General features: G+C 51.1%; 55 protein-coding genes and 1 pseudogene (2 of these 56 only partly in view). 24 read left to right on the forward strand and 32 right to left on the reverse strand.

Translation table 11 applies throughout. The features are described 5' to 3' along the window. Window positions 1-204, reverse strand: partial view of a LysE family translocator gene (locus tag AC0IWZ_RS19340; protein WP_034499061.1) — the 5' end (the start) only. 396 nt of this gene lie to the left of the window's left edge; the window shows 204 of its 600 coding nt (coding positions 1-204); the start codon lies at window positions 202-204; the stop codon falls past the left edge of the window. 62 nt (window positions 205-266) lie between these two features. On the opposite strand from AC0IWZ_RS19340, the gene AC0IWZ_RS19345 reads away from it, so the two are divergent. The 3 genes from AC0IWZ_RS19345 (at window position 267) to AC0IWZ_RS19355 (ending at window position 2448) form a co-directional block, all read left to right on the forward strand. Next, window positions 267-1283 carry a hydrolase gene (locus AC0IWZ_RS19345; RefSeq protein ID WP_471680517.1) on the forward strand — a complete coding sequence of 339 codons (1017 nt, stop codon included), beginning with the start codon at window positions 267-269 and terminating at the stop codon, window positions 1281-1283. A gap of 1 nt (window position 1284) precedes the next feature. Then, window positions 1285-1503: a YheU family protein gene (locus AC0IWZ_RS19350; protein WP_034460225.1), complete on the forward strand. Its 219-nt coding sequence runs from the start codon at window positions 1285-1287 to the stop codon at window positions 1501-1503. A 72-nt stretch (window positions 1504-1575) separates the two neighbouring features. Next, the gene (locus AC0IWZ_RS19355) at window positions 1576-2448 is read left to right on the forward strand and encodes a phosphoribulokinase (protein WP_034499065.1); all 873 of its coding nucleotides are present in this window, start codon (window positions 1576-1578) and stop codon (window positions 2446-2448) included. 29 nt (window positions 2449-2477) lie between these two features. Here AC0IWZ_RS19355 and AC0IWZ_RS19360 read toward each other — a convergent pair whose 3' ends face one another. Then, a complete protein-coding gene (locus AC0IWZ_RS19360; protein WP_471678682.1) occupies window positions 2478-2882 on the reverse strand; it encodes an OsmC family protein in 405 nt (134 codons plus the stop codon). Between the two features lie 314 nt (window positions 2883-3196). On the opposite strand from AC0IWZ_RS19360, the gene crp reads away from it, so the two are divergent. Then, window positions 3197-3829, forward strand: a complete 633-nt coding sequence (crp, locus tag AC0IWZ_RS19365) for a cAMP-activated global transcriptional regulator CRP (RefSeq protein ID WP_034499073.1) — start codon at window positions 3197-3199, stop codon at window positions 3827-3829. A 190-nt stretch (window positions 3830-4019) separates the two neighbouring features. Continuing rightward, window positions 4020-6104 carry a YccS/YhfK family putative transporter gene (locus tag AC0IWZ_RS19370; protein WP_471678681.1) on the forward strand — a complete coding sequence of 695 codons (2085 nt, stop codon included), beginning with the start codon at window positions 4020-4022 and terminating at the stop codon, window positions 6102-6104. 7 nt (window positions 6105-6111) lie between these two features. On the opposite strand, the gene argD is transcribed toward AC0IWZ_RS19370, so the two are convergent. The 4 genes from argD to ppiA all read right to left on the reverse strand — a co-directional run bounded on the left by argD (window position 6112) and on the right by ppiA (window position 9302). After that, the gene (gene argD / locus AC0IWZ_RS19375) at window positions 6112-7332 is read right to left on the reverse strand and encodes a bifunctional acetylornithine/succinyldiaminopimelate transaminase (RefSeq protein ID WP_410373334.1); all 1221 of its coding nucleotides are present in this window, start codon (window positions 7330-7332) and stop codon (window positions 6112-6114) included. A gap of 87 nt (window positions 7333-7419) precedes the next feature. Further along, window positions 7420-7983 carry an aminodeoxychorismate synthase component 2 gene (gene pabA, locus AC0IWZ_RS19380; RefSeq protein ID WP_471678680.1) on the reverse strand — a complete coding sequence of 188 codons (564 nt, stop codon included), beginning with the start codon at window positions 7981-7983 and terminating at the stop codon, window positions 7420-7422. A gap of 33 nt (window positions 7984-8016) precedes the next feature. Then, entirely contained in the window at window positions 8017-8619 is a 603-nt protein-coding gene (locus AC0IWZ_RS19385; protein WP_471678679.1) for a putative adenosine monophosphate-protein transferase Fic, read from the reverse strand. A gap of 110 nt (window positions 8620-8729) precedes the next feature. Further along, on the reverse strand, window positions 8730-9302 hold the full coding sequence (gene ppiA, locus AC0IWZ_RS19390; RefSeq protein ID WP_034499086.1) for a peptidylprolyl isomerase A: 573 nt from the start codon (window positions 9300-9302) through the stop codon (window positions 8730-8732). Window positions 9303-9582: 280 nt separating this feature from the next. Here ppiA and tsgA point away from each other — a divergent pair, with 280 nt between their 5' ends. Continuing rightward, complete coding sequence (gene tsgA / locus AC0IWZ_RS19395; RefSeq protein WP_471678678.1) at window positions 9583-10764, forward strand: MFS transporter TsgA; 1182 nt, start codon at window positions 9583-9585, stop codon at window positions 10762-10764. 54 nt (window positions 10765-10818) lie between these two features. Here the strand turns inward: tsgA and AC0IWZ_RS19400 are convergent, their stop codons facing one another. Further along, on the reverse strand, window positions 10819-12102 hold the full coding sequence (locus AC0IWZ_RS19400) for a cytosine deaminase (RefSeq protein WP_471678677.1): 1284 nt from the start codon (window positions 12100-12102) through the stop codon (window positions 10819-10821). A 228-nt stretch (window positions 12103-12330) separates the two neighbouring features. Here AC0IWZ_RS19400 and nirB point away from each other — a divergent pair, with 228 nt between their 5' ends. From nirB to AC0IWZ_RS19425, 5 genes are all read left to right on the forward strand, one after another. Then, entirely contained in the window at window positions 12331-14883 is a 2553-nt protein-coding gene (nirB, locus tag AC0IWZ_RS19405; protein WP_034499094.1) for a nitrite reductase large subunit NirB, read from the forward strand. Then, window positions 14880-15206 (forward strand): nitrite reductase small subunit NirD, encoded by a 327-nt coding sequence (gene nirD, locus AC0IWZ_RS19410; RefSeq protein WP_471678676.1) that lies wholly within the window; start codon window positions 14880-14882, stop codon window positions 15204-15206. Before nirB ends, nirD begins: the two co-directional genes overlap by 4 nt. A gap of 144 nt (window positions 15207-15350) precedes the next feature. After that, window positions 15351-16157, forward strand: a complete 807-nt coding sequence (gene nirC, locus AC0IWZ_RS19415; RefSeq protein WP_034499100.1) for a nitrite transporter NirC — start codon at window positions 15351-15353, stop codon at window positions 16155-16157. Window positions 16158-16173: 16 nt separating this feature from the next. Next, window positions 16174-17547 carry a siroheme synthase CysG gene (gene cysG / locus AC0IWZ_RS19420; protein ID WP_034499103.1) on the forward strand — a complete coding sequence of 458 codons (1374 nt, stop codon included), beginning with the start codon at window positions 16174-16176 and terminating at the stop codon, window positions 17545-17547. A 127-nt stretch (window positions 17548-17674) separates the two neighbouring features. Next, entirely contained in the window at window positions 17675-17848 is a 174-nt protein-coding gene (locus AC0IWZ_RS19425; RefSeq protein WP_034499105.1) for a YhfL family protein, read from the forward strand. 46 nt (window positions 17849-17894) lie between these two features. Here AC0IWZ_RS19425 and AC0IWZ_RS19430 read toward each other — a convergent pair whose 3' ends face one another. The 20 genes and pseudogenes from AC0IWZ_RS19430 to AC0IWZ_RS19525 all read right to left on the reverse strand — a co-directional run bounded on the left by AC0IWZ_RS19430 (window position 17895) and on the right by AC0IWZ_RS19525 (window position 35731). Continuing rightward, a complete protein-coding gene (locus tag AC0IWZ_RS19430) occupies window positions 17895-18980 on the reverse strand; it encodes an aminotransferase class I/II-fold pyridoxal phosphate-dependent enzyme (protein ID WP_471678675.1) in 1086 nt (361 codons plus the stop codon). A gap of 54 nt (window positions 18981-19034) precedes the next feature. Continuing rightward, window positions 19035-20339: a YhfT family protein gene (locus AC0IWZ_RS19435; RefSeq protein WP_034499109.1), complete on the reverse strand. Its 1305-nt coding sequence runs from the start codon at window positions 20337-20339 to the stop codon at window positions 19035-19037. A 10-nt stretch (window positions 20340-20349) separates the two neighbouring features. Continuing rightward, window positions 20350-20703 (reverse strand): DUF2620 domain-containing protein, encoded by a 354-nt coding sequence (locus tag AC0IWZ_RS19440; RefSeq protein ID WP_034499110.1) that lies wholly within the window; start codon window positions 20701-20703, stop codon window positions 20350-20352. A 9-nt stretch (window positions 20704-20712) separates the two neighbouring features. Then, window positions 20713-21603, reverse strand: coding sequence for a phosphotriesterase-related protein (locus AC0IWZ_RS19445; RefSeq protein WP_404979393.1), 891 nt, complete (start codon window positions 21601-21603; stop codon window positions 20713-20715). Further along, on the reverse strand, window positions 21596-22831 hold the full coding sequence (locus AC0IWZ_RS19450) for a phosphopentomutase (protein ID WP_471678674.1): 1236 nt from the start codon (window positions 22829-22831) through the stop codon (window positions 21596-21598). The genes AC0IWZ_RS19445 and AC0IWZ_RS19450 overlap by 8 nt, the downstream gene beginning before the upstream one ends. Further along, window positions 22824-23999, reverse strand: coding sequence for a YhfX family PLP-dependent enzyme (locus tag AC0IWZ_RS19455; protein ID WP_471678673.1), 1176 nt, complete (start codon window positions 23997-23999; stop codon window positions 22824-22826). Before AC0IWZ_RS19455 ends, AC0IWZ_RS19450 begins: the two co-directional genes overlap by 8 nt. A 91-nt stretch (window positions 24000-24090) precedes the next feature. Next, on the reverse strand, window positions 24091-24447 hold the full coding sequence (locus AC0IWZ_RS19460) for a PRD domain-containing protein (RefSeq protein ID WP_471678672.1): 357 nt from the start codon (window positions 24445-24447) through the stop codon (window positions 24091-24093). A 22-nt stretch (window positions 24448-24469) separates the two neighbouring features. Next, the gene (yhfZ, locus tag AC0IWZ_RS19465; RefSeq protein ID WP_471678671.1) at window positions 24470-25372 is read right to left on the reverse strand and encodes a GntR family transcriptional regulator YhfZ; all 903 of its coding nucleotides are present in this window, start codon (window positions 25370-25372) and stop codon (window positions 24470-24472) included. 220 nt (window positions 25373-25592) lie between these two features. After that, a complete protein-coding gene (trpS, locus tag AC0IWZ_RS19470) occupies window positions 25593-26597 on the reverse strand; it encodes a tryptophan--tRNA ligase (protein ID WP_034499123.1) in 1005 nt (334 codons plus the stop codon). Further along, window positions 26590-27303 (reverse strand): phosphoglycolate phosphatase, encoded by a 714-nt coding sequence (locus AC0IWZ_RS19475; protein ID WP_034499125.1) that lies wholly within the window; start codon window positions 27301-27303, stop codon window positions 26590-26592. The genes trpS and AC0IWZ_RS19475 overlap by 8 nt, the downstream gene beginning before the upstream one ends. Continuing rightward, the gene (rpe, locus tag AC0IWZ_RS19480; protein WP_034499126.1) at window positions 27296-27973 is read right to left on the reverse strand and encodes a ribulose-phosphate 3-epimerase; all 678 of its coding nucleotides are present in this window, start codon (window positions 27971-27973) and stop codon (window positions 27296-27298) included. The genes AC0IWZ_RS19475 and rpe overlap by 8 nt, the downstream gene beginning before the upstream one ends. 45 nt (window positions 27974-28018) lie before the next feature. Next, window positions 28019-28836, reverse strand: a pseudogene (gene dam / locus AC0IWZ_RS19485) (adenine-specific DNA-methyltransferase). A gap of 64 nt (window positions 28837-28900) precedes the next feature. Beyond that, window positions 28901-30217, reverse strand: a complete 1317-nt coding sequence (gene damX / locus AC0IWZ_RS19490) for a cell division protein DamX (protein ID WP_471678670.1) — start codon at window positions 30215-30217, stop codon at window positions 28901-28903. 97 nt (window positions 30218-30314) lie between these two features. Next, on the reverse strand, window positions 30315-31403 hold the full coding sequence (gene aroB, locus AC0IWZ_RS19495; RefSeq protein ID WP_034499131.1) for a 3-dehydroquinate synthase: 1089 nt from the start codon (window positions 31401-31403) through the stop codon (window positions 30315-30317). 60 nt (window positions 31404-31463) lie between these two features. Continuing rightward, entirely contained in the window at window positions 31464-31985 is a 522-nt protein-coding gene (gene aroK, locus AC0IWZ_RS19500; protein ID WP_034460280.1) for a shikimate kinase AroK, read from the reverse strand. Window positions 31986-32303: 318 nt separating this feature from the next. Further along, window positions 32304-33551, reverse strand: a complete 1248-nt coding sequence (pilQ, locus tag AC0IWZ_RS19505) for a type IV pilus secretin PilQ (RefSeq protein ID WP_471678669.1) — start codon at window positions 33549-33551, stop codon at window positions 32304-32306. After that, window positions 33490-33876 carry a HofP DNA utilization family protein gene (locus tag AC0IWZ_RS19510; protein ID WP_410373320.1) on the reverse strand — a complete coding sequence of 129 codons (387 nt, stop codon included), beginning with the start codon at window positions 33874-33876 and terminating at the stop codon, window positions 33490-33492. Before AC0IWZ_RS19510 ends, pilQ begins: the two co-directional genes overlap by 62 nt. Further along, on the reverse strand, window positions 33866-34333 hold the full coding sequence (locus AC0IWZ_RS19515) for a HofO family protein (protein WP_471678668.1): 468 nt from the start codon (window positions 34331-34333) through the stop codon (window positions 33866-33868). The genes AC0IWZ_RS19510 and AC0IWZ_RS19515 overlap by 11 nt, the downstream gene beginning before the upstream one ends. Beyond that, window positions 34317-34793, reverse strand: a complete 477-nt coding sequence (locus AC0IWZ_RS19520) for a PilN domain-containing protein (protein WP_471678667.1) — start codon at window positions 34791-34793, stop codon at window positions 34317-34319. The genes AC0IWZ_RS19515 and AC0IWZ_RS19520 overlap by 17 nt, the downstream gene beginning before the upstream one ends. A 74-nt stretch (window positions 34794-34867) precedes the next feature. Beyond that, window positions 34868-35731 carry a type IV pilus biogenesis protein PilM gene (locus tag AC0IWZ_RS19525; RefSeq protein ID WP_471680518.1) on the reverse strand — a complete coding sequence of 288 codons (864 nt, stop codon included), beginning with the start codon at window positions 35729-35731 and terminating at the stop codon, window positions 34868-34870. 80 nt (window positions 35732-35811) lie between these two features. Between AC0IWZ_RS19525 and mrcA the strand changes: the two genes are divergently transcribed. Beyond that, window positions 35812-38364, forward strand: a complete 2553-nt coding sequence (mrcA, locus tag AC0IWZ_RS19530) for a peptidoglycan glycosyltransferase/peptidoglycan DD-transpeptidase MrcA (RefSeq protein ID WP_034499139.1) — start codon at window positions 35812-35814, stop codon at window positions 38362-38364. A gap of 47 nt (window positions 38365-38411) precedes the next feature. On the opposite strand, the gene nudE is transcribed toward mrcA, so the two are convergent. After that, window positions 38412-38972: an ADP compounds hydrolase NudE gene (gene nudE / locus AC0IWZ_RS19535; protein ID WP_034499176.1), complete on the reverse strand. Its 561-nt coding sequence runs from the start codon at window positions 38970-38972 to the stop codon at window positions 38412-38414. A gap of 330 nt (window positions 38973-39302) precedes the next feature. On the opposite strand from nudE, the gene AC0IWZ_RS19540 reads away from it, so the two are divergent. The 5 genes from AC0IWZ_RS19540 to pckA all read left to right on the forward strand — a co-directional run bounded on the left by AC0IWZ_RS19540 (window position 39303) and on the right by pckA (window position 45474). Continuing rightward, complete coding sequence (locus AC0IWZ_RS19540) at window positions 39303-41444, forward strand: intracellular growth attenuator family protein (protein ID WP_034499141.1); 2142 nt, start codon at window positions 39303-39305, stop codon at window positions 41442-41444. A gap of 60 nt (window positions 41445-41504) precedes the next feature. Continuing rightward, on the forward strand, window positions 41505-42185 hold the full coding sequence (gene yrfG, locus AC0IWZ_RS19545; protein WP_471678666.1) for a GMP/IMP nucleotidase: 681 nt from the start codon (window positions 41505-41507) through the stop codon (window positions 42183-42185). Next, the gene (hslR, locus tag AC0IWZ_RS19550; protein WP_410373314.1) at window positions 42185-42586 is read left to right on the forward strand and encodes a ribosome-associated heat shock protein Hsp15; all 402 of its coding nucleotides are present in this window, start codon (window positions 42185-42187) and stop codon (window positions 42584-42586) included. Before yrfG ends, hslR begins: the two co-directional genes overlap by 1 nt. Before the next feature lie 58 nt (window positions 42587-42644). Beyond that, entirely contained in the window at window positions 42645-43523 is an 879-nt protein-coding gene (hslO, locus tag AC0IWZ_RS19555; protein WP_034499148.1) for an Hsp33 family molecular chaperone HslO, read from the forward strand. Between the two features lie 331 nt (window positions 43524-43854). Further along, window positions 43855-45474 carry a phosphoenolpyruvate carboxykinase (ATP) gene (gene pckA, locus AC0IWZ_RS19560; protein ID WP_172893034.1) on the forward strand — a complete coding sequence of 540 codons (1620 nt, stop codon included), beginning with the start codon at window positions 43855-43857 and terminating at the stop codon, window positions 45472-45474. Between the two features lie 114 nt (window positions 45475-45588). Here the strand turns inward: pckA and envZ are convergent, their stop codons facing one another. After that, window positions 45589-46941, reverse strand: a complete 1353-nt coding sequence (gene envZ, locus AC0IWZ_RS19565; RefSeq protein WP_172893029.1) for a two-component system sensor histidine kinase EnvZ — start codon at window positions 46939-46941, stop codon at window positions 45589-45591. Then, window positions 46938-47657 carry an osmolarity response regulator transcription factor OmpR gene (gene ompR, locus AC0IWZ_RS19570; protein WP_001157751.1) on the reverse strand — a complete coding sequence of 240 codons (720 nt, stop codon included), beginning with the start codon at window positions 47655-47657 and terminating at the stop codon, window positions 46938-46940. The genes envZ and ompR overlap by 4 nt, the downstream gene beginning before the upstream one ends. 236 nt (window positions 47658-47893) lie before the next feature. Here ompR and greB point away from each other — a divergent pair, with 236 nt between their 5' ends. From greB to feoC, 5 genes are all read left to right on the forward strand, one after another. Beyond that, window positions 47894-48367, forward strand: a complete 474-nt coding sequence (greB, locus tag AC0IWZ_RS19575) for a transcription elongation factor GreB (RefSeq protein ID WP_034499154.1) — start codon at window positions 47894-47896, stop codon at window positions 48365-48367. Between the two features lie 120 nt (window positions 48368-48487). Further along, window positions 48488-50818 carry a Tex family protein gene (locus AC0IWZ_RS19580; protein WP_471678665.1) on the forward strand — a complete coding sequence of 777 codons (2331 nt, stop codon included), beginning with the start codon at window positions 48488-48490 and terminating at the stop codon, window positions 50816-50818. A gap of 504 nt (window positions 50819-51322) precedes the next feature. After that, entirely contained in the window at window positions 51323-51547 is a 225-nt protein-coding gene (gene feoA / locus AC0IWZ_RS19585) for a ferrous iron transporter A (protein ID WP_034499160.1), read from the forward strand. A 54-nt stretch (window positions 51548-51601) separates the two neighbouring features. Next, on the forward strand, window positions 51602-53923 hold the full coding sequence (gene feoB / locus AC0IWZ_RS19590) for a Fe(2+) transporter permease subunit FeoB (RefSeq protein WP_471678664.1): 2322 nt from the start codon (window positions 51602-51604) through the stop codon (window positions 53921-53923). Window positions 53924-53932: 9 nt separating this feature from the next. Then, entirely contained in the window at window positions 53933-54172 is a 240-nt protein-coding gene (feoC, locus tag AC0IWZ_RS19595) for a [Fe-S]-dependent transcriptional repressor FeoC (protein ID WP_172893026.1), read from the forward strand. A 5-nt stretch (window positions 54173-54177) separates the two neighbouring features. Here feoC and bioH read toward each other — a convergent pair whose 3' ends face one another. Then, a complete protein-coding gene (gene bioH / locus AC0IWZ_RS19600; RefSeq protein WP_471678663.1) occupies window positions 54178-54972 on the reverse strand; it encodes a pimeloyl-ACP methyl ester esterase BioH in 795 nt (264 codons plus the stop codon). Between the two features lie 38 nt (window positions 54973-55010). Here bioH and gntX point away from each other — a divergent pair, with 38 nt between their 5' ends. After that, complete coding sequence (gene gntX / locus AC0IWZ_RS19605) at window positions 55011-55682, forward strand: DNA utilization protein GntX (RefSeq protein ID WP_471678662.1); 672 nt, start codon at window positions 55011-55013, stop codon at window positions 55680-55682. A 58-nt stretch (window positions 55683-55740) separates the two neighbouring features. Then, window positions 55741-56316, forward strand: a complete 576-nt coding sequence (nfuA, locus tag AC0IWZ_RS19610) for a Fe-S biogenesis protein NfuA (protein WP_034460317.1) — start codon at window positions 55741-55743, stop codon at window positions 56314-56316. A gap of 99 nt (window positions 56317-56415) precedes the next feature. On the opposite strand, the gene malQ is transcribed toward nfuA, so the two are convergent. Further along, window positions 56416-57671, reverse strand: the 3' portion of a protein-coding gene (gene malQ, locus AC0IWZ_RS19615) for a 4-alpha-glucanotransferase (protein ID WP_471678661.1). The gene runs 826 nt beyond the window's last position; only the last 1256 of its 2082 coding nucleotides appear in the window; its start codon lies beyond the right edge, outside the window; its stop codon occupies window positions 56416-56418.

The following is a 57671-nucleotide window of genomic DNA, read 5'->3' on the forward strand; positions in this document are numbered from 1 at the left end:
AGGATACAAAAGGATTAAGCTACCGACGCCAAAGGCCACCAGCAACAGGATGCATTGCATCCCAAGCATGATGCCAATCATCAACGGAATGGTGCGCATAAAGCCGTAATTGGCGCCGGAAGAAGTCAGTAACATATTGTTTGGGCCGGGTGTAATAGCCGCGACCCAAAGAAAACCAAGCATTGAGAAGAAAAGCGTTTCCATGAAATGGGTGTTCCACACCCGGTAAAGTTAATTAGCAAACTAAATGAAACTAACAGTGTGATATGGCTACGACAAGTCCCGCAGTATTGAATTTTAATCACGAAGAAGATGATCAATTTCGTCCGTTGAAGGGTGTCAGTAATCCGCACCTGCAAACCATGCTTCCGCGTTTGATTCGCCGTCGCTTAAATTTCAAACCTCACTGGCAGCGTCTGGATATGCCGGATGGAGATTTTGTCGATCTTGCCTGGAGCGAAGACCCACGCCAGGCATTGCATAAACCACGGTTAGTCGTTTTTCATGGGCTTGAAGGTAGCCTGCACAGCCCATATGCCCACGGCTTAATCGAAGCCGCCAGCAAGCAAGGCTGGCTGGGCGTAGTCATGCATTTCCGTGGATGTAGCGGCGTGCCAAATCGCATGAAGCGCATTTATCACTCGGGCGAAACTGAAGACGGAAGCTACTTCTTAAACTGGCTCAGTACCCGTTACGGCAAAGTGCCGACGGCGGCAGTGGGGTTTTCCCTCGGCGGGAACATGCTCGCTTGTTTATTGGCTAAACAAGGTGCTGACTGCACGCTACAGGCCGGTGTCATAGTTTCAGCCCCTCTGATGCTGGAACATTGCAGCGCACATATCGAAAAAGGATTCTCGCGCGTTTATCAGCACTATCTTTTGAATCTGCTGAAGAAAAATGCCGCGCGCAAGCTCAGAAGCTATCCGGGCACTCTACCTGTTGATCTGCGCCAGCTTAAAGGAATGCGCCGCCTGCGTGAGTTTGACAATTTGATCACTTCAAAAATTCACGGCTTTGCTGATGCTCTCGACTACTACCGTCAATGCAGCGCGATGCCGTTACTGCCACAAATCAAAACCCGGACGCTAATCATCCACGCCAAAGATGACCCGTTTATGGATCATCATGTGATCCCGGATAAAGCCATATTGCCTGCTAATATCGAATACCAACTTACGCGCTACGGTGGGCATGTTGGGTTTGTTGGTGGGACGTTACGCCGCCCTGAAATGTGGCTTGAGCAACGCATCCCGCAATGGCTGTCTCAATTTTTGGACCAGTAATATGATGATTCCCTGGCAAGACCTGCCTCCCGAAACGCTTGATAATCTGATTGAATCCTTTGTATTACGAGAAGGCACAGATTATGGTGAACAAGAGCGCTCACTTGAGCAAAAGGTGGCTGATGTTAAGCGCCAACTGCAAAGTGGTGAAGCGGTACTGGTATGGTCAGAACTTCATGAAACGGTGAATATCATGGCTCGCGGGCAATTTCGCGGCTAAGCCTGCCTATACTGCATAATACAACTGCCTTCACCCAACCAAACTTGCTACTACCCATGGAGTTGTTGCCTTATGTCAGCCAAACATCCGGTTATTGCCGTAACAGGTTCCAGCGGCGCGGGAACGACCACCACCAGCATCGCCTTCCGTAAAATCTTCCAGCAATTAAACCTACGTGCAGCTGAAGTTGAAGGCGACAGTTTCCATCGTTTCACCCGTCCTGAAATGGATATGGCGATTCGTAAAGCGCGTGACCTTGGCCGTCATATCAGCTACTTCGGGCCGGAAGCCAACGACTTTGGCTTGCTTGAACAAACGTTTATTGAATACGGCAAAACCGGGCAGGGTAAATCACGTAAATATCTTCATACCTATGATGAAGCCGTACCCTGGAATCAGATTCCCGGCACGTTTACTCCGTGGCAGCCGTTACCAGAACCGACTGATGTTTTGTTTTATGAAGGCTTGCATGGCGGAGTCGTTACCCCGCAGCACGACGTCGCCAATGCCGTCGATTTACTGGTTGGCGTAGTGCCGATTGTAAACCTGGAGTGGATTCAAAAACTGGTGCGCGACACCAGCGAGCGCGGTCATTCCCGTGAAGCGGTAATGGATTCCGTCGTGCGTTCGATGGACGATTACATCAACTACATCACGCCGCAGTTTTCCCGCACGCACATCAACTTCCAACGCGTACCGACGGTAGATACCTCTAACCCGTTTGCCGCACGCGGTATTCCGTCATTAGATGAAAGTTTTGTCGTGATTCATTTTCGCGGTCTGGATGATATCGACTTCCCGTATTTGCTCGCCATGCTGCAAGGCTCATTTATTTCCCACATCAATACATTAGTGGTGCCGGGCGGCAAGATGGGACTGGCAATGGAGTTGATCATGACGCCGTTGGTTAAGCGCCTGGCGGAAGGAAGAAATATCAATAATTAGGGCGGCTAAACACCGCCCTTTTCTTCACTCTAGCTTTCAATCACTTCGTAGCTATGGGTGATGTTTACGGCTTTTTCCAGCATCAACGCAACGGAACAGTACTTCTCAGCAGACAAGTCTACCGCACGCGAAACTGCATTATCTTTCAATTCTTTGCCTGTCACAATGAAATGCAGATTGATATGTGTGAACAGACGCGGGGCTTCTTCGCGGCGCTCAGAGGTCAGTTTCACTTCACAATCCGTCACGTTGTAGCGGCCTTTTTGCAAAATAGAAACTACGTCGATTGCGCTACAACCACCAGCGGACATCAGAACCATTTCCATCGGACTGGGTGCTTTATCGCCAGAATTACCGTCCATCAGAATCTGGTGTCCAGAAGCGGACTCCCCAAGGAAGGTTAACCCTTCAACCCACTTCACTCGTGCTTGCATGTTACTTCTCCCGTTGAAAAAATTGTCTTTCAGAGTACGCAGATTCAGCAAATCTGGCAATGGAAGGCGACCTGCGTCAAGCTGAAACGAGACAATAGGAGACACTTGTCAAAAGCTATGCTAAAACAATCCAGATGCTACATCGATACATTGACGTTATGCATGTATGCAGAGGACATCACTAATTACAGGCAGCAAGAATGACTTGCATGCCATCTCCCCAAGGTGGGGAATATTCTAATACTTGCAACGCCAGACAGGATGTTTAGCGTCCTGTCGTTGGTAGCCAGTTATAAAACAGAGGATAACCGCGCATGGTGCTTGGCAAACCGCAAACAGACCCGACTCTCGAATGGTTCTTGTCCCATTGCCACATTCATAAGTATCCATCGAAGAGCACACTGATTCACCAGGGTGAAAAGGCTGAGACGCTGTATTACATCGTCAAGGGTTCTGTGGCTGTTCTGATCAAAGATGAAGAGGGCAAGGAAATGATCCTCTCCTATCTGAATCAGGGCGATTTCATTGGCGAGTTAGGGCTGTTCGAAGAAGGTCAGGAACGTAGTGCTTGGGTTCGTGCTAAAAGTGCCTGCGAAGTGGCTGAAATTTCATATAAAAAATTCCGCCAGCTGATTCAGGTCAATCCAGATATCCTGATGCGCCTGTCTTCACAGATGGCTAGTCGTCTGCAAGTTACATCTGAGAAAGTGGGTAACCTGGCATTCCTGGATGTGACTGGTCGTATCGCGCAGACACTGCTGAACCTGGCTAAACAGCCTGATGCAATGACCCACCCGGACGGTATGCAGATAAAAATTACCCGTCAGGAAATCGGTCAGATCGTGGGTTGCTCTCGCGAAACCGTTGGTCGTATCTTGAAAATGCTGGAAGATCAAAATCTGATCTCTGCTCACGGTAAAACGATCGTCGTTTACGGCACTCGTTAATCTCCGTCTCAAAAATGGCGTGTTGCTTCATAACACGCCTTTTTTGTCTCTAAAAAACTAAATCCGAAACCCGATTAATTGAAGTTGCAGCAAGGCAGCAAGTGAGTTCATCCCGATGAGCTTACTCAAGTAAGTGATTCGGGTGAATGAACGCAGCTAACGCCGCTGCAGCTTTAAGTAAGAAGGGTTTATGTGGCGAAGACTGATCTACCATCCTGAAGTTAACTACGCACTGCGGCAAACGCTGGTGCTGTGCCTTCCGGTGGCAGTAGGTTTGCTCTTTGGCAATCTCCAGTCCGGCCTGCTTTTCTCTTTAGTCCCTGCCTGCTGCAACATTGCAGGACTTGATACTCCCCATAAACGCTTCTTCAAACGCCTGATCGTCGGCGGTAGCCTGTTTGCCGTCAGCAGTTTGATCATGCAGCTTTTATTGCTTTATACCTCAGTGCCGTTGCCGGTGATATTGGCCGTAATGGCGCTATTGCTGGGCGTCACAGCCGAAATCAGCTCCCTGCACGCTCGTCTGCTTCCCGCCTCACTCATTGCCGCGATCTTTACACTCAGCATGGCGGGGAATATGCCCATCTGGAAGCCAATGCTGCTGTATGTCAGCGGTACAATTTGGTACGGCGTGTTTAACTGGTTTTGGTTCTGGATGTGGCGCGAGCAGCCACTGCGCGAATCATTAAGCCTGCTCTATCGCCAACTGGCGGATTACTGCGAAGCCAAATATGGCATGCTAACGCAGCATACCGACCCTGAAAAAGCGCTGCCTCCGCTGCTGGCGCGTCAACAAAAAGCCGTTGATTTAATCACTATTTGCTACCAGCAATTACACATGCTGGCAGCGAATCAGCAAAACGGCTACAAGCGATTACTGCGCGCGTTTCAGGTCGCTCTGGATTTACAAGAACACATTTCCGTCAGCCTCCACCAACCTGCCGAAGTGCAAAAGCTGGTTGAGAAAAGTCACGCTGAAGCCGTGATTCGCTGGAACGCGCAGACCATTGCAGCGCGTTTACGCGTGCTGGCTGACGACATTCTTTATCATCGGTTCCCACAGCGTTTCACGATGGATAAACAGATTGATGCCCTTGAGAAAATCGCGCGTCAAAATCCGGATAACCCGGTTGGGCAATTTTGCCATTATCACTTCAGTCGGATTGGCCGTGTTTTACGCACCCAGCGCCCGTTGTATATCCGTGATTTGATGGAAGACCGGCAGCGTCGCTTGCCACTTTGGGCAGCACTGAAAAGCTATTTATCTTTGAAATCCGCCGCGCTGCGTAACGCCGCCAGATTAGGTGTAATGCTGACCATCGCCAGTATTTTGGGGGGGTTTTTACATCTGCCTAAACCTTACTGGATTTTGATGACGGTAATGTTTGTGACGCAAAACGGCTATGGCGCGACCCGGGTGAGAATTCTTCACCGGTCGGCAGGCACCATTGCAGGTTTAGCGATAGCGGGCATCGCGCTGCACTTCCACTTTCCGCAAGATATCGCGCTGGCCGCGATGTTGATCATTACGCTGGTCAGCTATTTGTTCATTCGTAAGAGTTACGGTTGGGCGACAATTGGCTTTACCGTCACGGCGGTTTACACCCTGCAACTCATCACCCTCAGCGCCGAGCAGTACATCGTTCCGCGCTTAATAGATACGCTGCTCGGCTGCCTGATTGCCTTTGGTGGCATGGTGTGGCTGTGGCCACAGTGGCAAAGTGGTTTACTGCGCCAGAACGCCCACGATGCTCTGGAGCGCGATCAGGATGCGATTCGCCTGATTCTGAGCAGCGACCCGGAACCCACCCCGCTGGCGTATTCGCGAATGAGGGTCAACCAGGCGCACAATGCCTTATTCAACTCGCTCAACCAGGCGATGCAGGAACCTGGATTTAACTCGCACTATCTTGCCGATATGAAACTATGGGTGACGCACAGCCAGTTTATCGTCGAACACATCAATGCGATGACCACACTTGCCCGCGAGCACAACATGTTGACGCCGGATCTCGCCCAGCGTTATTTGCAATCGTGTGAAATTGCGCTGCAACGATGCCAGCAGCGGCTTCAATATGATGGGCCTGGGGAAACCAATGATGCGAATATTCTCGACCCGCTGGAAGGGCTTCCGAGCGGGCCGCTAAGTACCATGGAACAACATTTACAGCGGGTGTTGGGCCACCTCAGCACCATGCATACCATTTCTTCGGTTGCATGGCGTCAGCGGCCACATCACGGTATCTGGCTGAGCCGCTTACGCCGCTCAAATTGACGGGCGATTAAGCGTTAACGACTTTTGCGACCGCTTTGGCAAAGCGCGTCATACCGTCTTCGATATCAGCATCCTCAACAATTAACGCCGGAGCAAAACGCATGACGTCTGGCCCCGCGTTCAAGACCATCACGCCCGCTTCTGCCGCTGCGTACAGGAACTCCCGGGCACGGCCTTTGTAGTGAGGTTTCAACTCAGCGCCAATCAATAAGCCCATGCCACGAATGTCGCTGAACACGTCGAATTGCTCGTCGATTTGCTGCAAATGCTTAACGAACTGCTGGCGTTTCGTCGCAACGCCTTTCAAAACCTCAGGCGTATTGATGATGTCAAACGCCGCACCTGCAACGGCACATGCCAGCGGGTTTCCGCCGTAGGTTGAACCATGAGTGCCAACATGGAACGCAGAAGCAATTTCCTGAGTAGTCAGCATGACGCTGACCGGGAAGCCACCGCCGAGTGCCTTCGCGCTGGTCAGAATGTCTGGCGTCACGCCGTAATGCATGTACGCAAACAACTCGCCGATACGCCCCATCCCGCACTGCACTTCATCGAATACCAGCAACGCTTTATGCTCATCGCACAACTCGCGCAAGCCTTGCAGGAATTCTGGGGTTGCCGCCGTTACACCGCCCTCGCCCTGAATCGGCTCGACCACGACCGCACAAGTATGGTCATCCATCACCGCTTTCACTGCATGCAAGTCGTTAAACGGCACATGAATAATATCGGCTGGCTTCGGGCCAAAGCCGTCGGAATACTTCGGCTGACCGCCAACAGAAACGGTAAACAGCGAACGACCGTGGAAGGCATTATGGAAGGCAATAATTTTGGTTTTATACGGACTATGGCGCGTAGAAGCGTAGTACCGTGCCAGTTTGAAGGCGGTTTCGTTGGCTTCGGTACCAGAGTTCATAAACAGTACGCGTTCAGCAAAAGTAGCATCAATCAGTTTGCGGCCCAGGCGCAACGCGGGTTCATTGGTGAAAACGTTGCTGGTATGCCATAGCGTTTCGCCCTGACTTTTTAACGCTTCCACTAACGCCGGGTGGCAGTGACCTAATGCCGTGACGGCAATCCCACCGGCGAAATCAACGTACTCTTTACCTTGTTGATCCCAAACACGACTGCCTTTGCCTTTAACCGGGATAAACTCCGCCGGTGCATAAATCGGCAAAATCACTTCATCAAAAGTAGCGCGGGTAATTGCTGATTGTTCGCTTGCCATTAATTGCCATCCCATTTTTACGCAAGAACAGACATGAAAATATAATCATGAAATATGCATAAAAAATCATTATCTGGCAATAAAAAATCAACGATTGAGGAAATTGGCTAACAGCTGGTGCCCCTGCTCACTGAGAATACTTTCCGGGTGAAACTGCACACCCTCCAGCTCAAGCTCGCGGTGACGGATCCCCATAATCTCTTGCTTATCCGTCCAGGCGGTCACGTCAAAGCAGTCGGGTAATGTTGCGGGGTCGATAACCAAAGAGTGATAGCGCGTGACGGTAAGGGGATTATTCAGGCCGTTGAATACGCCAGAATTGTTATGCGTAATAGCGGATGTTTTGCCATGCATCACTTTTTCGGCACGCACAATGGTCGCCCCAAACGCCTGGGCAATCGCCTGGTGACCAAGACATACCCCGAGAATCGGTAACTGTCCGGCGAAATGCGCAATCGCCGCAAGAGAAATCCCTGCTTCGGTGGGCGTGCAGGGGCCTGGCGAGATAACCAACTTTTCTGGGGCTAACGCGCTGATATCAGAAAGGGTCAGCTCATCGTTACGTTTCACCACCACTTCTGCACCTAATTCGCAAAAGTACTGATAAAGGTTCCAGGTGAATGAGTCGTAGTTGTCGATAAGCAGTAGCATCGCGGCTCCAGGGTAAAAAAGAACCGCGCTATTCTATTCGCTTTCGCGCGCTTCGCTCACCACTTTAGTGAAAATCTCATTGAGCAGCGTCAAATCACCCAATGCCCCGGCCTGATTCGCCGTTGCCCATGCTTCAGGCGATACGTCTTTCCAATCGAGGATGTAACCAGCGTGAATCGCTAGCTGCTCGAAGAAAACGCGCTGTGCCCGACCACTGCCAACAAAAAACGGATGAAGGACGTTAATTTCACAATAGTAATGCGACAGGCGCTGAACGAACTCATTTCTGGTAAGTCCGACGAGATAATGCTCATCCTCCATTTCTTGCATCAGATCGTTGCCTTCATTTTCGATGTACTCGAAATGGCAGAACTGTATCTCCCCTTTGGAAATATCAACATCTCGTAGCTCGCCTGCCCAGTCGAAAACATCCTGAAAAAGCTGCTGATGGATGGCACACAACCAGGGTAATCCGCGATGCAACGGGCCAAGTTCAATCGTTTCTACACGCTGCGCGATAAGCTCATCTTGCGCATGAGGCTCAAGGATATCCAGCCGGGAACTGGCCTGAAACGAACGGCTGCGCAATTGCTGCCAAAGGCGGGACTTTTGTTTATCGGTCAGTTTCTTTGCCATGATGCCTCCCTAACGTGACGACCCATACTTGCCACAAGTATAAGCAGCAATCGGGGGAAGTGCAGGAAGGAAGTCAATGCGCGGGTGGAGGAAACCCGCGCAGGAATTTTTTACGGCAGGACTTTCGCGGAGAGGATAACTACAGGTTTTGACGGCACATTTTGGTATGGGCCAACGTCGTGAGTTTGTACCTGAGAGATTTTATCGGCAACGTCCATCCCTTTCACAACTTTACCGAATACCGCGTAACCAAAGTCGCGCTGGCCGTGATCGAGGAAAGCGTTATCTGCCACATTCAGGAAGAACTGGCTGGTCGCGCTGTCTTTATCGGCGGTACGGGCCATAGAAATGGTACCGCGAGTATTACGCAAGCCGTTATCGGCTTCGTTTTTAATCGGTGGGTTTGGCTGCTTCTGATTCATATCTGCCGTGAAGCCGCCGCCCTGGAGCATGAAGCCCGGGATCACGCGATGGAAAATGGTGTTGTTGTAGAAGCCGCTGTTAACGTAATCCACAAAGTTTTTCACAGAAACTGGGGCTTTCTGGCTATTTAACTCAAGCTCAATTTCACCTGCTGAAGTCGTCAACAGGACGTGTGGGTCACCTTTAGCAGCAAGTGCCGCAGGAGAGAGAGCGGAAAGAGCAAACACAGTTGCTACAGCCGCCAAAGTCGATTTGAGCATGAATAATTCCTTACGAATGCAGTGAATGAAGCAAGTTGCTAGATTGTAAAGACGTGCTCAACTCTGCGCCAGCCATTTACGGTTTTTTACTTTCACACAAATCAATAAGTTAAATGAATGAATTAATGAGTAGCGCTCTTTAATGTGATCGAAATCACTCTGAAACCAGTCTGTTGCTGCAAATGAATTATAAATTGTATGAATGAATCACGTTTTTGACTAAAATCCATTCTTCTCGAGTGCTGTCAAAGCACTTTACATTTCTATTCACAGGCTCGTCATGACTAACAGCAACCGCATTAAGCTCACATGGATCAGCTTCTTCTCCTACGCCCTCACTGGCGCGTTGGTAATTGTCACCGGGATGGTGATGGGCAATATAGCCGAATACTTCCACGTTCCCGTTTCCAGCATGAGTAATACCTTTACCTTCCTGAACGCAGGCATTCTGATTTCTATCTTCCTGAACGCCTGGTTGATGGAAATCGTGCCGCTCAAAACTCAGCTGCGCTTCGGATTTATATTGATGATTCTGGCGGTGGCCGGACTTGTCTTTGGCGATAACCTGACCATATTCTCCGTCGCGATGTTTGTGCTCGGGCTGGTCAGCGGTATCACCATGTCGATTGGTACTTTCCTGATCACCCACATGTATGAAGGCCGCCAGCGTGGTTCACGCCTGCTGTTTACCGACTCCTTCTTCAGCATGGCGGGGATGATTTTCCCAATGGTGGCAGCAATTTTGCTGGCGCGTAGCATCAACTGGTATTGGGTTTACGTCTGCATCGGCCTGGTTTATGTCGCTATTTTCATTCTGACTATCGGCTGCGATTTCCCGGCACTGGGCAAACACGCACCGAAAACCGAACACGTTGCCGAGAAAGAAAAATGGGGCGTGGGCGTTCTGTTCCTTTCCATTGCCGCACTTTGCTACATTCTCGGCCAACTGGGCTTTATCTCCTGGGTTCCGGAATATGCCAAAAGCCTGGGAATGAACCTGAATGATGCAGGCCAGTTAGTCAGCGATTTCTGGATGTCTTATATGTTTGGCATGTGGGCATTTAGCTTCATTTTGCGTTTCTTCGATCTGCAACGCATTCTGACTGTTCTGGCAGGTGCCGCGACCGTTCTGATGTACTTCTTCAACAAAAGTGAACCTGCCCATCTGGCGTGGTTTATTTTGGCGCTCGGTTTCTTCTCCAGCGCAATCTACACCTCGGTTATCACGCTCGGTTCATTGCAGACAAAAATCGCTTCACCAAAATTGGTTAACTTCGTACTGACCTGCGGCACCATCGGCACCATGCTGACCTTCGTGGTCACTGGCCCGATTGTGGCACACAGCGGCCCGCATGCGGCGTTACAAACCGCAAACGCGCTGTATGCTGTCGTGTTCATCATGTGCCTGATTCTGGGTCTGGTGACTAAGCACCGCCAGCATAACGCGGTGGCAGCGAACTAAAAGCGGCGCATAGCACTGCGTTTATCAGAGCGAAAAAAAACTTACGGCGGGTGCTTACCCGCCGTATTTTATCTCTTCAGCATCGTCCAACATCACCCAGGTTTGTGACAATTGCGTGGTCGCAATCACCTTCCCTGCGCGTATAGACCAGCGCACCGGCACCTGACGGCGCACAGCATCAAAGCCGTTTTCCGCAGGAAGAACAATCAGGTTCGCCGCATTTCCCTCAGCAATACCGTAATCTTTCACCCCGAATGTGCGCGCACTATTTTCCGTAATCAGCTTTAACCCTTCGTCAATCTGCTGATACCCCATCATCTGGCAGACATGCAGCCCCATATGCAGCACTTGCAACATATTGGCCGTCCCCAGCGGGTACCACGGGTCAAACACGTCGTCATGACCAAAACAAACGTTAATGCCTGCTTCAAGTAACTCTTTGACGCGCGTGACGCCCCGACGTTTCGGGTAATCATCAAACCGACCTTGCAGATGAATATTCACCAGCGGATTAGCGACAAAGTTAATGCCAGACATTTTCAACAAACGAAACAAGCGCGAGGTGTAAGCGCCGTTGTAAGAGTGCATCGCCGTGGTATGGCTGGCGGTAACACGCTCGCCAATGCCATCTCGCAGCGCAAGAGCGGCAACGGTTTCGACAAACCGCGACTGCTCATCGTCAATTTCATCACAGTGAATATCCAGCGGGCGGTCGTATTTTTTCGCCAGTGCGAAAGCTTTATGCAGCGATTCCACGCCATATTCGCGGGTAAATTCAAAATGCGGGATCGCCCCCACTACGTCAGCTCCGAGGCGCAACGCCTCTTCAAGCAAGGCTTCACCGTTGGGATAAGAAAGAATGCCTTCTTGTGGAAACGCCACGATTTGCACCTCAATCCATGGCGCGGCTTCTTGTTTCACTTCCAGCATCGCTTTTAGCGCAGTCAACGTCGGGTCCGAGACATCAACGTGTGTGCGAACATACTGAATACCGTTCGCAATCTGCCATTTCAGCGTCTGCCAGGCGCGTTGTTTCACATCCTCGTGCGTCAGAAGTGCTTTACGTTCAGCCCAACGTTCAATGCCTTCAAACAAAGTGCCCGACTGGTTCCAGTTCGGTTGGCCCGCGGTCTGCGTAGTATCAAGGTGAATATGAGGCTCAATAAATGGCGGGATCGCCAGACCGCCTCGCCCGTTTAGAATCTGCTCGCTTTCCGGCTGGGTATCATCCATGGGTTTTATGGCGTTGATGCGCCCATTTTCGATGGTTATTTGCCACAACCCTTCACGCCCGACCAGACGCACATTCTGAATTAACTCCAACGCCAACTTGCTCATACCCACCCCTTGTTGATTAGCTGCCTCTATTTCATAGCACGACCAGGCAAAATCAGGGCATTTATTGTCTTCCAGTGAATAGCTAAACATTTCCGTCACTTATAAAAACCCACTAAAATCAGCAATATACCCATTAAGAGGTATATAAAGGTGTATTTGATTTGTATCAATAATCGCCATTGCTGAATCGTTAAGGTAGGCAGTAATAGAAAAGAAATTGAGGCAATTATGAGCAAAGTCAAAATCGCAATCATCGGTAATGGCATGGTCGGCCATCGCTTTATCGAAGACTTACTTGATAAAGCCCAGCCAGGCCAATTCGATATCACCGTTTTTTGTGAAGAGCCACGCAAAGCCTACGACCGCGTGCATTTATCTTCCTATTTCTCCCATCATACCGCTGAAGAATTATCCCTTGTTCGTGACGGTTTCTATGAGAAACACGGTGTAAAAGTGCTGGTTGGCGAACGCGCCATCACCATTAACCGCCAGGAAAAAGTCATTCACTCGAATACTGGCCGTACCGTGTATTACGACAAACTGGTCATGGCGACCGGTTCATACCCGTGGATCCCGCCGATTAAAGGCTCCGAAACACAAGACTGTTTCGTCTACCGCACCATTGAAGATTTGAACGCTATCGAAGCATGTGCCCGCCGCAGCAAGCGCGGCGCCGTGGTCGGTGGTGGCCTGCTCGGCCTTGAAGCCGCAGGCGCGCTGAAAAACCTCGGCGTTGAAACGCATGTTATTGAATTCGCGCCAATGCTGATGGCCGAACAGCTTGACCGCATGGGCGGCGAGCAGCTGCGCAATAAGATTGAGAGCATGGGTGTGCGCGTACATACCAGCAAAAATACGCTGGAAATCGTGCAGGAAGGTACGCAAGCGCGTAAGACCATGCGTTTCGCTGACGGCACAGACCTGGAAGTAGATTTCATCGTCTTCTCCACCGGTATCCGTCCACGCGATAAGCTGGCAACACAATGCGGCCTGGCAACAGGGCAACGCGGCGGTATCGCGGTGAACGATAGCTGCCAGACGTCTGATCCAGACATCTACGCTATCGGCGAATGCGCGAGCTGGAACAACCGCACATTCGGCCTGGTCGCCCCTGGCTACAAAATGGCCCAGGTCACAGCTGACCACCTGCTCGGTACAGAAAACGCCTTCGAAGGCGCTGATATGAGCGCCAAGCTGAAACTGCTCGGCGTGGATGTGGGCGGGATTGGTGATGCGCATGGTCGCACACCGGAATGCCGCAGCTATGTTTATCTCGACGAAAGCAAAGAAGTTTATAAGCGTCTGATTGTTAGCGCTGACAACAAAACCCTGCTCGGCGCTGTTCTGGTCGGCGATACCAGCGATTACGGCAACCTTCTGCAACTGGTTCTGAATAACATCGAACTGCCAGAAAACCCGGACGCGCTGATTCTGCCTGCACATGCCAGCGCCGGTAAGCCGGCAATTGGTGTTGATAAACTCCCGGACAGCGCGCAAATCTGCTCCTGCTTTGATGTCACTAAAGGTCATCTGGTTAAAGCCATCAACAACGGCTGCCATACTGTCGCTGCATTGAAAGCAGAAACCAAAGCCGGCACTGGCTGTGGTGGTTGCATTCCTTTGATCACTCAAGTTTTGAATGCCGAACTGAGCAAGCAAGGCATCGAAGTTAACCATAATCTGTGCGAGCACTTCGCGTTCTCTCGCCAGGAGCTGTATCACCTGATTCGTGTGGAAGGCATTAAATCCTTCGACGAGCTACTGCAAAAATACGGCAAAGGCTACGGCTGTGAAGTGTGTAAACCGACCGTCGGTTCTTTGCTGGCCTCTTGCTGGAACGACTATGTGCTGGCACCACAGCACACGCCGCTTCAGGATACTAACGACAACTTCCTCGGCAACATTCAGAAAGACGGGACTTACTCTGTCATTCCACGTTCCGCAGGCGGAGAAATCACACCGGAAGGTTTGATGGAAGTCGGGCGTATCGCACGCGAATACAATCTCTATACCAAAATCACCGGCTCCCAGCGTATCGGCCTGTTTGGTGCGCAGAAAGACGATTTACCAGAAATCTGGCGTCAGCTGATTGAAGCCGGTTTTGAAACGGGCCATGCCTATGCAAAAGCGTTGCGCATGGCGAAAACCTGCGTGGGTAGCACCTGGTGCCGTTACGGCGTTGGCGATAGCGTTGGCTTCGGTGTTGAGCTGGAAAACCGCTACAAAGGTATTCGTACTCCACACAAAATGAAGTTCGGTGTATCGGGCTGTACTCGTGAATGTGCGGAAGCACAGGGTAAAGACGTCGGTATTATCGCGACTGAAAAAGGCTGGAACCTGTATGTGTGCGGTAACGGCGGCATGAAACCTCGCCACGCCGATTTACTGGCCGCAGATTTAGACCGCGAAACGCTTCTCAAATATCTCGACCGTTTCATGATGTTCTACATCCGTACCGCCGACAAACTGACGCGTACCGCTCCATGGTTAGATAGCCTGGAAGGCGGCATCGAGTATCTGAAAAAAGTCATCATCGAAGACAAACTGGGCCTGAACGATCAGCTCGAAGCCGAGCTGGAACGTCTGCGCGAGAAAGTGATTTGCGAGTGGACTGAAACGGTCAATACCCCGGAAGCTCAGGTTCGCTTCAAGCACTTCATCAACAGCCCGGTGCGCGATCCGAATGTACAAATCGTCCCTGAGCGTGAGCAGCATCGCCCGGCAACGCCATACGAGCGTATCCCGGTCACCCTGGTAGAAGAAGTGGAGGAAAATGTATGAGCCAGTGGACTACCGTTTGCCAGTTAAACGACATCCTGCCCGCTACCGGAGTTTGTGCGCTAGTCGGCAATAAGCAAGTTGCGATTTTCCGCCCGCGCAATGACGACCAGGTATTTGCCATCAGCAACATTGACCCGTTCTTTGAAGCGAGCGTGCTGTCGCGTGGCCTGATTGCCGAGCACCAGAATGAACTTTGGGTTGCCAGCCCGTTGAAAAAGCAGCGTTTCAGACTGCGAGACGGACTGTGCATGGAAGACGAGAGCCGCTCAATTGCGCACTACCCAGCGCGCGTACAAGACGGCCAGGTTCAGATTAAAGCTTAAGTATTAAAACAACCCTCACCCTAACCCTCTCCCTGAGGGAGAGGGAATTAACTCGGTTTTCCCCCTCTCCCTCAGGGAGAGGGCCGGGGTGAGGGAGAAATTTCAGTTATTTATTTTTTCTTTCAATTTGTTGGGATAACAAAAATGTTCACCGATACCATTAATAAATGTGCGGCGAATGCCGCTCGCATTGCCCGATTGTCAAAAAATAACCCGCTTGGTTTCTGGATTAGCTCCGCAATGGCGGGGGCTTATGTAGGGCTTGGCATCATCCTGATTTTCACACTGGGGAACCTGGTTGACCCAGCGTTTCGCCCGCTGGTTATGGGTGCGACTTTCGGTATCGCCCTGACGCTGGTCATCATCGCAGGCTCTGAACTATTCACCGGACACACTATGTTCCTGACGTTCGGTGTGAAAGCGGGCACAATTTCTCACGGTCAGATGTGGGGTATTTTGCCGCAAACCTGGTTAGGTAACCTGGTAGGTTCAGTGTTTGTTGCTCTGCTTTACAAGTGGGGCGGCGGTAGCCTGCTGCCGTTAGATACCAGCCTGGTTCACACCGCAGCGCTGGCAAAAACTTCAGCTCCTGCAATGGTGTTGTTCTTCAAAGGCGCACTGTGTAACTGGTTGGTTTGCCTTGCAATCTGGATGGCTGTCCGCACTGAAGGCGCGGCTAAATTCATCGCAATTTGGTGGTGTCTGCTGGCGTTTATCGCTTCAGGTTACGAGCACTCCATCGCGAACATGACGCTGTTTGCCCTGTCCTGGTTTGGTCATCACAGCGATGCGTACACGATGGCTGGTATCGGTCACAACCTTCTGTGGGTAACGCTTGGGAATACCCTTTCTGGCGTAGTATTCATGGGTCTGGGTTATTGGTATGCTACTCCGAAATCCGAGCGTCCACAGCCTGAGCGAATCGCCACGCCGGAGACTGCACGTCATTAATTTTTGAGGATTACCCGTGGATCACCTGCCTATATTTTGTCAATTGCAAGGTCGTGCCTGTTTGCTTGTTGGTGGTGGCGATGTTGCAGAACGTAAAGCGCGTTTGTTGATGGAGGCAGGTGCACTGGTCACTGTGAATGCCCTGGACTTCTCCCCGCAATTCCATGTGTGGGCGGAACAGGGCATGATAACTTTGGCTCAGGGTGAATTTAATCCCGCACTGCTCGATGTTTGTTGGCTGGCCATTGCCGCCACAGACAACGATGCAGTCAATCAGCAAGTCAGCGATGCGGCTGAATCCCGCCGTATTTTCTGTAACGTGGTTGATGCACCAAAACAGGCAAGCTTCATCATGCCATCAATTATCGACCGCTCACCGTTGATGGTTGCCGTTTCTTCCGGTGGCACCTCCCCTGTTCTTGCTCGTCTGCTACGCGAAAAACTCGAAGCTATTCTGCCGCTGCATCTGGGGAAAATTGCCTCTTATGCCGGGACGCTGCGTGGCCGGGTAAAAGCCAATTTCAAAACCATGGGCGAGCGCCGTCGCTTCTGGGAAAAGTTCTTCACCAACGATCGCCTTGCACAATATTTAGCGAACGAAGACAAACTAGCTATCGACAAAGAAACCGAATCCATGTTCGCCACACCACTCGATCATCGTGGCGAAGTGGTGCTGGTCGGTGCAGGTCCTGGGGATGCCGGGTTGTTGACGCTCAAAGGATTACAGCAAATCCAACAGGCTGACGTAGTGGTCTATGACCGTCTGGTATCAGATGACATTATGAACCTGGTGCGTCGCGATGCGGACCGCGTCTTTGTGGGTAAACGCGCGGGTTATCACTGCGTCCCACAAGAAGAGATTAACCAGATCCTGCTGCGTGAAGCGCAAAGCGGTAAACGCGTGGTGCGTTTGAAAGGTGGCGATCCGTTTATCTTTGGTCGTGGTGGCGAAGAGTTGGAAACCTTGTGCGAAGGCGGCATTCCGTTCTCCGTGGTGCCTGGAATTACTGCGGCATCTGGCTGTTCCGCTTACTCAGGCATCCCGTTAACTCACCGCGATTACGCGCAAAGCGTGCGTCTGGTGACGGGCCACCTTAAAACAGGCGGCGAACTGGATTGGCAAAATCTGGCTGCTGAAAAACAAACGCTGGTATTTTATATGGGCTTGAACCAGGCACCCGCCATTCAGGAAAAACTCATTGAGCATGGAATGTCGGCTCAAATGCCCGTCGCGCTGGTCGAAAATGGCACTGCGGTTAAACAGCGGGTTGTGAGTGGTGTTTTAAGTGAACTGGGTGAATTATCAACCCAGGTTGAAAGCCCTGCGCTTATTATTGTCGGCAGCGTCGTTGCATTACGCGAAAAATTAAACTGGTTTTCAAATCACTAATAATCAACATAAATTTCGCCCATATTCTGTCTGGTTTCGGACTTAGCAATAATTAAGGCTTCTCATATACTGAGAAGCCTTTTTTATATATCCAAATAGTCCAATCCAATTATGATAGGGAATATCAATGATTAAGCTTGTGAAAATTACCGCATTATTCGCCGTTATCTCAACGCTGACCGCATGTAGTGGTCACATTGAAAACAAAAGCAAAAACTGTGGTTATGATTATCTTCTTCACCCAGCAATTTCTATCTCAAGAATTATCGGCGGCTGTGGCCCTGCGGATGAATCAAAATAAACAAGCCACATTAAATATGTGACACCCTCTTTATGAGGGTGTTTTTTTATATACCTTCACAACTTTCACGCAATATTCTCAATACCGTTTCTGCACCACTGCGATTTGGATTAATACGAATCATGCGCTGTTCAAGCGTTGGGTCAGACTCACGGAAAGTACCTGACACCCGGTAAAAAAGCGGCGGGATTTCATATTTCGACTCAGCACCCACCGGATACGGTAATGCGCCCAGTTGCTGTGCTTTCGCCAGAACTTTTTCTGCAATCGGTTGGTGAAACTCAACCAACAAAACTTTCGATTGCGCGTTGGCGATAAACGCCTGTTTAACCTGCGCAATACTGCTCGTATTGAGTTGTTCGACCAGACTATCGTTTACCTGAGCCTGAACCGCATGCATAACAGGTGCGAACACTAATCCGCGTAATGCTTCCATGGCCTGGAAACCCTGAATCTGGCTACCGCCTGAATACATACTCTGGCGTACAGCATTCACAGCCTTTTCAGCCCCAACCACAACGCCAACGCCCGGCGGGCCGAAAAGCTTGAAACACGAGAAAGTCGAAAGAGTGGCGCCGCATTCACAACCAATCCTCTCCACTTTCATCACGGCATAATTATCATCCGTGAGCGATGGCAAATTGTATTGATTAAAACAGGCGATAACCTCCCGCAAATGATACGAATCATTGATGCTCTGGCGTGTGTGTTGAATCAGTGCCGCTTGCGGACGGTGCTCTTCTATCGCCCTTTTCACGTCTTCAAGCTGATTAAAATCGGCACGAATAAGCTGCAAGCCCATTTGTTCCGCAATGACAGCAGTGGTGGGATAAAGCGGCGCATCGTGAATCAGTAAACTCCCACCGGATTTCAACAAAGCGGCTAAACCACTGCGAATTGCGCCCGTGCCTGCACCTTGCACAAGAGCCGCTGCGGGTGCGCCAAAGAAATCGGCCAGTACCGACTCAACACGCTGGGTCATTTGCGGCTGATTGAGGCCAGGCACTAAACCCAGGTCACCGGCGCTAAGAAAATCACTGCCGGGAAAATGGCGGCAAATAGTATCCACCAGTTGAAACTGTTTACGCTGCGCCTGTTCCATCGTCAGGCTCTGCAAAGGCCAGGTTTTCACTTTATGCACTCCGTGAAGCCCACCGCCCTTCAGGGCCGTGGGCAAAGAGAGAAATCAGACCGGAATAAACAGGCCGCAATAATAGAGAATATTCAGCACGATACCGGTGATCAGCACCGCCACGACCGGTGAGGCCATTTTCTGAATCGGACGTCCCAAAGCTTCGTTCAGGAAATAGAGCGCCGCCGCGATGGTAAAGCCGGTGTAACCCGCCATTTTTATAGCCGCAAAAATAGAGCCAACCAACAGCGCCATTTCCATCAGCATATTCATCGCGTTACGAATGTTGTCCGATGCGTTACGCACAGACGGGTAACGTCCCAGCCATTTGCCGATGGAACGCAACAGCAACACTTCGGCTGAAATCACGACCGCCCCCACAATAAAGGCTAATAGCGGGTTGGAAATGAGATACCCTGCGGCATAGACAAACGTAAAACCTGCCACAGCGTAAACACCCGTCGCCAGCGCCGTAGTGGCAATCAGCGGCACGAACCCAAGCCCGCGCATAAATTCGGCAAGTGCTGCCTGATGGATCAGCGTTTGTGATTGTTCCGGTGTAATACCGGCTGAATATGCCTTCTCAAGCGTAAAGATCGACACTTCAGAACCGGCGAAGATCTTCATGCTGGCAACCACCGCAATCAACCCGCCGACAATCGCTATAAACGGCAGGTTTTTGATGATGCGCGATGTGCGCTCTTCAAAGACAGAAAGCCCTCCGTCATCGTGCTCGCGTTCATCACGGGTACGATGATCCTGAGCAATCGCAATCCCCAGCAGCATCACCATGCCGACGAAAATTTCGATAGATTCAGGATTGAGATGTGGGAAGAAACGCACAATTAGCACGCGGGTCATCAACACCACAAACGCCGCAAACAGACTGTTCTTCCAGCCAAACTGGTAAAAAATGGCTACCAGAGGGAACAGAGCAAAAGCGGAAACGACCGGCGAACTTAACTCGCCAAGCGACCCGAGCACATCCACCGGGAGGGCTGTCAGCAAATGGTTAACCGGGATCAGGCAAGTCAGGATCAACACGCCCCAGACAGCTCCCATACCAAACGCCAACAGGCTGTTTGCCGCTAATACCCCGAGAATATCGGTCGGCAGGAATAACAGCCAGGCGTTCAGCAAACCGGTTTTGAGCGTGAATGAAATCCCAACCGAGGCCACAAAGCCAATACTCAGGCCGAAAGCGATACTGCCTGCTTCGCGGCGATTCATATTACCTTCGATAAGCTGAGGCAGGATGGGGCGAATACCATCGTGGAACACTGCCGCTGACTTATGCGCCAGCAGCGCCGTCATCCCGGTCAGGCAAGCCACCACAACTATCTGAATATAGAAATCCATAGCGTTGCCTTTATTTTAAATGAGCAATAAGCATCGGGATGGCATGTTCGATATGCTCCACCGACAGGCCAAAAGCGACTTTCCCATCCGCAACCATTTTGGCGACCTGCTCTTCCTTCGCCTTAATTCCTGGCTTCGCAATCGTGCAGCTTTTGTTGTAACCAATCACGGCGATAGCAATCGACAGCGCCGCGCCAGCACCGGTATTACAGGCACCAATGTAGTAATCGAGCTGGCCTGATTTCACTTTCATAGCCGCTTCCATATCGTTGTAAATAAACACTTCAAAGCAGTCAGGTGCGGACGTCTCGATAGTTTTTTTAATAAGTTCGCGCTGTAAGCCAGCAACACCGATCTTTTTCATGGGAAATCCTTATTTAAAGAAGACAGAGGGGTTGTCACGTAACATCAAATCAACGTCGGCCTGAGAGAAACCCGCCTCCAGCAACAAAGGCACAAACGTTGTCAGCAAATAATCAAAACCGAGGCCGCCGTTGGCTTTTAAATGCGAGCGGCGGGTAATATCCATAGAGAGCATGACGTGGTCGAGTAAGCCGCGGCTGGCGATTTCTTGCAGCATCGCTACGCGCTTCGCATCCGGGTAATAGTTGTTTTTGCCGATGGTATCGAACTGGACATACGCGCCCTGCTCAATCATGCGCAGAATGTTGTCGAGGTTATCTTTCAGGTCGCAATGGCCGACAACCACGCGGGACAGATCCACGCCGTAGCTTTTGAGTAACGCTAGTTGTTCCAGGCCCATGGTGCTAAAAGAGGTGTGCGTCGAAATTGGACGCCCTGTTTCACGGTGTGCCATCGCCGCAGCAGAAAACACTTTTGCTTCATCCGGCGTGATGACGTCCACGCTTGAGCCGATTTCAGCAATGATGCCCGCTTTAAGCTCAGAGCCTTCAATGCCGATTTCGATTTCGTCGATCATCTCCTGCGCCAGTTTTTCTGCGCTGGTACTGGCGACGTGTTCGGGGAAGAAATCATGCTGGTAATAGCCGGTGCAGGCCACAACATTCATGCCGGTGTCACGCATAATATCTAGCATAAACTGCGGGTTACGCCCCATGTAGCGGTTGGTCATCTCAATGATGTTGCGCACGCCTAATCCGTAAAGCGTTTTCATTTCCGCACAAATCAGATCGTATTGATCCAGGCGGCAATCAATATTGTTTTTGAATGACGACAAGTCGATATGCAGATGCTCGTGAGCATAGGTATAACCCGACGCGTCAATTCGCAGCGGTTCAGCCATGATTGCCTCCGGTATTGGAAGTATTAAGAAGTGACAGGAAAGAAGTGCCGTTTTGTGGTGCGCTTGCCGCGAAGAATTCGCAGACTGTCGCACCAACATCAGACAGTGTTTTTCTGGCACCAAGGTATGAATGGGATATGCCTGGCTGCCAGACCAGAAGCGGGACATTTTCGCGGGTGTGCTTGCTATGGCCGATAGTCGGATCGTTGCCGTGATCGGCCATAACCACCAGACAATCGCAGGGTTGTAGCGCATTCATCAGGCGCGCAAGATTTGTATCGACCACTTCCAGGCGCTCAGCATAACGCGCGACGTCCTGGGCATGACCGGCCAAATCAGTTTCCTGAATATTGGTACAGATAAAAACATCACCCGGCTTTTGTACTTCCTCAAGCGTGATATCCATGATCTGTTGGGTATCAACGAGGTTCTGATAACTGATGCCGTGCGGGTTAAGAGCAATATCAGCAACTTTACCGACTAATACCGTTTTGACGCCTGCGTCATGTAATTTTTGCGGCACTTGCACGCGACCATTCACGCCAAAGCCCATATGCACAACCTGGAAGCCCTGCTGATATACACCCGATCGCGGCGCGTTGATTCCGATATAAGTGCCTTGTTTTTCTTCGGCTGCATCAAGAAGTTGCTGGCTGCTTTCCAGTAATCCGCCAAAAGCAATCACCCGCCCGACTTGCACACAGTGACGCACGATTTCACCAATGGCGCGAACTTCGTCGAAGGAGATGGCGTTTAAATTAGCGCTGATGTTAAACACCTGACCAAGATCGGCCTCGAGATTATCGCCAATCGCAACCGCCTGATTCACCCATAAAAATTGCAGCTCATCACCTATCCGTTCTACCTGCCAACAATCGGCTTTTAATGCTTGCTCAACTTCATCAATAACCTCTGAGAAAGGCATACGCAGCGGGGCTTGAGGCCGGGTTCCAAGTATTTCCTGGTGTCCCATGAAAGTATCGCCACCTTCATGTTGCAATGCTGCCGTCCCGTAAACTGCGTTTACCGAAGGTCGCATGACGCCTTCGGTAAAACCCAACGCATTAATCAGGCCGAGTTTTTCAAGCACCGGCAAACGCAATTGCGGGAAATGCCGCAAAATATGCCCACAGGTATTTGCACCAATATCTTCAGGCCTGACTTGCGGAACGTCATCCATAGCGCCCACGCCAAAACTATCTATCACCACCACCACAAACTTACTCACGTAGACCTCCGCAAATGGGGTTACCGAGACTGTCATACAGCGCTTCGAGCACTGGGTTTCCGTGACTGATTCCAGAAACCAGAGCCACATCGCTGCGCGTTACAAAAACTTGCGTGCGAAAACACATCACGACCGGTACACCGACCGGGAATTTACCTTCCAGCCCGATGTGATAATCAATACTGCTGTCATCCATCGGCAATACGTTTGCGCGAGAAGGAGCGCTGCTCGACACCGGGTAAACCAGGGCATTTTCAGCATGACCCCGACGATAGTAGCCACCGCCAAAGCAGTAACTATTCCCCTGAAATTGATGTGATACTTCAGTGAGATACAACATAGCGATGCGTTCTGGCTGGTCGCCACGCTGGTTGGCGGGAATCGTCCCGGTTAGCGCGTGGCCGGGTTCAGCATGGGTCACACCATATTCGGCAAGCAGCGGCAACGTGCTGCAACTTGACGCAGATGGCGCATTCAGTTGAGCGATTTCAATGCCCAGGCTACGAAGTTGGTCGCGAGCCTGCAAAAGCGTATGCAGATTCTGCGTAGGCAGAGTTTTCTGTAATTCGTCATCCCACAGCAGGCACGGGAAATGGGTCAGTCCTGAGATTTTCACACCGGGCATTTTGCCGACGGCGGCGACGGTATTCTCAAGATCGGATAAAGGAAATCCTGCTTCCTGCCCCGGATAAAGTTTGTCTTTCTCATCGAAGACTTTCAGCATAATGGGTTGGATAAGCCCGAAGCGCTGCGCTGCATTCGAGATTTCACGCGCCTTCTCCAGCGAAAAAACGGTGATCATTTCCGTCAAAGCGATGACATTTTCTGTGACCAGGCTGGTCGGTGTCTGCACCAAATGGCCCACGTGCGAGACGGGTATTTCAGCATTGCGCAGCGTGCGGGCTTCTTTAAAATCCACAGCGACGGTGCCGTGAAAACCAAGTTCAATCAGTCGTTTTGCCATCCACGGATTACGCCCAATTTGTTTGGTCATCAGATACAGCGTGATGCCGTGGCTTTGGGCGATTTCCAGCAGACGACGACCGTTCTCCAGAACCTGGTCAACGTCGATAACGCAGGTATCTGGCAGAATATCGCCCTGACGCCATAACCTTATTGCGGTCTCAATCAACGCCGGATTTTGTGCCTTGAGTGCTTCAATAAACATGCCCTTGCCTCTCGACTCCATGATGCAAAAAACTCTAAATAATCATTTTTTTGAATATTTAAAGCAAAGCAGTGAACGAATAAAAAAAGATTTAGCTTTTACTGACCATCCAAAGGCTAAACAGGTTGGCCAGCAGATAGCCCTCTTCATTGGGATGAAGCGTGACATCAAACGGTGCCAGCATTGCCCGATGAATCGGCAGAAGTTCTGGATAGGCCTGCGACATGACAATTTCCTCAAGCAATTCGTCATCAAGCGGGCCAATTTCCTCACCACGGCGGCTGCGCATCAAAGCGTTCGCCATGTGCGTGATAGCCATTTCTCCTTGCTCATTTCGCACCGGGATCGCCCATACGCTCTCTAGCTGCTCAACCACACTGAGCATACCTTCGCAAATATCCCGGTCGATAATCCCCGCATCACACAATAGATTTAGCCGCTCTTCCACTGCCCTTACCTCTTAATCAAACTTAGTAACTTGGCTCCTGCTCACCCTGTAACACTCTTTGTTGATGGGCAAGCAGCTCACTTTTGTTCACTACCGTGCGCAGCAATTGCTGGATGGGCACATCCTCCGCACGCGTTAATACCACGGCTTCGGAGGCCTGCACGTAACGCGGGTCACCGTTTAACGGCTGTGCCACCAGACCGAGCAATTCCAAATCGGCCTCGCCGCCCACGTTCCAGATGACGGCATCAATTTCACCCTTCGCGATGCGGTTGATACACTCGTGGTAAGGCACATCAAGTATCTCAACCGACTGACCAGAAAAGTAAATCTCGGTCATGATGCGCTGGTCAGCAGAACGTGAGTCCAGTCCAACACGCTTAATCTGTTGATCGCCTGCGCGGCGAATCAGCTTGTGCTCTCCGACGTAGGTGTGCGGGCCAAGATCCAGCGCCATACAAACATCAGTGTTATCAAGATAACTTTGCGCGGCCAGCCGGGAAACGACCGCCAGGTCATAAACGCCATTGAGCAAGCATTCGACACGGACATCTGAGCCACGCATATGCGCGTAATAAAACGGAATACCATCAAACTGCGCTTTCAAACCGCTGGCTAAGCCCTCGTAAAGACGGGTGTAGGGTAACGGCATGGCACACACTACATTGCCAATATCAGCAAAAGCCAATAAGGCTTTGTTATCCATGCTCACCAGATAGCTGCCATTACGCCCACGACGCTCAACAGATACCGCCCCCGCTTTCTCAAGAGTTTTTAGTGCGGCTTGAATCAGCCCGACTGAGAACCGACATTCTGTTGCAAGTTCGTCGATAGTCTTCAGTCGGTTACCGTTTTTCTCACCCAGTAAATAACGTGCCAGGCTCGCCTGGGCGACGCCTTCTTTCTTGATAAAGCTACGGCTCATAATTAATCTTCATTTTATTGAACGGTTATATCTTCATTAAAATGAATATAAATGGCAAACGTGAAATATGCAAAAAGAGAATGGGGTCACAAAAGATATTTAGCGGAGGAATGGTTGGGAGGGGTCGCCCTCACCCCAGCCCTCTCCCCCAGGAGAGGGAGAAAACCGATCAATCCCTTCTCCCTGAGGGAGAAGGTTAGGATGAGGGTTGTGTTAAATATTAAGGCTGTGCCACAAAGCCAATCACTTCATAGACTTTCTTCAGCGTAGCACTGGCGTGTGCGCGGGCTTTATCGGAGCCATCTTTCATCACTTGCTGCAAATAGGCTTCGTCATTACGGAAACGGTGGAAACGTTCCTGCAATTCAGTGAGCATGCCAGAAACCGCTTCAGCAACTTCACCTTTCAGGTGACCATACATTTTGCCTTCGAAGTGCTGCTCAAGCTCAGTAATGGATTTACCCGTCACACCGGAAAGAATATCCAACATGTTGGAGACGCCCGCTTTGCTGGCGGTATCGTAGCGCACAACAGGCGGCTCGTCGGAGTCGGTTACTGCGCGTTTGATTTTCTTCACGACGGCTTTCGGGTCTTCCAGCAGGCCAATAACGTTATTACGGTTATCGTCTGATTTAGACATTTTCTTGGTCGGCTCAAGCAGAGACATCACACGAGCACCGGATTTCGGAATAAACGGTTCAGGCACTTTGAACACATCACCGTACAGCGCATTGAAACGTGAGGCGATATCGCGACTCAGTTCCAGGTGCTGTTTCTGATCTTCGCCGACCGGCACCAGATTGGTCTGGTACAGCAAAATATCTGCGGCCATCAGCACCGGGTAATCGAAAAGACCGGCGTTAATGTTTTCCGCATAACGGGAAGACTTGTCTTTAAACTGAGTCATACGGCTCAGCTCACCGAAATAGGTGTAGCAGTTCAGCACCCAGCCCAATTGCGCATGTTCTGGCACATGAGACTGTACAAAGATAGTGCTTTTAGCCGGGTCGATACCGCAAGCCAGATACAACGCCAGCGTATCGAGAGTACGGCTGCGTAGTTGTGTCGCATCCTGACGCGCGGTAATCGCATGCTGATCGACGATGCAGTAAATGCAGTCGTAATCATCTTGCATATGGACCCACTGACGCAGCGCACCCATGTAGTTACCAATGGTCAATTCACCTGATGGCTGTGCGCCACTAAAGACAATGGGTTTACTCATGTTCTGATTCCTGATGTTCTTTGCTAGATAGCCCTAATGCGGGCAGTAAATCGTTGAAGTGATCAAACACGTAATCCGGTTTGCTCAGCTCGATAGACTCACCGTAGTTATAACCGTAAGTCAGGCCAATTGAGCAGCATCCGGCAGCTTGCGCCGCCAGAATATCGTTGCGAGAATCACCGACAAACAACAGCTCATCCGCACCGAGGTTCAACTGCTCCATCACTTTATGCAGTGCTTCTGGATGTGGCTTTTTGTTTTCCACATCGTCGCCGCCAATAATGACGCTGAAGTAATGCGCAATGCCTAACTTTTCCAGCATCGGTAAGACAAATGGCGTCGGCTTATTCGTCACCAGCCCCATCGGCAAGCCTTTTTCCTTCAGTGCCGCCAATGTGGTAGCCACTTCAGGGAACAGGAAACTGCCCTCTTCCGCCGTTTGAGCATAGAAGGTATCAAATAGTTTACGCGCGATACGGCATTTGTCGGCTTCAGGCTCTTCGCCTTTTAATGCCCAGGTCAGCGCACGCTGAACCAGAACATCAGCCCCATTACCAATCCACTTCTCAACCTTATCTTCACCGGCGGTCGGCAATTCCAGCGCATACAGCGCCTGGTCCATTGCTTGTGTCAGGCCCAGTGCAGTGTCTACCAGCGTACCGTCTAAATCGAAGGCGATACCGCGAATTTTATTTAACTTATTCATGACTTACCTTTGCCAACTCGCTGCGCATACTGTCAATAACGGCTTTGTAATTTGGCTGGTTGAAAATTGCAGAACCCGCAACAAACATATCTGCGCCTGCTGCGGCAATTTCAGCAATGTTGTCGACCTTCACGCCACCGTCAACTTCCAGGCGAATGTCATAGCCGGAAGCATCGATGCGTTCCCGCACCTGACGCAGTTTTTCCAGCGTATGAGGAATAAATGACTGACCGCCAAAACCTGGGTTCACAGACATCAGCAAAATGACATCCAGTTTATCCATCACGTGATCAAGCCAACTCAGAGAGGTTGCCGGGTTGAATACCAGACCGGCTTTACAGCCGTGTTCTTTGATGAGTTGCAGGGAACGGTCAACGTGTTCTGACGCTTCCGGGTGGAAGGTGATGATATTGGCACCTGCGGCGGCGAAATCCGGAATGATACGGTCAACGGGTTTCACCATCAGATGCACATCAACAGGAGCAGTAATACCGTAATCACGCAGCGACTTTAACACCATCGGGCCGATAGTGAGATTCGGTACATAATGGTTATCCATAACATCGAAATGGACGACATCCGCACCAGCAGCCAGCACCGCAGCCGTATCTTCACCCAGGCGGGCAAAATCGGCTGAGAGGATTGAGGGGGCAATCAAAAACTGTTTCATCCGCTTCTCCAATTGCAAATCAAAAACGACTGCGGACGAAACGTCTCAGGCACCGACTTTATACAGCGCCAGCAGTTCGTCCACCTTGTTTCGTGCTCCACCATTTCGGCTAATACTGCGACGCACTTGTACAACATGCAGTTTTGCCTGGTGATACCACAACCGAGTGAGTTCAGTATCGTGATTGGAAATCAATACGGGAATGCGATTTCCCCGCAGGTTTTCCGCAAGCTTCGCCAGATGTTGCTGTTGCACCATGTTAAAGCTATCGGTGTGGTATGCAGTAAAATTAGCCGTTGCAGACAAAGGCGCATACGGCGGGTCGCAATAGACAACTGACCCGGCACTCACATCCGACATGCTGACATCGTACGACTGGCAAAGGAATGTCGCGTTTTGTGCTCGTTCGGCAAAATGATACAACTCTTCTTCAGGGAAGTAGGGTTTGATGTAGCGGCCAAACGGGACATTGAATTCACCACGTAGGTTATAACGACACAGGCCGTTGTAACAATGGCGGTTCAGATATAAAAACAGCAGCGCACGACGAAACTCATCTTTGCACTGGTTAAACTCGGCACGATTGAGATAAAACGACTGCTCGTCGTTTTGTTCAGCAGTAAAAAGTTTTCGGGACTCCTGAACGTACTCATCTGTGCGAGTTTTGACGATGTTATAGAGGTTAATCAGATCGCTATTGATATCTGCGAGGATATAGCGGGAGTAATCAGTATTCAGAAAGACTGAGCCGGCACCGACGAACGGCTCAATCAGACAATCACCTTTCGGCAGATACTTTTTAATGTCTTCGAGCAGGGGGTATTTCCCCCCGCCCACTTAAGAAAAGCGCGATTTTTTTTCATGCTGCCTAACTATTTACACCTTTTCCTGCTGTGGAAAGGTTCCAACAGCGGCTGCGCTTGTTCATCACTTCAGATCAGACTGAACCTGATGGATAGGTTTTGCCCATGGGTTCTTGGCCTGAACATCAGCTGGCAATGTTGCAACGGCACGTTTTGCCTCATCTTTGTTGGCATAGATACCGCTAACCAAAACATACCATGGCTGGCCATTTCGCACCGTCTGGTAAACCATATAGTGTTGCAGATTCTCTTTCTTCGCCCAAGCATTCAAATTTGCTGAGTTTGAAGAAGAGCTAAGCTGCAAAGTGTAATGGCTACCCGGCGCGCCTTTGATTGCGCCAGCATCACCGGCTACGGCACCTGTTGCTGCTGTCACTGGTGCGGCGGCAGCGGCTTTGGGCGCAGGAGCGGCTGCGGTTTCGGTTGCTTTCGGCGCAGTTGCAGTTGCAGTAACCGGAGCTTTCGCTGGTGCGGTCACAGTTGGTGCTGGAGCAGCAACAGGCTCGCTACGTTTAGCCGTCGCAACCGGTTTTGGTTCTGCTTTCACGGCAGGCTGTTTAGCAGGCTGAGCTTTGTGTTGCGGCTCGATGACTGCAGTTTTGCGCTCCTGACGAGGTGCGGCTTGCTTCACAGGCTCTGATTTCGCAACAGGACGTGGCGCTGTAGTCGCACCGTTGCTGCCAGCTACCGCTGCAACGGTCGCTGGGGCCGTTGGTAATGTCGAGCTGTTCACTGCGTTATCAATCTGACCAGATTGTTGCGTCAGTGCATTATTCAAATCGCCCGGGACTTCCACACGCTGCTGGCCCTGAGGTGCAGGCTGAGTCTGTGCTTCAGTGGGTGTTGAAGAAATGGCTGGAAGCGTCACTTCTTGCGGGTTACCAGCATTTTCTGTCTGATTAGTCGCAGCGGTGTTACCGGGTTGTGGCTGTGCACCGTTAGCTTGATCGGCTGGGCTGCCACTGGAGCCAGATAAATCAATGTTTTTCTCCGCACCCGGCTGCTGATTTACAGTTTCGGTGTCGGTAGATGGGGCTTTAAGCGCCGAACCAATTCCAATGATCAACAGCAATAGCACAAGAATGCCAATGCCCATCATCAGATGCTGGCGGGATACCGGAACTTTAGGCTTAGCGGATTTCTTACGGGCGCGCGCCGGGCGACGTTCTTCTGCGTCAACTTGCAGGTTATCATCGCTCTCATACTCTTCTTCATCACGAGTACGGCGTGAACGCGCTGGACGAGGTTCGTCGGCATCTAACTCAACATCATCGACATTGATTTGCGGTTCACTTTCACGCTCATCAGCTCTGCGGGTACGACCTGAACGGCGATCGCTTGGATCGGGTTTCAGTTCGTCTTCCGGTTTAAACTCATCCATTTAACACCCCACTCAAAGGCTTATGCCAGCGATTCAAACTCAGCACATCACCCGAAGTTAAAAATCGCCTGACAACAGCGACCGAAATTTCTAATAATTAAGCCTGCTGACAATCAGCAATGGCGGACAAAACGACATCGTGTGGCACTCCGCCACGCATTTCACTCTTCCCGATTGCCAGTGGCAGCACTAAGCGCAGCTCACCAGCCAAAACTTTCTTGTCACGCATCATGTGGGGCATATACGCGTCGGCTGACATTTCTTTCGGCCCGGTGACTGGCAGCCCAGCGCGTTGCAGCAACTTAATGATTCGCTGTACATCGGCTTCGCTAAAGTTTCCAAGACGCTGAGCTGTTCGTGCTGCCATTACCATACCTGCGGCAACAGCTTCACCATGCAGCCAATTGCCGTAACCCATTTCAGCTTCTATAGCGTGACCAAAGGTGTGGCCCAAATTCAGTAAAGCACGTAAGCCGCTTTCGCGCTCGTCGGCGGCAACAACATCGGCTTTAAGCTCACAACAACGGCGGATACACCAGGCCATAGCTTCACCATCAAGCGCCAGCAAGGCATCCAGGTTTTCCTCAAGCCAGTTGAAGAATTCACCGTCGAGAATAATTCCGTACTTAATCACCTCTGCCAGGCCAGATGCTAACTCCCGCGCCGGTAAAGTATTCAGACAGTCGAGATCTACCACCACCGATGCCGGTTGATAGAACGCGCCAATCATATTTTTACCAAGGGGGTGGTTAACGGCTGTTTTTCCGCCGACAGAAGAATCCACTTGCGAAAGCAATGTGGTTGGAACTTGAATAAAACGAACGCCACGTTGATAGCTCGCCGCAGCAAAGCCCGTCAGGTCTCCAACGACACCGCCACCAAGGGCTATAAGTGTCGTATCACGACCATGTGGCTTTTCAAGCAACGCAGTAAAGACCGTGTCTAATACAGCGAGGCTTTTAAATTGTTCGCCATCCGGAAGGATGACGGAATCGACTTTAACGCCCGCCTGCTCAAGCACGCCACGCACCTTATCCAGGTAGAGCGGCGCCAGGGTTTCATTGGTCACCAGCATCGTTTGGTCGCCAGCTTTCAGCGGCCCAAAAGATGCCGAGTCACTAAATAACCCAGCAGCAATGGTGATAGGGTAACTACGTTCCCCGAGAGTGACTGTTAACCTCTCCATAACGCGAAGTCCACCTTGATGTTGCTTAGCCCGCAGGCGTTTTTATCGATTAAGCCAGAATCAGTTGCTTTCCAACATATTAATAATCTGGTTAGCAACCACTTTGGCACTTTGGTCGTCAGTGCGAATCGTCACATCAGCAATCTCTTCATAAAGAGGATTGCGTTCTTGAGCTAAGGCTTCAAGAACTTCACGCGGTGGAGTCTCAACTTGCAGTAATGGGCGCTTTTTATCACGCTGAGTACGGGCAAGCTGTTTTTCAATTGTGGTTTCAAGATACACCACAACTCCACGGGCGGAGAGACGGTTACGGGTCTCACGAGACTTCACAGAGCCGCCGCCAGTTGCCAGCACAATGCCCTGTTTTTCAGTGAGTTCGTTGATGATTTTTTCTTCGCGATCGCGGAAGCCGTCTTCGCCTTCAACGTCGAATACCCAGCCCACATCAGCTCCGGTACGTTTCTCAATCTCTTGATCAGAATCGAAAAATTCCATATTGAGTTGCTGAGCTAACTGACGCCCAATAGTGCTTTTGCCGGCACCCATAGGCCCAACCAGAAAGATATTGCGTTTCTCTGCCATTTTTTCGGTACTACTAAGACAATTCGTTGATGATAAACCCGCCCTGTTAAAACCAGGTGCAGCGGGACATGAACTGAAACCTCATAAGCGATAGTGCGAGAGTCAGACTGAAAATTATCTCAATACTCAAGGTGGTTTGGCAACCGATTATATTCCCCAGCGTTCTCGTGAAGGAGAAAATGCATAAATCAGGGTTATCTGTCACAAACTTGAGCGTCTAGCCTCTCGAAACGGTACACCTTGTAAGCTAATTCCTCTCTGCCGTCAAACACCTGGGCATCGTTTCAAAGAAAAACTCAGCGCTGATGAAAGAAAACACTACGGAATCGGGATAAGTCTGGGCGTAATAAAGACAACTAATTCGCGGCGCTGATGATTTTTTGCGTCGTGGCGAAACAGGCTACCCACCAACGGTATTGAGCCGAGAATGGGAACACTATCGCTGCTGTCTTTGTTATGTTGCTGGAAAATCCCACCCAGTGCGAGGGTTTCACCATTTTTCACCGCGACCACCGTTTCTATCTCCTGTTTATCTATCGCCAGCACTTCGCCATCCGCTTGCTGAATACTTCTCCCCGGCATGTTTTGGCTGATGCGCAATTTTAAGCGAATGTTTCCATGGGGCTGAATTGTGGGCGTCACTTCCATCCCCAGAACAGCTTCTTTAAACTCTATGGACGTCGCCCCGCTTTCTCCACTGGAAACCTGATAGGGAATTTCAGTGCCTTGTTTGATGCTCGCGGGTTGTTGATGAGCCGCCATCAAACGCGGGCTGGCGATGATTTCTAATTGCTGTTGCTGTTCCAGAGCTGATAACTCAAGTTCCAGCAAACGCCCGTCAATGCGGGCAATATTAAACCCGACTTTTGTAGATGCATTGCTCACTGAAAGATCCGCCGAAATTCCCGTCGGCTGGTAGAGCTTGCTGTCACCCGTTTGCTCTGCCGTAGACCACTTCACGCCCAGTTCACGAAGCTTGTCCTGATTAATAGTGACGATATGGGCCTCGATTTCGACTTGCCCTATCGGTAAGTCCATTTCGCTCATCCAGTCTGCGACCTGCTTCAGTACCGTCTTGTTGTCTCTGACAATAAGACGGTTCGTTCGCTTATCAACCGTGATGTTGCCTTGCGGACTCAGGATCTTATTCCCCGATGATTTTAATGCTGCAGAGAGATCCTCAACATCTGCATGATGGGGAGCAAAGACCTGATAAAGCATAGGCTGCTCAAGCACTTGTTGCTTGCGTAATTCTAAAGCCTGCGCTTGCTGTTCGCGTTGCCGGGCTTTTGGCATCACCTGAATGACATTCCCGTCTCGCTGCTGGCTCAATTCCGCAGTATTCAACACGAGTTGAAATGCCTGCTTCCAGGGCACGTTGATTAAATTAAGCGACAACATCCCTTCAACACCCGGCGCAATGAGGAGATTGATATTTTGGTGCTCAGCCAACGCCTGTAAAACTTGCGCGACCGGCGCGTTGTCCAGTATCAGAGAGACACCTTTATCGGCCCGGCTTGTGAATGGCAGTAGCAGCGCCAGCAACATTACTCGTATCCATGGCATGATTTTTTCCTTTTATTTCCCAACGATAAGTTGCGGGCTGGCAGGTAGGGTCAATTTTTGCCGACACCCCCGCTTCATTCACACTTTCAATTCGCACACCTGGTGCGAGCTCATTATCGACCTTAATTCGACGCCAGATTCCTTGAGGGCTCAGCATCAGCGCCGTATTTGTAACTGCTGAGCCAATCACTCCTTGCAACACCCAGCCTGCAAGTTGTGCGGTTAATTTTTCACAAGGAGAAACCTGCGGCAGAAAAGGGTTTGCAGGCATCGCGTGTGCGCAAGACATCACAATGATTAAGCCCAACCACACGCTACGGTTCATCAGCAAACTCCATTGCCAGAACAAGTTTGAGTAATTCCCCTTGTGCCGTGATGGTGAATGAGTGACCGGCCACGACGTGATACTCAGCGAGGCGGGAAAACGATTCTGGCAATTTTTCCCATGGCAACAGCATTTCCAGAGTTCCTTGCTTCACGTCTGGCTGCCATTTCAATAGTTTCCCGTGAGCTTGCCCAACAAACTCCGCCACAGAAAAAAAGGGAGCATTTGACGGCTTGAGCGGCATACTGAGCGGCGTCAGTTTGCCTATTTTGTGGCGCACATCTGCCAGTTGCTGGCTCGTTAGCTCATTGCCCTTTTGCAATTGCTCCAACAAAGAATATTGCGGACGGATAAGGCATAACCACGCCACGAGTGCGACCACTGCGCCTATCGCAATAACTGAAACGATGCGCAGCCAAACGCCCCCGCTAAACCAGCGTTCAATTAGCCAGAGCATTCGCCACCTCGGACAACGTTAAAGTGAAAACAAAGCTCATCCCGCCCTGCGCTTCATACTGAACAGCTCCGGTACGAACCGTGGCAACACCCTCAAGCTGAGTTAACTCCTTTTCCAGTGCCTGCACGTCGTCCAAAAAACCTGCATGCCCTTTAATAACGAACTGATTTTTTTGCAGCGTTAAAGCAGACAACCACACGCCGGGAGGTAAAAAGTCAGCCAACTGTATTAATCGTCCATCCCAGACCTGAATTGCCCGCTGTTGCTGGGCACGGGTTTGCTGTAATTGCAGCAGTTTTTGATTATGTGCCTGCTCTAACAACCGCTTCTGGTAGATGTTTTTTAACACGGGCAACATGTTGCCCAGATACTCTTTATTCACCCGCTGTTGGCTAATTTCCCATGCTGAAAATTGCCTCACGCAAGCGACGAGTAACGGGGCGATGATTAAAATCAGCATCAGCCATGCGCCCCAGCGTTGAGCGCTTTGTTGACGCTGCCTCTGACGCCAGGGGAGTAGGTTAATGAGCTGCTTCATCTGCACAACCCGCCGATGGCAAGCCCAATGGCTACCGTAAATGCCCCTCCATGGCGCGGTAATGGAGGCTGTAAACGTGACAACGCTTGCCACGCATCCATAATCATTGCGCCAGGCAGGAGTGGTTCTGGCTGAGAATGACTCAAAGCGACAAACTGTGGCTCGGTGTTGAGTTGCTGACACAAATCTAAAATCGTCGGGACGGCATCCGTATCGGCCCACCCCCAACGCGGCATCACCTCTGTCGAGGCCCACAGCCAGTGGTTGTGCTCGCGATGGATAAGATATTGGCATTTCTCCAGATGGCACGGCGTAATGAGCGCCGGCAATGCACTGGCCCCAGGGGTTAACGTTGCGGGGAAGAGCCGTAACTGCGCTAAGCTCTTTAGCAATAACGCGACATCTGTCTGCCGAGCAGCAACAATCACATGCGCGTCTGCAACATCTTGTGACGCTAAATAATCCCAACACAATTGGGCTGGGGACATTTGTAACTGGCGGGCGGTTGCTGAGGCGATATACGCTTCGCTTGCTGGTTCGCTAAGGCGTTTATCGGGGATAGGAACCGGGCGTTGCAACGTTCGTTGGGTAGGAAAAGAGACGCGTAATTGATGGCGCAACGGTAACTCTTTTCGCCACGCTGACAAGACGTTAGTCAGCGCTTGGGTATTAATTAACAAACCGTCACGAAAGGTGGCTTCGGGCAGTGAAAATTGCCACCAGTGCCGAAGCTGCCATCCTTGCCGTTGGCGCTGTACCGCCACAGCACGAATGCTTTCATTTTGAATATCCAGGCCAATTTGCCAGGTTGTGAACACCATGTTTACGATCTCCTTATCGCCGGTTACGGAAAATGCCATACCAATGCCACTGGCTTGCCTTTATACTACCGCGCGGTTGTTTATAAACTGCCCAATGGAAACGTAATGGGAAATTTAAGGTGAAGTTCGTAAAGTATTTATTAATCCTTGCAGTGTGTTGCATTCTGCTGGGAGCAGGCTCGATCTTCGGGCTCTACAAATTTATTGAGCCGCAATTGCCTGATGTCGCCACGCTTAAAGATGTGCGACTCCAGATTCCAATGCAGGTTTATAGCGCTGATGGCGAGCTGATCGCTCAATACGGCGAGAAACGTCGTATTCCGGTAACGCTCGAACAAATTCCACCAGTGATGGTGAAAGCGTTCATTGCGACCGAAGACAGCCGTTTCTACGAACACCATGGCGTTGACCCGGTCGGGATTTTCCGCGCCGCCAGTGTGGCTCTGTTTTCAGGCCATGCCTCGCAGGGTGCAAGTACCATCACGCAGCAGCTGGCTCGTAACTTCTTCTTAAGCCCTGAACGCACTCTGATGCGTAAGATAAAGGAAGTGTTCCTCGCTATTCGTATTGAACAGCTGCTGACCAAAGACGAAATCCTCGAGTTATACCTCAACAAGATTTATCTCGGTTATCGCGCTTATGGCGTGGGTGCCGCAGCACAAGTCTATTTTGGTAAGTCCGTTGATCAACTGACACTCAGTGAAATGGCGGTGATTGCCGGTTTGCCAAAAGCGCCGTCAACATTCAACCCGCTTTACTCGATGGATAGAGCGACTTCCCGCCGTAATGTGGTGCTTTCGCGCATGTTGAGCGAAAACTACATTACCCAGGCGCAATATGACGAAGCGCGTAATCAGCCAATCGACGCGAATTATCACGCCCCAGAAATCGCGTTTTCTGCGCCGTATCTCTCTGAATTAGTGCGCCAGGATATGGTCGCCAAATACGGAGAGAAGGCTTACGAAGATGGTTACAAGGTTTACACCACCATCACCCGTAAGACGCAGCAAGCCGCACAACAAGCTGTTCGTAACAACGTTATGGCTTATGACATGCGCCACGGTTATCGCGGCCCGTCAAATGTGTTGTGGAAAGTGGGCGAAACGCCGTGGGACAAAACCAAGATTGTCGATTCATTAAAGAACCTGCCCGTTTATGGTCCTTTATTCCCGGCCGTGATTACCCAGACGTCACCTACTGAAGCGACGGCATTACTGGCCGATGGCAGTGCTGTTGCCCTGAATATGGAAGGTATGCGCTGGGCACGACCGTACCGCTCTGATACCGCGCAAGGCCCAACGCCACGCAAAGTGACGGACGTGGTGCAAGCCGGTCAGCAAGTGTGGGTGCGCAAAGTTGACGAAAGCTGGTGGCTTGGACAAGTCCCGGACGTGAACTCTGCCCTGGTTTCTATTAACCCGCATGACGGTGCCGTTGTGGCGCTGGTGGGTGGTTTTGATTTCAACCAGAGCAAGTTTAACCGCGCGACACAAGCATTGCGCCAGGTTGGCTCCAACATTAAACCGTTCCTGTATACCGCAGCCATGGACAAAGGTTTGACGCTGGCGAGCGTGCTCAATGATGTGCCGATTTCCCGCTGGGATGCCGGTGCCGGTTCCGACTGGCGTCCGAAAAACTCGCCACCGGAATATGCAGGCCCAATCAGATTACGCCAGGGCCTTGGCCAGTCTAAAAACGTTGTGATGGTGCGGGCGATGCGTGCAATGGGTGTTGATTACGCGGCGGAATACCTGCAACGCTTTGGTTTCCCTGCACAAAACATCGTGCATACCGAGTCCCTCGCCTTAGGTTCAGCATCATTCACACCGATGCAGGTCGCGCGCGGATACTCGGTCATGGCTAACGGCGGTTTCCTGGTTGACCCTTATTACATCTCAAAAATTGAGAATGAAATTGGCGGCACCATCTTTGAAGCGAAACCGAAAATCGCCTGCGCAGATTGTGATATCCCCGTGATTTACGGCGAAACGCAGAAGTCTAACGTTCTGGAAAATAAGGATGTTGAAGACGTCGCGCAGTCTCAGGAAACACAGAATGCCAGCGTTCCAATGCCGAAGCTTGAACAAGCTAACAGTGAGTTGGTTGCCCAAAGCAGCCCGCCGGAGTACGCGCCGCATGTCATCAATACACCGCTGGCGTTCCTGATTAAAAGCGCGCTTAACTCGAATATCTACGGCGAGCCAGGTTGGCAAGGCACCGGCTGGCGTGCTGGTCGTGACCTGAAGCGTAATGATATTGGGGGTAAAACCGGTACGACCAACAGCTCGAAAGATGCCTGGTTCTCGGGCTACGGGCCTGGTGTTGTGACATCGGTATGGATTGGTTTTGACGATCACCGCCGTGACCTTGGACGTACCTCCGCATCAGGCGCCATCAAAGATCAGATCTCAGGTTACGAAGGTGGCGCGAAGAGTGCTCAACCCGCGTGGGATGATTTCATGAAAGCGGCTCTGGAAGGTGTACCAGAAGAACCCTTAACTCCACCGCCAGGTATCGTCACGGTAAATATTGACCGTTATACCGGGCAGTTGGCGAATGGCGGAAGTAGCCGTCCTGAGTTCTTTATTGAGGGCACCCAACCGACGCAGCAGGCGGTGCATGAAGTGGGAACCACGATAATTGATAACGGCGAAAGCCACGAGTTGTTCTAGAACGAGATGTCACCCGCCTCATATGAGGCGGGTGAGTTAAAAAGGTTTTACAAACGCCCCTGCTCTTTCAGCCATTCCCGCACCAGGAAGAGCGCACTGACATTTCGCGCCTCGCTAAAATCTTCTTCATTCAGCAAATCGAGCAGCGATTCCAGCGGCCAGCGCACTTGCGGCAACTCTTCCGGCTCATCGCCTTCCAGAGATTCTGGATAGAGATCTTCCGCAATCACGATATTCATTTTGCTCGAGAAATAAGACGGCGCCATGGTCAGCTTTTTCAGGAACGTTAACTGATTAGCCCCAAAGCCCACCTCTTCTTTCAGCTCTCGGTTAGCCGCTTCAAAAACAGTCTCGCCCGGATCGATTAATCCTTTAGAAAAACCGAGTTCATAAGATTCCGTTCCAACCGCGTATTCGCGAATCAAAATCAAATGATTATCAACGATAGGGACTATCATTACAGCTTCGCGCGCGGACGGGCGCATGCGCTCGTAGACACGGCGCACACCGTTGCTGAATTCCAGGTCCACCGTTTCCACATTAAACAACCGTGAACGGGCCACGGTTTCAACATGTAAAATGGTCGGTTTTTGTAATGGTTTGCTCATCGTGAACGGGGCTAACAGTAAATGCAGGTGCACCATTGTGCGTTATGCCACATATCTCACGCAACGGACATTGGTTATTATTTACATTTCTGCAACTTTAAGTGATTTTTTAAGACCTCTGTTACCTGTCAATAGCCAGCAAATGAAATAGGAATTTGCTGATATTTCTCGCAAAGTCGCTTTGCTAACATTATGTTACAGCAGCCTATATACATAAAAATCCCTCAAGTTTGAGGTCAGGTATGCCGATAATGATTTTTACGCCCGTATGCTGTAAGGGGTGCAACTTGCTGCGTTTTAATAAGAAAACGAGTGTTTGATGGGGAAGGCATGAGCACCTTATTACTTCTTTTAGCTGCTATGCTGGCCTGCATCTTAATTGCGGGGTGGCTCGTATGGCGCAGCCTGCGCTTACGCGCTCGTTTATCACAAGCCCAATCATTTAGTGGTGCAACTTCTCGTAAGTTGACCGCTGATGAACGCGCCGCTGTTGAAAACTATATTGAATCCTTAGCACGCACGCAAAATATCGTGGGGCCTTCTGGCGCCAGTGCGGCACCCGCAAAGCTGGTTCTTAACTCCCTCAGTAACACGGCACTTTCTCTTACTCGCTCTATTACCCGTTATGGTTTATCCACAGATGACCCCAACAAGTGGCGCTATTACCTTGATTCTATAGAGGTTCACCTTCCGCCATTCTGGGAGCAGTACATTACTAACGATAACTACGTTGAGTTAATTCGTACTGAAACCATGCCACTGGTTATCTCCCTGAACGGGCACACGCTTATTGACTACAGCAGTGAAAACCGTGGCTTCGCCCTGGAACAAGACCCACACACTCAGGCTTCGATTCGCGGTGAAGAAAGCGAACAAATAGAGCTATTGAATATCCGCCAGGAGACACCAGAAGAGTATGCACTAAGCCGCCCCGATGGCTTACGTGAAGCGATTCTGATTTGTGTAGCTTTCATCATGCTGTTTTTGTGTCTGGTGACGCCTCCGGTCGTTTTGCCTTGGTTAGTGGGCGGCGCATTTATGCTGCTGGCAGCAAGCCTTTGGGGTCTGTTTGCTCCGCCTGCCAAAAATACGTTGCGTGAAGTCCACTGTTTACGCGGCACGCCTAAGCGCTGGGGGCTGTTTGGTGAGTCGAATCAGGATCAAATCAACAATATTTCATTAGGGATAATTGACCTGATTTACCCTGCTCACTGGCAGCCTTATGTGGCTCAGGATCTCGGGCAGAAAACGGATATCGACATTTATCTTGATCGGAATGTACTCCGCCAGGGGCGCTTTTTATCGCTGCATGACGAAGTGCGCAACTTCCCTATCCAGCATTGGGTACGCAACCTGGTGATTGCAAGCGGGAGCTTAATCGTTCTGCTGATGCTGACTCTTTGGGTGCCGCTGGAAATGCCGTTAAAACTGAGCATCTCCTGGTTGAAAGGTGCACAAACCATTGAAGCCACCACTGTCGCAGACCTGAACAAAACGGCGCTGCGGGTTGGCGACACGCTGAAAGTGAACGGAACTGGCATGTGCAACATTCATACTCCAGGCAACTACATCACGCGGCAAACTTACCCATTCACGCCGTTCGATTGTTCGCAAATTGTCTGGAACACCGCGCAGTCTTTGCCGGTGCCTGAATCAGATATCATGGATAAAGCCACCGCGCTGACACAAGCCGTCAGTGGGCAAATCCACCCGCAGACCAGTGAAGATTCAAAGGTGAACCCGCAATTACGCGATGCTATTCAGAAATCAGGCATGGTGTTACTGGATGATTTTGCCGGAATTGTATTGAAAACACAGGCGCTGTGTACCGCAGCAGACGAATGTGTACGTCTGAAAAATGCGCTGGTAAACCTTGGGAATACAAAAGATTGGGATGCACTCACCAAAAAGGCTGATTCAGGAAAACTCACTGGCGTGAATGTTTTGCTGCGCCCGGTCAGTGCTGAGTCGCTTGATAACCTGGTCACCACGTCTACGGCTCCCTTCTTTATCCGTGAAACAGCTCGCGCGGCACAAGCGTTGAACAGCCCCGCCCCTGCCGGGTACGTGATTATCAACGATGAAGGCAGCGACATGGTAGACCAGCCGCTCCCGCCAGTTCCGTTATACGACATCCCTGCACAAGAACAATGGGGGGAGTTCCAGCGTCTGGCCGAAATGCTACTTAAAACGCCATTTAGCGCCGAAGGAATTATTACCGGTATTAAACAAGATGCGAACGGCACACAACATATCACGCTGCACAAAATCCCGGACAGCAGCAGTCTGTGGCGCTACATCAGCACTACATTGCTGCTCATCTGTATGATTGCCTGCCTGTTGATCAATGGAGTGCTGGCGATTCGCCGCTTCCGCCGCAGCCGCAGCCGCCTGGCGCAAATCCAGCAGTACTACGACAACTGCATGAATCCCTCGTTAACGACGATCTCCGCCGTCCGCCCGCTGTTCTAAACTTCACGCGACAGGTTGTGCTAACCTGTCGCGCAGTTTCCTCTAATCAGGCCCGAACCTATGCATATTGATATTGCCTGGCAAGATGTTGATACCGTATTGCTCGATATGGACGGCACATTGCTGGATCTCGCGTTCGATAATCACTTCTGGCAAAAACTGGTGCCGCAAACAGTCAGTGAACGAAGAAATATCCCACTGGATGAAGCGCACCAGCTGATCGCCCTCGAATATCACGCCGTGCAACATACGCTAAACTGGTACTGTCTGGATTACTGGAGTGAGCGTCTGGGTTTGGATATTTGTGCGATGACCACAGCTGCTGGGGCAAACGCGGTGCTACGTGAAGACACCGTCCCGTTCCTGGATGCCCTGAAAGCCTGCGGTAAGCGGCGGATATTACTCACGAACGCGCATCCACATAATCTGGCGGTCAAACTGGAGCACACCGGTTTAGCTCAGCACCTTGATTTATTACTTTCCACCCACACATTTGGTTATCCGAAAGAAGATCAGCGGTTGTGGCAAGGTGTTGCCGAGCATACCGGACTGGAACCGGCCAGAACGCTATTTATAGATGATAGCGAACCGATTCTTGATTCTGCTGCGAAGTTTGGCATTCGTTATTGCCTGGGCGTCACCAATCCAGATTCCGGCCAGGAAGACAAAATCTATCACCGCCATCCGGCATTGAATGACTACCGCCATCTACTCCCGAAGTTGATGTTTAAGGAGTCGTGATGAAAGAGAAAGCGTCTGAAGGTGTGCGTCTCGACAAATGGCTGTGGGCGGCGCGTTTTTATAAAACACGAGCCATCGCCCGGGAAATGGTTGAAGGCGGCAAGGTGCATTACAACGGGCAACGCAGCAAACCGAGTAAGCTCGTTGAGCTAAACGCGATGCTGACGTTACGCCAGGGGAATGACGAGAAAACCGTCAAAGTTCTGGCCGTAACCGAGCAACGTCGCCCCGCTACCGATGCCTCGCAGCTGTATGAAGAGACCGCGGAAAGTATCACTAAAAGGGAGAAAGTGTCGCTGGCGCGCAAAATGAATGCGCTGACAATGCCCCACCCCGACCGTCGCCCTGATAAAAAAGAGCGGCGCGATTTGATGAAATTTAAACACGGTGGCAACGAATAGTCCCCATCTGCAACTTGAAAGATGAAGGGTAAAGCTGCCATCTGAATGAGAGAAAATTATGACCCAACACGACCAACTGCACCGTTATTTGTTTGAAAACTTCGCCGTACGCGGTGAGCTGGTAACGGTTTCCGAGACCTGGAAACAGATCATGGAAAACCATGATTACCCGGCACCGGTGAAAACTATTCTCGGTGAATTGCTGGTCGCAACCAGCCTGCTGACCGCAACCCTCAAGTTTGATGGCGATATTACCGTGCAACTACAAGGTGATGGCCCGATGACTCTCGCGGTGATCAACGGTAACAATAACCAGCAAATGCGTGGCGTCGCGCGTTTTAAAGGTGAAATTCCTGCCGATGCGGACCTGAAAACTCTGGTGGGAAATGGCTACCTGGTTATCACCATCACACCAGCACAAGGTGAACGCTATCAGGGTGTGGTTGGGCTTGAAGGCGATACGCTCGCGGCATGTCTGGAAGATTACTTCTTACGTTCCGAGCAGTTACCAACGCGCCTGTTTATCCGTACTGGCGACGTAGATGGCCAACCCGCTGCTGGCGGCATGTTGTTACAAGTCTTGCCAGCTCAAGATGCGCAGGCCGATGATTTCAATCATCTTGCAGCGTTAACAGAAACTATCAAGGCTGAAGAACTGCTGACTTTACCGGCCAACGATGTGCTGTGGCGTTTGTACCACGAAGAAGAAGTGACACTTTACGATCCGCAAAACGTCGAGTTTAAGTGCACTTGTTCCCGCGAACGTTGTGCCGATGCACTGAGAACGCTGCCTGATGAAGAAGTGGATAGCATCATTGCCGAAGAAGGTGAAATCGACATGAACTGCGATTACTGTGGCAATCACTACGTGTTCAACTCTATGGACATCGCTGAAATCCGCAGCAACGCCTCCCCAGCCGATCCGCAGGTGCATTAATCTTCTTTCCCTTACTTTCGCTTTCTCCCTCTCCTGGGGGAGAGGGCTGGGGTGAGGGCATTTTGAAAAAGATAAATTTCACGGTTTGCATACGAATGCGCTCTCGCTCACACCTCGTCCGTTAATCGCACTATTTTTTAACATATTCAGAATATTTTCCCTGCCTCATTAGCATTTCCTGCCATACTCTCACCCCGTTGTGACTCGCTTCACAGCGTTTTCCGCTATATGGATTTGGGTGGATGCTCAAATCTATGATAGGTGTCGCGGTTAACAACCAATAAACAACCCTACAATCTCAAGCAGTACAAATTGGCTAAGGAGCAGTGAAATGCGAGTTAAAGGCATAACAGCGCAAGATCTCAAGGCTTATGGTATTCATGATGTAAGCGAAGTCATTTACAACCCCGATTACGACACCTTGTATCATGAAGAGTTAAATCCCAATCTGGAAGGTTTTGAGCGCGGCGTAGAAACAAACCTCGGTGCAATTGCTGTTGATACCGGTATCTTTACCGGCCGTTCCCCAAAAGATAAATACATCGTCCGCGACGACACAACCCGCGATACGCTGTGGTGGGCGGATAATGGCAAAGGCAAAAACGACAATAAACCGCTGAGTGAAGAAACCTGGCAGCATCTGAAAGGACTCGTCACCAACCAACTCTCTGGCAAACGCCTCTTTATTATTGATGCTTTCTGCGGCGCGAATGCTGATACCCGTCTCTCGGTGCGTTTTATTACCGAAGTGGCCTGGCAGGCTCATTTCGTTAAGAACATGTTTATCCGTCCAACTGACGAAGAGCTGGAAACATTCGAAGCTGATTTCGTGGTGATGAATGGCGCGAAATGCACCAACCCACAATGGAAAGAGCAGGGTCTGAATTCTGAAAACTTCATCGCCTTTAACCTGACCGAGCGCGTGCAATTAATTGGCGGCACCTGGTACGGCGGTGAAATGAAGAAAGGGATGTTCTCTATCATGAACTACCTGCTGCCGCTCAGAGGCATTGCTTCCATGCACTGTTCGGCAAACGTCGGCGAAAAAGACGATGTCGCCGTGTTCTTTGGTTTGTCTGGCACTGGCAAAACCACGCTTTCTACCGATCCAAAGCGCCGCCTGATTGGCGATGACGAACACGGATGGGACGACGACGGTGTGTTCAATTTCGAAGGCGGCTGCTACGCGAAAACCATTCGTTTATCCAAAGAAGCCGAGCCGGAAATCTTCAATGCGATTCGCCGCGATGCGCTGCTGGAAAACGTCACTGTTCGCGCCGACGGTTCCATCGACTTTGATGACGGCTCTAAAACTGAAAACACGCGTGTCTCCTACCCGATTTACCATATTGAAAACATCGTTAAACCGGTTTCTAAAGCTGGCCACGCCAACAAAGTTATCTTCCTTACCGCTGATGCTTTCGGTGTTTTACCCCCGGTTTCACGCCTGACGGCAAACCAAACGCAATACCACTTCCTGTCTGGCTTTACCGCCAAACTTGCAGGTACTGAGCGTGGCATTACCGAACCGACGCCAACTTTCTCTTCTTGTTTTGGTGCGGCATTCTTGTCTCTGCACCCGACGCAATACGCAGAAGTGCTGGTGAAACGCATGCAGGCTGCGGGTGCTCAGGCGTATCTGGTTAACACCGGCTGGAACGGCACCGGCAAACGTATCTCCATAAAAGATACGCGTGCAATTATTGATGCGATTTTGGATGGTTCTCTGGACGATACAGAAACGTTCACATTGCCAATCTTTGGCCTTGCAGTGCCGACAGCACTGGCAGGTGTTGACGAAAACATTCTGGATCCGCGTAAGACTTACGCAACGCCTGAGCAATGGCAGGAAAAGTCAGAGCAACTGGCTAAGTTGTTTATCGAGAATTTTGAGAAATACACAGATACCCCAGCGGGTGCAGCGCTTGTTAGTGCAGGGCCGAAGATCTAATTTTCGAATAGCGAACGAGTTTATAAGGTGGATTAGCGCAAGTGACATCCACCCTCTACGCTAACCCAATAGACAAAAAAGCGAACCCCAAGAGGTTCGCTTTTTCTTTATCACTCAGCTTTCTTTAATCTGGCTGAAAGTTTTGTTCATCGGTAACGGCAAATAAGCCCGTATCCGCAAACCGCCCCGCTCGCTAACGCCGATATCCAACAGACCGTTATGGTTGTCGATAATACGTTGTACGATTGCCAACCCCAGACCGGTGCCGCTGGTAGTCCGCGCACTGTCGCCGCGAACAAATGGCTGGAACAGGTGTTTAAGCTGCTCAGGCTTAATGCCCGGGCCATCATCTTCGACCTGGAACCAGGCACGGTTAAGCTCGCCACCACTGCTGACTTTAATCCAGCCATTTCCATAACGCGCGGCATTCACCACCATATTGGCGACAGCTCGTTTAATGGACAGCGGATGGATATTCACCAGTAATTCGCCTGCTTGAAGATCGGTTTCAATCTCCCGCTCGTAACCGCTTTCTGCAGCCACCACTTCACCCAACACACTGTTGAGATCGGCAGTTTCCAGTGGCATCTCTTGCCCGGTACGCAGGTAATCGATGAACTGTTCGATTATCGCATTACACTCTTCGATATCTTTATTAATCGACTCAGAGAGATAACCATCTTCTTCACTCATCATTTCTGTTGCCAGACGAATACGAGTGAGCGGCGTACGCAAATCGTGGCTGACACCCGCCATTAACAGCGTGCGGTCATCGGCGAGTTGCTTCACACCAGCGGCCATATGGTTGAACGCGCGGGTAACTGAACGCACCTCCGAGGCACCATATTCACGAAGCGGCGGCGGAATAATCCCTTTACCGACCTGCAACGCGGCGTGCTCGAGGTCAACCAAGGGTCGGTTCTGTATTCGAATAAACAACCACGCACCGCCTATCGCCAGCAGCATTATAGCAAGCGTATAGCGGAACAGCGGTGAGAAGTCGCCCTGGTGAATTTCAGTCAGCGGAACGCGAACCCAGATATTTGGCGACAGCCACGTCTTCAGCCACACAACCGGCGAGCTTTTGTTAACCTCAACGCGAACTTCGGTTGGGCCGCCCAATTGCTGCGCCATTTGATGGCTTAAGAATTCGTAATGCTGCGCCCAGCGCAAACCCGCGTCTTCCGCCGCTTCATTGGAATACAAAGAGATTCCCAACTCACGGTAGATTTCACGCCGAAATGCAGGCGGAACCACCAGTTGCGTCCCATCTTCAAGTTGCAGTTTATCGGTCATCAGCATACGGACTTCGTAAGCCAGTACCTTATTAAACTGTTGCAAACTCGGCAGAATGGCAAAGTTCAACACCACAAGGTAGGTCGTCACCAGGCTGACAAACAGCAAGGTGACGATCAATAACAGCGTGCGGGCAAACGAGCTTCTGGGGGAGAAGCGGACTCGCCTCATGCCTTAGAACCGTCCGGCACGAATACGTAGCCCAGGCCCCATACGGTCTGGATATAGCGTGGATGTGCAGGATCTTCTTCAACCATACGGCGCAGGCGAGAAATCTGTACGTCGATAGAGCGTTCCATCGCACTGTATTCACGGCCACGCGCCAGGTTCATCAGTTTATCGCGTGATAACGGCTCACGCGGATGGCTCACCAGCGCTTTTAGTACCGCGAACTCACCGCTGGTTAACGGCATAGGCTCATCTTCACGGAACATCTCGCGGGTGCCGAGGTTCAGTTTAAACTTACCAAACGCGATAACCGCTTCTTCCTGGGAAGGTGCACCTGGCAGTTCGTTGGCCTGACGGCGCAGAACAGCACGGATACGGGCGAGCAGTTCACGCGGGTTAAACGGTTTTGGAATGTAGTCATCCGCGCCAATTTCCAGCCCTACGATGCGGTCAACTTCTTCGCCTTTCGCAGTAACCATAATGATTGGCATCGGGTTGCTTTGGCTGCGCAGGCGACGGCAGATAGACAAACCATCTTCGCCTGGCAACATCAAATCAAGGACCATCAAGTGGAAGGATTCACGGGTTAGCAGGCGATCCATCTGTTCTGCGTTAGCAACGCTACGGACCTGGAAGCCTTGTTCGGTGAGGTAACGTTCCAGCAGCGCACGCAGGCGCATGTCGTCATCCACGACCAGAATCTTATAATTCTCTTGCATTCTTATACTCCCAAAGGCTCGAACAGTGAGTGCGTATTCTTAAAAAACTGCGACGTTACGACCAGTCAAATCTGGTATATATTCTAGTCGAAATTGTTACAAAGCATATTAAACAGATGGTTATAGGTACTTTTTAACACAGAATAATGACTTACTTCGCAAATCGACAGGATTGCCATCACCCTGATATTTCGGTTTAAATCATCTTTATTGTTCTACCCATTCAAGGCTTGACGATGAAAACGCCATTAATTACCCGCGAAGGCTATGAAAAGCTCAAACAAGAAAAGGACACCTTGTGGCGTGAAGAACGTCCGGAGGTGACTAAAAAGGTCACCTGGGCCGCAAGTCTTGGCGATCGCAGTGAAAATGCCGACTACCAGTACAACAAAAAACGGCTGCGAGAAATAGATCGAAGAGTGCGATATCTCACGAAATGCCTCGAACAGCTGAAAATTGTCGATTATTCGCCACAACAAGAAGGCAAAGTGTTCTTTGGTGCGTGGGTAGAAATTGAAAATGATGACGGAAACCAACTGCGTTTTCGCATCGTCGGCTATGACGAAATTTTTGGCCGCAAAGATTACATTTCTATCGATTCACCTATGGCACGTGCACTGCTGAAAAAAGAAGTGGGCGACCTCGCTATCGTGCAAACACCCGCCGGTGAAGCCCAGTGGTACATCAATGAAATCGAGTATGTGAAATAGCACACAGGCCAGCAACAGAACAGTCCGATTCATCACCTCTCGGGCGCTGTGGCTGGCATTTTCACCCTCCAATCCGTATAACTACACTCTGAAATTTCGACTCAAACAGATGAAAAAACCATGATGAATGATTCACTCTGCCGCATTATTGCCAGCGAGCTTAAGGCCAAAGATGAACAGGTTGAAGCCGCCGTTCGCCTGCTCGATGAAGGGAATACCGTGCCGTTTATTGCACGCTATCGTAAGGAAGTCACTGGCGGTCTGGATGACACGCAACTGCGTCAGCTGGAAACTCGTCTGGGCTATCTGCGCGAATTAGAAGACCGCCGTCAGACAATCCTCAAGTCCATTACCGAACAAGGTAAAATGAGTGACGAGCTTGCCGCGGCCATCAATGGCACGCTGAGTAAAACCGAGCTGGAAGACCTTTATTTGCCGTATAAGCAAAAGCGCCGTACTCGTGGGCAAATTGCTATCGAAGCAGGTCTGGAACCACTGGCCGAACTGTTATGGAACGACCCGTCCCACACTCCAGAAGAGGCCGCTGCAAGTTACGTTGACGTCGACAAAGGCGTTGCTGATACCAAAGCCGCACTGGATGGCGCTCGCTACATTCTGATGGAGCGTTTTGCCGAAGACGCGGCATTACTCGCAAAAGTGCGTAACTATTTATGGAAGAACGCGCACCTGGTTGCCAATGTTGTTGCGGGTAAAGAGGAAGAAGGCGCGAAATTCCGCGACTACTTCGACCATCACGAACCGATTGCTACCGTCCCGTCACACCGCGCCCTCGCCATGTTCCGTGGTCGTAATGAAGGCATTTTACAGCTCGCGCTAAATGCCGACCCGCAGCACGATGAACCACCGCGTGAAAGCTATTGCGAACAGCTCATTATTGACCACCTCGGCTTGCGCCTGAACAATGCTCCGGCGGATGCCTGGCGCCGTGCAGTAGTGAGCTGGACCTGGCGTATAAAAGTGCTGATGCACCTCGAAACCGAACTGATGGGCACCGTGCGCGAACGCGCCGAAGACGAAGCGATTAACGTGTTCGCCCGTAACATGCATGATTTGCTGATGGCCGCCCCTGCTGGCCTGCGCGCGACAATGGGTCTCGATCCGGGCCTGCGTACCGGCGTAAAAGTCGCCGTGGTGGATTCCACCGGTAAACTGGTCGCCACCGATACTATTTACCCGCACACCGGGCAAGCTGCGAAAGCGGCGGTCGCCGTTGCGGCACTTTGCGAGAAGCACAACGTAGAATTGGTGGCTATAGGCAACGGCACGGCATCGCGTGAAACCGAGCGTTTCTTCCTTGATGTGCAGGCGCAGTTCCCGAAAGTTACCGCGCAGAAAGTGATTGTCAGTGAAGCGGGTGCATCGGTGTATTCAGCATCTGAGCTGGCAGCACTGGAATTCCCGGATCTCGATGTTTCAATTCGTGGCGCAGTGTCGATTGCTCGTCGCCTGCAAGATCCATTGGCAGAGCTGGTGAAAATCGACCCGAAATCTATCGGTGTCGGCCAGTATCAGCACGATGTTAGCCAGTCTCAGTTAGCGAAAAAACTTGATGCCGTAGTCGAAGACTGCGTAAACGCCGTGGGCGTTGATCTGAATACTGCATCGGTCCCGTTGTTAACTCGCGTAGCGGGCTTAACACGCATGATGGCGCAGAACATCGTGAACTGGCGCGACGAAAATGGCCGTTTCCAGAACCGCCAACAACTGCTGAAAGTCAGTCGTTTAGGGCCGAAAGCGTTCGAGCAATGCGCGGGCTTCCTGCGTATTAACCACGGAGATAACCCGCTGGATGCTTCCACCGTTCACCCGGAAGCGTACCCGATTGTTGAGCGTATTCTGGCGGCAACCGAGCAAGCATTGCAGGATTTGATGGGCAATGGTGAAGCACTGCGCGGCCTAAGACCACGCGATTTCACCGATGAACGTTTTGGTGTGCCAACGGTGACTGACATCATCAAAGAGTTGGAAAAACCAGGCCGTGACCCGCGCCCGGAATTCAAAACCGCGAAGTTTGCTGATGGCGTAGAAACCATGAACGACCTTCAGCCTGGCATGGTGCTGGAAGGCGCTGTCACCAACGTGACTAACTTTGGCGCGTTTGTGGACATCGGTGTGCATCAGGATGGCTTAGTCCACATTTCCTCGCTTTCAGACAAATTCATCGACGACCCGCATAAAGTGGTGAAAGCCGGTGATATCGTCAAAGTGAAAGTGATGGAAGTGGATATGTCGCGTAAGCGCATTGCACTGACTATGCGTCTGGATGAGCAACCTGGCGAGTCCAACCGCCGTGGCTCCGCACCACGTGAGCAAACTGAACGCCGCCCGGCACAGCAACAAAAACCGCGCGGACGTGATAACGCCAGCAGCAGTAATGCAGGTAACAGTGCGATGGGTGATGCGCTGGCTGCGGCATTTAAAAAGCGCTAATCATTGATGAACAAATCCCCCCTCTCCCACTCAATAGCGAGAGGGGGGATTTCTCTGGTTCCCGATTCAGCACAATTTGTTTGTTTTAATCTGGCATGGTCTAAATAACATTTCGTTATCACCCTAACCAGTTCATCCCAATTAGATTAAGTTTGCGGTAGATCAATTTCCGCAACACTTTAAAAACAGCACCAATATTTATCAAATCTGTAACAGATGAAATATCCAGACAACATTAACGAAGGTTAATTAATAAAATTACGCATTTACGAAAAACACAACCCACTGTTAATTATTCATTTTTTATAAAAACCTCACCAGGCACCACGAAAAAATAATAAACAACCGCGCTGTGGAAAATAATCTAAACGACTTATTCATCACAAAAATAATTATTGAAGACAGAAACCATTCTCATTATCATTGATTTGTTCGTTATTTCTCCTTTATCCAACGAAAACTCTCGTTAGCATAAATACCAGAGCGCAGCTCTAAGTAGGTCCTATGCAATTCTTGCCAAGTAGTGCGTGGAAAATTACCGGCTTTGCCAGCGAAATTAGCCCGTCATATCGCCAGAAATTATTATCGCTCGGTATGTTGCCCGGCTCTTCATTCAACGTTGTACGTGTCGCGCCATTAGGCGACCCGATTCATATTCAAACACGTCGCGTCAGTCTGGTATTACGCAAAAAAGATCTCGAACTACTGCACGTTGAAGCCATTGCCTGATTGGCGGGGTGAGCGCTCGCGCTCGTTGCTATTTTCTTTAAGTTCACGAAAAAAATGAAAAAATTAACTATCGGCTTAATCGGTAACCCTAACTCCGGGAAAACCACGTTATTCAACCAGCTCACCGGCTCACGCCAACGAGTGGGTAACTGGGCAGGCGTTACCGTAGAACGTAAAGAAGGTCAGTTTTCAACGCTGGCGCATCAGGTCACATTGGTCGACTTGCCGGGTACTTACTCGCTGACCACCATTTCATCGCAAACTTCTCTGGATGAACAAATTGCCTGTCACTACATTTTGAGTGGTGAAGCAGACTTACTGATAAACGTCGTCGACGCCTCCAACCTTGAGCGCAACCTGTACCTGACGCTGCAATTGCTGGAACTCGGCATTCCGTGTGTCGTCGCGCTCAACATGCTCGATATCGCCGAAAAGCAGGACATTCGCATTGATATTGATGCGCTTGCTGCACGCCTGGGCTGCCCGGTTGTGCCACTGGTTTCGACCCGCGCGCGTGGTATGGAAGGGCTGAAGCTGGCAATCGACCGCCGCCTGCCAAACACGCATACCGATTTAGTGCTTTACCCACCAAGACTACTTGAAGAGGCCGACAATCTGGCCGCGCAAATGCCTGCCGATATGTCTGCCCAACAGCGTCGTTGGCTGGCTCTGCAAATGCTGGAGGGCGATATTTACAGCCGTGAATATGCCGGTGACGCCGCCGATAAACTGGATACCATTCGTGCCCAACTGGCCGAAGAAAACGAAGATCCGGCGCTGCTGATTGCCGACGCGCGTTACCAAACCATTGCCGCGATTTGTGACTCCATCAGCAACAGTCTGACCGCCGAGCCACATCGTTTAACGGCAATGATGGATAAAATCATCCTGAACCGATTCCTCGGTTTGCCTGTTTTCCTGCTGGTGATGTACGTGATGTTCTTGCTGGCGATTAACATCGGCGGCGCATTACAGCCTATTTTCGACGGCGGTTCAGCGGCCATCTTTATCCACGGTATTCAGTGGATTGGCGCCACCCTGCACTTCCCAAGCTGGCTGACGATTTTCTTAGCCCAGGGGATCGGCGGCGGTATCAACACCGTGCTACCACTGGTGCCGCAAATCGGCATGATGTACCTGTTCCTTTCGTTCCTTGAAGACTCCGGTTACATGGCCCGTGCGGCATTCGTTATGGACCGCCTGATGCAATCCCTCGGCTTGCCGGGTAAATCATTCGTGCCATTGATTGTCGGCTTCGGTTGTAACGTGCCGTCGGTAATGGGTGCGCGTACGCTGGATGCCCCGCGTGAACGCCTGATGACCATCATGATGGCGCCGTTTATGTCATGCGGTGCACGTCTGGCGATTTTTGCGGTGTTTGCCGCCGCGTTCTTCGGCCAGGAAGGCGCGTTAGTCGTCTTCTCGCTCTATATTCTCGGCATCGTGATGGCGATCCTTACCGGCCTGATGCTCAAACACACCATCATGCGCGGTGAAGCAACGCCGTTTGTGATGGAACTGCCGGTCTATCACGTCCCGCATCTGAAGAGTTTGTTACTGCAAACCTGGCAGCGCCTGAAAGGGTTCGTGCTGCGTGCCGGTAAAGTGATCGTGATTGTGAGTATTTTCATTGGCGCACTGAACAGCTTCTCGTTTAGCGGCAAAGAAGTCGACAATATCAACGACTCGGCGCTGGCCTCCGTAAGCCGCGTACTGACACCGTTGTTGCAGCCGATTGGTGTCCACGAAGATAACTGGCAAGCGACCGTTGGTCTGTTCACCGGGGCAATGGCAAAAGAAGTGGTTGTCGGTACGTTGAACACGCTATACACCGCTGAAGATATGCACGAAGAACCGTTTGATGCGGCAAGCTTCAGCCTGACCGATGAATTAGGTGCCGCCGCAGGCGAAACCTGGCAGAGTCTGAAAGACACCTTCAGCCTGAGCGTGTTGGCCAACCCAATCGAAGCCAGTAAAGGCGACGGCGAGATGGCAAGCGGTGCGATGGGCGTTATGAGCAGCAAATTTGGCAGCCCGGCTGCGGCCTACAGCTACCTGATTTTTGTTCTGCTCTATATCCCATGTATTTCGGTGATGGGTGCCGTTGCCCGTGAATCCAGCCGTGGCTGGATGATGTTCTCGGTGCTGTGGGGGCTGAACATCGCTTACTCACTGTCCACGCTTTACTACCAGACGGTAACGTTTAGCGCTCATCCGAAGTACAGCCTGGTCTGTATTCTCGCGGTGGTGTTGTTCAACGTGTTGTTGATTGGTGGTTTGCGTAAGGCGCGTAGCCGTGTGGATGTCAGCCTGATGACGACCCGCAAAACAGTCGAAGCGGCCTGCTGTAAAAGCACCGCTGGCGATTGCCACTAAGGAGAGGGTATGGCGAGTTTAATTGAGATTCGTGATGCGCTGGCGCTGCAAGGGCGACTGGATGCGACGCAAATTAGCCAACAGCTCGCCACGCCGTTACCGCTGGTGAACGCCATGCTGAGCCGCCTTGAAGCCATGGGCAAAGCGATGCGTATCACCGAAGACCCAAGTGATTGCCTGACTGGCAGCTGTAAAAGCTGCCCGGAAGGTAAGAAATGTATACGGGAAGTGTGGGCGCTGCGGGCATAAGATTTTTAAAGGGTGGATGACGCCTGGGGCTTATCCACTCTACAAAACTCTTCAATTACCCGGCAAAATTCCTGCGGGTGCGAAATAAACGGTGCATGGGCCGCTTTCGGGAAAATCACCGCCTCGCTTTGCGACCAACGTTCATCCAGCAAACCGGCAATTTTGCGCGGTACCAGCCCATCTAAATGCCCATATAAACGCAAGAATGGCACGTCAAGATGGCTCAACGGCTCACGTAAATCTGCCGTTTTCAGGATTTCCAGCCCCCCGTTTAACACCTCCACACTCGGCATCGGCTGCTCGAGAACAACCACCTTCAGACGGCGAGCGTCCTGGCGTGCGGTTTCCGTGCCCAGAGTTTGCAGCGCAAGAAAACGCTCAACCGTGTGCTGAAAATCTTCACTGAGCTGTTGCTGGAAATTCGCCAGCACTTCCGGTTTGATCCCCGGCCATTCGTCGTTTGCGGCAAAACAGGGCGAGGAGGCAACCGTGACCAACCCTTTTACGCGCTGCGGATGGCTGAGTGCAATCCGGCTGGCCACCAGCCCGCCTAAACTCCAGCCCAGCCAAATCGCCTGCTCTGGCGCTTGCGCCAATACTTGCGTAGCCATCTCCTCAAGCGTCAGTGCGCCGAAATTCTGGCTGCGGCCATAGCCCGGCAAATCGACAAGATGAAGACGAAAATGCGAGCCGAGTTCCTCGCAAATGCAATGCCACACTTCCGCGTTCAGTCCCCATCCGTGCAGCAGCACAAGATCGTCTTTTCCTTCACCTTTTGTCTGCCACCAAAGCGTGCTCATCAGTTACTGTTCTCATTTTTCTACGCAAGGAAGCGAACATGCTAACAATCCCAGGGCTGTGTTGGCTATGCCAGATGCCTCTCGCATGCGCACATTGGGGCGTTTGTTCATGCTGTGCCAAAGCGTTACCCGCGCCACCGCCGTGCTGTCCGCGCTGTGGATTACCCTGCGCTAACATACACTCACCCTGCGGGCGTTGCCTGCAACAGCCACCCTTCTGGGATTCTATGGTGTTCGTCACGGATTATTGCCTGCCGCTCAATCGGCTCATCCAGCGATTTAAATTTAATGCCACCGTTGCGCTGGCACAGGCTTTGGCACGTTTGTTATTGCTTAAGGTTCTTTTCACAAGACACCAGAAACCCGACTGTATTGTGTCCGTTCCGCTGCATTTAGGCCGCGCCTGGCGTCGTGGATTTAACCAAAGTGATCTGCTGGCAAATCACCTTTCTCGCTGGCTGCAATGTGACTATTTTCCCAAGGGAATCAGCCGAATCCGCGCAACGCAAACCCAGCGTCAGCTCAACGCACGAAGGCGGCGAAATAACCTTAAAGGTGCTTTCAGGGTTGATTTTCCGGTAGCAGGCCGCCATATAATTATTGTGGATGATGTCGTCACGACGGGCAGTACGGCGGCGGAAATTGCGCGGCTGCTGAAAAAGCAGGGCGCGGCGACTATCCAGGTGTGGTGCCTTTGTCGAACCTTGTAGACCCTCGATGATGGGCGTATTATAACCGACTAAAATAGTCAACTATTGAGCAATCGTTATGATCCGTATTTCCGATACAGCACAATCCCACTTTGCCAAACTGCTGGCAGGTCAGGAAGAAGGGACGCAAATTCGCGTATTCGTCATCAATCCTGGTACTCCTAATGCGGAGTGCGGGGTGTCTTACTGTCCGCCGGATGCGGTAGAAGCGTCAGATACTGCCCTGAAATTCGAGCAGTTGACCGCGTATGTTGATGAACTGAGCGCACCTTATCTTGAAGACGCCGAAATTGATTTTGTTACCGACCAACTCGGCTCACAGCTCACGCTGAAAGCACCAAACGCTAAAATGCGTAAAGTGTCCGACGACGCGCCGCTGATGGAACGCGTTGAATACATGCTGCAAGCGACGGTTAACCCACAGCTGGCAGGCCACGGCGGCCGTGTGACGCTGATGGAAATCACGGACGAAGGTTTTGCAATTCTGCAATTTGGCGGCGGTTGTAACGGCTGTTCAATGGTCGACGTGACCCTGAAAGAAGGCATCGAAAAACAATTGCTGGCAGAGTTCCCGGAATTGAAAGGCGTTCGTGATTTGACCGAACACCAGCGCGGCGAGCATTCGTACTACTAATATTCTTTCCCCCTCACCCCGACCCTCTCCCCGGAGGGGCGAGGGGGAAAAGAAAGTTCCCTCTCCTGTGGGAGAGGGTTAGGGTGAGGGCGTTAAAAGTTATCTCTTCTTACGTCGCTTATCCAAATCCTTCAGCAACTTATTCACTTCTTCATCAGCGAACATCGCCTCAAGCGAAGTCGATAACTTGCGTCGCCAGTTTTTATACTGGTAGCTGGTGCCCGGAATGTTCACCGGCTCCGCCATCCCCAACCAATCTTCCGGTTGCAGACCCAACAACGCACTATTGCTGTCGGCAATGTAACGCTGCATTCCGCGATTAAGTGTTGGCGTCATCGCCATCAGCGAGGCTTTGTGCCCGGCACGTTTTGGCAGACAACCATATTCATGCAGTCCATCCAGCAAACCTTGTTTGGCGCGTTCGCGATCCTTATACAGCTCGGTCAACATCTCTTCATCAGGATATAACCCCAGCGTTTTACCCAGCGTCAAATCACCGCTTTCCCAATAGCCGCGCAGCGTCGGTAAATCGTGGGTCGTCGCCACCGCCATGGATTGTTTCGGCCACGATTTCGGGGCGCGGAACTGTTTTTCCTGATCGTGCTCGAAATATAACACTTTGTACGAGTAAACACCGCTGTCACGCAGCTTGCCGACGATCTCAACCGGCACGGTTCCCAGATCCTCACCGATCACCATGCAGTTATGGCGCTTACTTTCCAGCGCCAGGATCGACAGCAGATCGTCAACGGGATAATGCACGTAAGCGCCTTTATCGGCAGTTTCGCCGTAAGGGATCCACCATAAGCGCAGCATCGACATTACATGGTCAATGCGCAGCGCGCCGCAACTGGTCATGTTAGAACGCAGCAGTTCGATAAACGGTTGATAGGCGCGCGCGGTAATCACATGCGGGTCCATCGGAGGCAACCCCCAGTTCTGGCCGAGCGGGCCAAGAATATCCGGTGGCGCACCGACCGAGGCTTTCAGGCAGTAAAGCTCACGGTCACACCAGGTTTCCGAGCCGCCTTCTGCCACACCAACCGCTAAGTCGCGATACAAACCAATCGGCATTTTGAAGCCCTGGCTGGTTTGCCAGCACGCATCAAACTGCGCATAGGCCAGGTATTGCAACCACAGATAGAAATTCACTTCATCACTGTGTTCGGTACAAAACTCTTTCACTTCCGGGTTGTGCGCGTCACGGAAACCTTCTGGCCACACCGGCCAGCCCCAACGCATTTCATCTTCTTTAACCTGATAAGCATGCAGCGCATCAAACGCCGCCTGGTAATACAGGCTGTCGCCACCTTCCTGGACAAACTTATGGAAGGCAACAACTTGCTCATCACGCG

It is taken from the genome of Buttiauxella sp. AC142 (assembly GCF_979253435.1).

Coding starts and splice junctions, on each gene's coding strand:
- AC0IWZ_RS19370 (WP_471678681.1), top strand. CDS start 4,020: ATGTGGCGAAGACTGATCTACCATCCTGAAGTTAACTACGCACTGCGG.
- AC0IWZ_RS19475 (WP_034499125.1), bottom strand. CDS start 27,303: ATGAATAAGTTAAATAAAATTCGCGGTATCGCCTTCGATTTAGACGGT.
- AC0IWZ_RS19435 (WP_034499109.1), bottom strand. CDS start 20,339: ATGGATTTCTATATTCAGATAGTTGTGGTGGCTTGCCTGACCGGGATG.
- AC0IWZ_RS19510 (WP_410373320.1), bottom strand. CDS start 33,876: ATGAACCGTAGCGTGTGGTTGGGCTTAATCATTGTGATGTCTTGCGCA.
- feoC (WP_172893026.1), top strand. CDS start 53,933: ATGGCGAGTTTAATTGAGATTCGTGATGCGCTGGCGCTGCAAGGGCGA.
- AC0IWZ_RS19455 (WP_471678673.1), bottom strand. CDS start 23,999: ATGTTTATTGAAGCACTCAAGGCACAAAATCCGGCGTTGATTGAGACC.
- ompR (WP_001157751.1), bottom strand. CDS start 47,657: ATGCAAGAGAATTATAAGATTCTGGTCGTGGATGACGACATGCGCCTG.
- yhfZ (WP_471678671.1), bottom strand. CDS start 25,372: ATGAGCCGTAGCTTTATCAAGAAAGAAGGCGTCGCCCAGGCGAGCCTG.
- AC0IWZ_RS19515 (WP_471678668.1), bottom strand. CDS start 34,333: ATGCTCTGGCTAATTGAACGCTGGTTTAGCGGGGGCGTTTGGCTGCGC.
- gntX (WP_471678662.1), top strand. CDS start 55,011: ATGCTAACAATCCCAGGGCTGTGTTGGCTATGCCAGATGCCTCTCGCA.
- AC0IWZ_RS19350 (WP_034460225.1), top strand. CDS start 1,285: ATGATGATTCCCTGGCAAGACCTGCCTCCCGAAACGCTTGATAATCTG.
- AC0IWZ_RS19580 (WP_471678665.1), top strand. CDS start 48,488: ATGATGAATGATTCACTCTGCCGCATTATTGCCAGCGAGCTTAAGGCC.
- nirB (WP_034499094.1), top strand. CDS start 12,331: ATGAGCAAAGTCAAAATCGCAATCATCGGTAATGGCATGGTCGGCCAT.
- AC0IWZ_RS19345 (WP_471680517.1), top strand. CDS start 267: ATGGCTACGACAAGTCCCGCAGTATTGAATTTTAATCACGAAGAAGAT.
- bioH (WP_471678663.1), bottom strand. CDS start 54,972: ATGAGCACGCTTTGGTGGCAGACAAAAGGTGAAGGAAAAGACGATCTT.
- AC0IWZ_RS19440 (WP_034499110.1), bottom strand. CDS start 20,703: ATGAAAAAGATCGGTGTTGCTGGCTTACAGCGCGAACTTATTAAAAAA.
- pilQ (WP_471678669.1), bottom strand. CDS start 33,551: ATGCCATGGATACGAGTAATGTTGCTGGCGCTGCTACTGCCATTCACA.
- AC0IWZ_RS19525 (WP_471680518.1), bottom strand. CDS start 35,731: ATGGCATTTTCCGTAACCGGCGATAAGGAGATCGTAAACATGGTGTTC.
- AC0IWZ_RS19400 (WP_471678677.1), bottom strand. CDS start 12,102: ATGAGCAAGTTGGCGTTGGAGTTAATTCAGAATGTGCGTCTGGTCGGG.
- AC0IWZ_RS19360 (WP_471678682.1), bottom strand. CDS start 2,882: ATGCAAGCACGAGTGAAGTGGGTTGAAGGGTTAACCTTCCTTGGGGAG.
- ppiA (WP_034499086.1), bottom strand. CDS start 9,302: ATGCTCAAATCGACTTTGGCGGCTGTAGCAACTGTGTTTGCTCTTTCC.
- yrfG (WP_471678666.1), top strand. CDS start 41,505: ATGCATATTGATATTGCCTGGCAAGATGTTGATACCGTATTGCTCGAT.
- AC0IWZ_RS19520 (WP_471678667.1), bottom strand. CDS start 34,793: ATGCTGATTTTAATCATCGCCCCGTTACTCGTCGCTTGCGTGAGGCAA.
- AC0IWZ_RS19540 (WP_034499141.1), top strand. CDS start 39,303: ATGAGCACCTTATTACTTCTTTTAGCTGCTATGCTGGCCTGCATCTTA.
- AC0IWZ_RS19385 (WP_471678679.1), bottom strand. CDS start 8,619: ATGGCAAAGAAACTGACCGATAAACAAAAGTCCCGCCTTTGGCAGCAA.
- nirD (WP_471678676.1), top strand. CDS start 14,880: ATGAGCCAGTGGACTACCGTTTGCCAGTTAAACGACATCCTGCCCGCT.
- feoA (WP_034499160.1), top strand. CDS start 51,323: ATGCAATTCTTGCCAAGTAGTGCGTGGAAAATTACCGGCTTTGCCAGC.
- nirC (WP_034499100.1), top strand. CDS start 15,351: ATGTTCACCGATACCATTAATAAATGTGCGGCGAATGCCGCTCGCATT.
- AC0IWZ_RS19425 (WP_034499105.1), top strand. CDS start 17,675: ATGATTAAGCTTGTGAAAATTACCGCATTATTCGCCGTTATCTCAACG.
- pckA (WP_172893034.1), top strand. CDS start 43,855: ATGCGAGTTAAAGGCATAACAGCGCAAGATCTCAAGGCTTATGGTATT.
- aroB (WP_034499131.1), bottom strand. CDS start 31,403: ATGGAGAGGTTAACAGTCACTCTCGGGGAACGTAGTTACCCTATCACC.
- feoB (WP_471678664.1), top strand. CDS start 51,602: ATGAAAAAATTAACTATCGGCTTAATCGGTAACCCTAACTCCGGGAAA.
- AC0IWZ_RS19445 (WP_404979393.1), bottom strand. CDS start 21,603: ATGGCTGAACCGCTGCGAATTGACGCGTCGGGTTATACCTATGCTCAC.
- argD (WP_410373334.1), bottom strand. CDS start 7,332: ATGGCAAGCGAACAATCAGCAATTACCCGCGCTACTTTTGATGAAGTG.
- damX (WP_471678670.1), bottom strand. CDS start 30,217: ATGGATGAGTTTAAACCGGAAGACGAACTGAAACCCGATCCAAGCGAT.
- tsgA (WP_471678678.1), top strand. CDS start 9,583: ATGACTAACAGCAACCGCATTAAGCTCACATGGATCAGCTTCTTCTCC.
- aroK (WP_034460280.1), bottom strand. CDS start 31,985: ATGGCAGAGAAACGCAATATCTTTCTGGTTGGGCCTATGGGTGCCGGC.
- rpe (WP_034499126.1), bottom strand. CDS start 27,973: ATGAAACAGTTTTTGATTGCCCCCTCAATCCTCTCAGCCGATTTTGCC.
- AC0IWZ_RS19355 (WP_034499065.1), top strand. CDS start 1,576: ATGTCAGCCAAACATCCGGTTATTGCCGTAACAGGTTCCAGCGGCGCG.
- nudE (WP_034499176.1), bottom strand. CDS start 38,972: ATGAGCAAACCATTACAAAAACCGACCATTTTACATGTTGAAACCGTG.
- envZ (WP_172893029.1), bottom strand. CDS start 46,941: ATGAGGCGAGTCCGCTTCTCCCCCAGAAGCTCGTTTGCCCGCACGCTG.
- greB (WP_034499154.1), top strand. CDS start 47,894: ATGAAAACGCCATTAATTACCCGCGAAGGCTATGAAAAGCTCAAACAA.
- pabA (WP_471678680.1), bottom strand. CDS start 7,983: ATGCTACTGCTTATCGACAACTACGACTCATTCACCTGGAACCTTTAT.
- hslO (WP_034499148.1), top strand. CDS start 42,645: ATGACCCAACACGACCAACTGCACCGTTATTTGTTTGAAAACTTCGCC.
- nfuA (WP_034460317.1), top strand. CDS start 55,741: ATGATCCGTATTTCCGATACAGCACAATCCCACTTTGCCAAACTGCTG.
- trpS (WP_034499123.1), bottom strand. CDS start 26,597: ATGAGTAAACCCATTGTCTTTAGTGGCGCACAGCCATCAGGTGAATTG.
- crp (WP_034499073.1), top strand. CDS start 3,197: ATGGTGCTTGGCAAACCGCAAACAGACCCGACTCTCGAATGGTTCTTG.
- hslR (WP_410373314.1), top strand. CDS start 42,185: ATGAAAGAGAAAGCGTCTGAAGGTGTGCGTCTCGACAAATGGCTGTGG.